This is a genomic window from Phaeodactylibacter luteus, from assembly GCF_007993045.1.
GTDB classification, from domain to species: Bacteria; Bacteroidota; Bacteroidia; order Chitinophagales; family Saprospiraceae; genus Phaeodactylibacter; species Phaeodactylibacter luteus.
This window is the reverse complement of record NZ_VOOR01000022.1, coordinates 57,672-100,698: the sequence shown is the minus strand read 5'-3', so window position 1 is coordinate 100,698 and position 43,027 is coordinate 57,672. Positions and strand designations below refer to the sequence as shown.

Genomic DNA, 43,027 nt, shown 5'->3' with positions numbered 1-43,027 from the left:
TAAATTGAGAATTGCTGCTTTAGCGCATGAGCTAAACGAACCTTTGACTGGCAGAAAGTGGCAGTATGAAATGTATCCAATCTCTTGGGAGGAATTTCAAAATCATGTAGGGTTTCTTAAAGCTGAGCAATCTTTAACAACTCGCTTAATATATGGATTTTATCCTGACGTAATTAATAACCCTGGGGAGGAAAAAGAAATACTTAAAAATCTAGTTGACAGTTATCTTTACAGAGACATTCTTTCTTATGCCGAAATAAGAAAACCGGAAGTTCTTGAAAAATTAGTTCAAGCTTTAGCGCTACAAATAGGAAGTGAAGTAAATTACAACGAGCTATCTCAAATAGTTGGTGTTGACAAAAATACCATACAACGATACATTAGCATCCTGGAAAAAGGGTATGTAATATTTAAGCTCCCAAGCTTCAGTTCAAATATTAGAAACGAAATCAAAAAGAACAAAAAGATATACTTCTATGATAACGGAATCAGAAATATGATCATTGGAAATTTTAATGACATAAACCTAAGGCAAGACAAAGGCGGCTTGTGGGAAAATTTTTTGATTTCTGAAAGGATAAAACAGAACGAATACAAAATAACACTGGCAAAATCCTTTTTTTGGAGAACAACCCAACAACAAGAAGTTGATTACGTCGAAGCAGTAAATCAAGAAATATTTGGGTATGAATTCAAATGGAATCCAAAGAAGAAAGTTAAGCTTCCTAAAACTTTTGTCGAGAAATATAACGCCCAAGAAAAATTAATCAGCAATGAAAACTTTAGAGAATTTGTAATAATCGAAAAGTAAAAGCACCTAATCAAGTAGGGGAAGGAACAACAATAGAGCTGCTCCTTATCCCGCTCCCATTTATCCGGCTACGGGGCCACTTAGCGTACGGGCCTCCTACTAAGCGGTCCGCGGACCCTGGGAAAGTTGTTCGTAGTACTTGGCAAGAGATCGCTAGTGCCTCTCCTGCCATTACCGCTCCCCGCAATTCTTGTAAGGGTGCCCTATTGTGATGCCCGGCTGGAGGGATAAGGCTTTTTGCAGCCCAGCTTACCTTCCGCCTGCCCCTCACGGCCTTGCCCATGCGCACAGGAGGCGCTCCCTCCCCAAGCAACTAGCTTTTCGGTGGCAGCGCATTGGGCTTTGGGTTATATTTGCCATTTGATCGTAAACGCCCCTGTACGTACCTCAACCATTTGCATTGCCCAATTGTCTTTCTCCCATGGAGCTGAAAACAGACACCCTAATCATTGGCGCAGGGCTTACCGGGCTTACCCTTGCCTATTGGCTACAACAGTCGGGCAGGCAGGCCTGCCTGCTCGAAGCACGCGCCCGGCCCGGCGGCCGGGTACATACAGATTATCAGGCAGGGCAAGCCCCTGTGGAGCTTGGCGCTACCTGGTTTGGGAATAAGCATACCGCCCTGATGTCACTGCTTGAGGAGCTGAAGCTTTCGTCCTTCCCGCAGGAGCTCGGGAGGCAGGCTATCTACGAGCCCATCTCCACCAGCCCTCCTCAGGTTGTACAGCTGCCCCCCAATGAGGAGCCAAGCTACCGGATCGCAGGGGGCTCAAGCGCCCTTGTACAAGCACTACTAGCCCAGCTCAACGGCACACCAGTTCATTACCATATGCCCGTTGCCAAGCTAGCACGGAAAGGGGAAAGCATAGTAGCAGAAGCGCCTGGGCTCCGGGCCACAGCACAACGGGTGGTTTCTACCCTCCCGCCCCACCTTCTGGCCAAATCCATAACCCTACAGCCCGGACTGCCAGAAGAAGTAGCCGCCATTGCAGCCCGCACCCATACTTGGATGGGCGATTCCATCAAAGTCGCTTTCCGGTACAAAGAGGCCTTTTGGCGGAAGCCTGGAAGCAGTGGCACACTGTTTAGCAATGTAGGCCCTATACCAGAGATGTACGACCACGCCGATGCAGATGGCGGGCATTTTGCACTAAAGGGGTTTTTCAATAGCGCCTATCACAGCATCAGCCGGGAAGAGCGGCAGGAGATGGCCCTGCAACAGCTCAGCCGCTACTATGGAGATGCAGCCCGTTCCTATACCGGGTACCTCGAGGCGGTTTGGCAGCAAGAACCGTACACTTTTGCGCCTTACAACGCTTCCGTGCTCCCGCACCAGCACAATGGCCACGCGATATTCCGGAAACCGCTCTGGGGCGGGCGCTTATGGATTGCCGGCTCTGAAACAGCACCCGCTTTTCCGGGCTATATGGACGGAGCTGTGCGCAGTGCCCGTTTCACCTTTGAGGCGATATGCCAGGCGCCATACTAAAGAAAAGGCGGAAGCAGCCCTTTTTCAGAAACTGCCCCCGCCGGGGGAAGATGATCCTTTGCCAGCCATAAGCCACGGCTTGACCAATTGTGGTATTTAAGTCTATAGCGCTCAAAACAGATTGCCCTTACTTTTTGGGGCCTGCCCCCTCCGCAAGGATTGGGGCCTGCCCCTGCCATCGGGCAGGTGCCGCTATGCTACGGGGCTCGCTGCCCGCTCGGCCCTAACGGGCTTCACACCCCTTCGCAGCGCTAGGCCAATGCCAGCATAAACGCCTCGGATATTTTGGTTTACGCCCAGCCTAAGCGCTTGCTTAGAGCGGTTCCGTTTTGAAAATCAAGGATTCACGCCTACCTGCTGTGACTGCACTACCGGCAGGGTTCTGGCGAAGCCGCTACATTTGAGTCTAGAAAAATCAGTGCGGAAGACCGGTTTGTGAAGCCTTTATTTTTCAATAGGCCCGAGCTCCAAACCTGCGCTAATCACATTATACACCATTCTTTCACTGCCTGCTAACGGGAGAAGTACGCTTCCGGGTCTACAGGCTCCCCGTTCTTGCGCACCTCATAGTGCAGGTGGGGCCCCGTGCTTTTCCCTGAGCTGCCCACATGCCCTATGAGCTGCCCAGCTTTGACCTTCTGCCCTGCCGATACGCGCACATCGCTGGTCATCTGAGCAAATACGCTGCTGTATTCGCTATCGTGCTGAATGATGACGCGGTGCCCATAGCCATCAGCATCGTAGTCTACCTTTGCCACCACACCATCTCCGGTAGCATAGACTGGCGTGCCAAGAGGCGCCTTGAAATCCACCCCTTTGTGCTGCTTTTTCTGCTTCAAAATGGGATGGTGCCGGTAGCCAAAGCCAGAAGCCACTTCTGTCAGGCCTTTCAACGGGAGCCCGGAAGGTGGGTCTTGCTGCATACTGAACAAAGTAGTGGTCAGCAGAAAGAGGCCTGCCGCTAGTGATATCAACATCTTTTTCATAAAAAAACGATTAGATTGAATGAGAGAAATAGTTTCGGTCTCTACGTTTTTCATCTCATCTTCTCCCCAGTCGGCGAAAGCCGCATGAAAGGCTTGCACAAAAGGCTCCCCCATCGATATGCGCTGCTCGATAGCACAGCAAAGGTGGTCCATCAGCTCTTCCTTCAGCACTTCGTGCCCCAGCCCCGCACCGTTTACCTTGCGCCACACAGCCTCCTCCTGCCGCTTGCTTAGCCTAGTCATCTGTCGCAGTTGAAGGGCTCAAAATCTGTCGCATCATCTGTACAAAAGCATCAAATTCCCTTACCTTCTGCCCTACGGCCTGTTCGCCCAAAGGGGTCAGGGAATAATACCGGCGTACCCGCCGGCCTATGTACTCTTGCTCTGTACGGACCAATTGGTCCCGTTCCAGCTTATGGAGGGCAGGGTAGAGCGCGCCTTCCGTAATGACAAGCTCACCGGAAGTCAACACCCTTACTTTCTGCGTGATTTCGTACCCATACATCCGGCCGTGCTCCCGCAACAGCTTGAGGATTATGGTTTTTAACGTACCTTTTAGTAACTCTTTTGAATGCATAGGTCAAATATACATCAATAACTTAGGTATTGGAGTGCCTGACTGCTTTTTTTAAAAAAAAATATTCCCCCGGCTGCTCCTGCCTACTCAAAAGCTTTGCTTATGAAGGCTTTATCGATTATCTGCTACTTTTCCATTTTCCTGCCCATAGTGGTTGCCGGGCAAGCCCCAGACACAGCGGCACTACATGCCGAGCGGCTGCTACAGGGCTACGCCGAAGTTTATGGCTTTTCTGGCACCATAAAAATGGTCAAGGGGGGAGCGCCCTTTTTTGAAGGCAGCTATGGCTTTGCAGACCGCAGCTTTGGTGTGCCCAACACAGCCGGCACCCGCTTTTCCATCAACTCCATCTCCAAGACGTTTACTGCGGCAGCCGTGCTCCTACTGGCCAAGGAAGGGAAAGCAGACTTATACGCGCCAATCAGCCGCTACCTCCCTGAGCTGCAAGCCACCTGGCGCGATAGCGTTACCCTGCACCATCTGCTATGCCACTCTTCGGGCCTGCCCCGAGAGCCTGGCGTGCAAGTATGCGATGAGCGCTCTCTGGCCGAACAGGCAGAGCAACTGGTGGCACCACAAAGACTGCTCTTTCCGCCTGGGGAGAAGTACAGTTACTCCAATTCTGGGTTCATACTGCTTGGGGCTGCACTCGAAGCCATTGCCGGGCAGCCTTACGATGTTTATATCGAAAAACACATCCTTGGCCCGATTGGCCTGGGCGATACTGGTTTTTACCGGGGCAGAGCGGTGGTTCAAAAACAGGCTACGCCTTACCGCTTAAGCCCACAGGGGCTGGCCTTCACCGAACGGTCTAAGCATTATGGCGAAAATGCTGGCGGGGGGATGTACAGCACAGTGAGCGACCTCTACCGCTACGCCCGCAGTATGGCCCGGCACGAGATACTAGGGGCATTGTGGGGCCAGAGGCTCTTCACGCCCTATTTCCAAACGGGCGAAACCGACCGGGAAGGCTACGGCTGGAGCCTGAAAGATATAGGTGGAAAAACCTATTACTTTTCCGCAGGCAGCGGCTATGGCACCAAAAGTGTCATCTTGTATGAGCCCTTGCAGGACGACTTCATCGGGATTACCTCCAATTGGGGCAACACCCCCATCCTGCCTATGCTGCGCGGCCTCTTCCTCACCCTTCAGGGCGGGCAGCCGGAGCCTCCACAGAAAAGCCAGCTGGCCAAGCCTGCTCGATACTTGCATGCCCTGGGCGAATATCGTTTCCCTAAGGGGGAGCTACAGCGGCACCTCGGCACCGATACCGACAGCCTTACGCTTCAGGCCTTCGAAGGCAAGCTCTTCCTCAATGAGGAGCTCCTTGCCCAAAAAGCGGACGGGCTCCTTGGGCTGACCTATACCGAGGAGCTCCTTATCCGGGCAACGGAGGGGCAAATCATACTGCAGATCAACGGCTTTACCATTACTGGAGAAAGGGTTGGGCCATGACCGCTCCGTGCATCAAGGCTATCTGTACTGCTCTTGGAGGGGCCTGTGAGGCCAGGGGCCGCTGTCCATGCCACTGCTTTTGCCTCAGGGCAGGGGGCTTGCATATTGCACCCGCTCATGCCTGCGTTTTTTGCCCCTGCACATTGAGTTGGGCAGATTACACAGTCTGGCAGGCCCAGGCCAATCCTTTTAAGTATCCGTTTGTTAACTTTAAGCAGGGGCCTCCCTCTGCCTGACTTCAACAATAACGGACAAACTATGATTTACCGGGCCATTCTGCTGCTGTTCTCCCTTCCTTGCCTTGCTGGCGCCCAACAAATTGCCATCTCTGAGCCCATTGTACTGCGCAATGACATTTCCTACGATCTTTTGGGGGAGATGGGGGAACATACCCTGGTCTTCCGCAACATGATCTCTACATTTGAAGTGGTGGCCTTCAATAAGGCCATGAAAGAATCCTGGACTAAAGAGCTCGAGCTCGACCGACGCCTGCCCAAAGTGATAGACGTAGTGCCTGACAAAAGCCACTTTACCATCATTTACCAGTTCAAAGACCGCTCCAATACCATTCTGAAAGCCCACCGCTATGGGCCTGGCGCCAACCTGGTAGATTCTGTCATGATACAAAACCTGGGCAGCTTGTTTTACACCCCCAACTTCATTGCGGCCCGTTCAGAAGACCGCTCAAAATCTCTGCTCTTTTTCATTGAAAAGCAGGACTTACTGCGCGCGGTCTGCTTTGACAACAACACCATGGAGCGCCTTTGGCACACCTCCATACTCCCCCAAGACTTCAATTTTTACCAAGATTTTCTGGACATCCTCGTGGACAACGACGGCAATATGACCATCGTGACCGAAAAGAACAACTACCGGGCCAAGCGGGAAGACCATTACTTCGAGTTTTTCCACTATCGGGGCAGCACCGGCCTGCTGACCAACTTCCAGGTGCCCATGCCTGAGCTGCTCACGTATGATGTCTCCTTTTCTGTAGACCCCCTGAACCGGCAAATAGTAGGTGCAGGGCTGTTTTCTGAGAAAAACTTGGGCCGGGGCGATGGCTACTTCTACCTCAGCTTCGATCCTCGCAGGCCAGAAAGCCGGGTACTGGCTACCAACCCTTTTGATGAGGAGTTCTTGGTCAACCTCTTGGGCAAAGATGCTGACCGGGCCAAAGGGCTGCCAGAGTCCATGGTAAGAGAAGTCGTGCTCCGGCAAGATGGAGGGGTGCTCATGATAGGCGAGCGCGCCCGTACTTTCGAGCGCAATTCCGCCAGTGTAAGGGGCAATTATTATGACCCTAGCGGGCGGTTCTCTGTAGACTATTACTACGATGAGCTCTTCGCGATCTCCATACACCCCGACGGGCGGCAGCACTGGGCAACAGTGATGCACAAGAAGCAGTATTCTCAGGACGATGACGGCATTTACTCTTCTTTTTTCCTCTTTAAAACAGCCAGCAGTCTGCGCTTCCTTTTCAATGACGAAATCAAATATGAGAACACCGTAAGCGAATATGTCCTCACTGGCAATGGCCGCTTCGTGCGGAACAGCCTCCTGAGCACCGAAAACCTGAAGCTCAGGCTCCGTTTCCGAGATGCTATGCAGCTGGATGGCAACGCGCTTGTGATCCCCAGCGAGCGCAGGAACCGGCTCCGGCTTGTCAAAATGTGGTACGACTAGAGGCCCCGTATATTCAAGGCAGGGGCCTGCCCCTGCCCAACGGGCAGGTGCCGCTATGCTCCGGGGCTCGCTATCCGCTCGGCCCTATCGGGCTTACACCCCTGCGCAGCGCTAGGCCAATGCCAGCCTAGTGCCTTAAGCCATAAATCTCTGATACTTAAGTTGAAGTTGTCTTCCGGCTAATCAAGGCGAAGGTTCGCGACTTTAGCCCGAGCTAAAGGAGCGGTTCTTTAACGAAGAGTAGGCGGAAAAGAACGAAACTTGGGGTGGCAAGGATTTATGGTTTGAGGCACTAGAGCCCCAAAAGCATAAACCCCTGCGGCATTTTGGCTTACGCCCCCCTCAACCATTACCCCGTGGTGCCAATAGCCCCTGCAATAGCATTGATGGACAGCATCAGCTCGGTCTGCAAATCCAGGGTATCCGCTCCCTCCTGTTTTTTGGCCTCCCGCCACTTTTTCAACAGGCGGATCTGATGACGGTGCAGGGGCTGCAAGACCGTAGCCCGCATCGCTCTCGAATGGGAGTGCCGGGGATGGCGGCCGGCATAGGTGCCGCCCAGCAGGGCATCGAGCTGTGCCCGTACCCGCTGCAGTTCTTCCCGGAACAGCGCCATGAACCTGCTCCGGATACTGTGGTCTTCCACCAATTCAGCATAAGCTGCCATGACCTCTTCTTCGGCTTCTGCCACACTATTGTCCACATTTTGCAAAACATAATTCAAGAAAGGGTCTGTGCTGCAGTGTGCCTTGAGGGCCTGATACCCTTCTGGCTTCTCCTCTTGCAGCGCCTGCAAGGCAGTGCCCAGCCCGTACCAGCTAGTCATGTGGAAACGGGCCTGGCTCCAGGCAAAAACCCAAGGGATGGCGCGGAGGTCGTTCAAGGTGCTCGCTCCGGTCCGCTTGGCAGGCCGAGAGCCAATTTTGCTCGACTCAATGGCATCTATGGGTGTGGCTTGCCGGAAAAAAGGGATGAAGCCCTCTGTATGCAATAGGGCAGCATAATGTTCCCGGCTATCCTGTGCTAGGCGCTCCAAGATAGCTTCGAGCGGATGGTTCTCACAAGGCGCCTGCCGGTCAAGTACTGTCCTGGCAAAAGTGCCGGCCAGCAGCAGCTCCAGGTTGTAGGCTGCATTGAGTTTGTAAGCATACTTCTGGGCAATGGTCTCGCCCTGCTCCGTCAGCCTTATCCTGCTGTTGAGGGTGCCACAGGGCAATGCCTCAAGAAAAGCTGCAGTAGGGCCAGAGCCCCGGCTGATCGACCCGCCCTTGCCATGGAAGAAAAGTATATCCGTGCCCAGCTCAGCCCCAGTCCGGGCCAGCCGCTGCTGTGCTTTGTACAAATACCATTGGCTCGCCATAATCCCCCCGTCTTTGTTGCTATCGCTATAGCCCACCATAACCTGCTGACGAGGGCGCTGCCAGCCCCTTGTCTGTACCAGATAGGCCATGGAGCGCTTCGTAAACGGGTGCTCAAGGAAGCCGCGAAGTATCTGCTGCCCCTGCTCAAGGTCGTCTATCGTTTCCAGCAAAGGGGCTACAGGCACTGTGCAAACTAGCCCATCAGGGGCCATTTCGGTAAGCCCGGCCTCTCGGGCCAGAAGGTAGACCACCAGCAAGTCGGAAACCGACCGTGTCATGCTGACGATAAACGTGCCCAGGCAGTTGATGCCATAACGGCCAGTGTGCTCCCGCAGGGCCCGGTAGCAATCTACCACTGCCCGGGCGTGCTCTTCCAGCTCAGCGTTGGCATGCGTGAAAGGGCGGGCAGACTCCAGCTCTTTTGACAGAAAAGCCACCCGTTTGCTCTCTGGCCATTCGCTAAAGGCGGTATCCTGTACCAGGGCAGCCTTCAATAGCTGTTCTACCGCCTTGTCGTGAAAAGCGCTGTTCTGACGGATGTCCAAAGCCGCAAGGTGAAACCCGAGCGCCTCTACTACCCGTTTCACCTGAACCACCTCCCGGTAAGCAACGGCCGCGGCGCCATACGCATCCAATGCCTGCTGCAGCAGGGTGAGGTCGTCCAGCAATTCTTCACTGTGGAAGTAGCTGCCCGGATGCTCCGAAAGCTGTACAGCATGCCCACGCTGAGTGTCTACTGGCAGTTTGACCAGCATGAGGTTGGCCATTTGCCGAAACGCTTCCCCTTTATTCCGGGCAAGCGCTTGTGGCCCGGTTTCAGGCCCGAGCTCCTCTGCCATCTGCTGCACCCGAGCCCGAGCTGCTTCGGGCAACACCTCCATTGGGCAAGCAAAGCTGAGGTGGCGCACCAGGCGGGCGAGTTTCCGGCGTATCGCCACAAACGCGTTGAGCCTTAAGCGGCGCAAGGTATGCCGGGTCACCTCTGCCGTAACGAGCGGGTGCCCATCGCGGTCACCGCCCACCCAGTCTCCAAAAGAGATGCGCGGGTAGGCGTGTGCCCTGGCTATGACATCCCGGCTAATGCCAAATTGCTCTGCTGCCCGCTCCAGCCGCCGGTCAAGGATATCTATCAGTTCAGGGAAGACTTCCAAAAGGTAGTGCATCACATTGCGGAGCTCCGAAGCCACATCGGGCTTTTCCAGATAGATTTCGCCGGTTTTCCACAAGCGGTAAAGGCTCTGTTTGACCTCCAGGCTCAGCTCCTCCTGCTCCCGGGTGTTGTACATTTGATTTTCCCGCTGTACCAGCAGCAGGTACAGCTCCCGGTGATGCTCTAGCACAGTGGTACGCTTAGCTTCCGTAGGGTGGGCAGTCAGTACGGGCTCCACAGCTATCTGCCGGAGGGCATCGAGGGCTTCTTCCTGCCCAATGCCAGCCGCTTTCAACCGCTGGAAAGCAGCACTCCAAAGCCCGGGCTCTGGCTTGTGCCCCGCCTCTTCATCTTGCCGCCGCTGCTGCACCGCAGCGTTGATCTCCACCATATTGACCAGCTGAAAAACCAAGGAATACAGCTGTAGGTGCTCGGGCGTCAGCTTCTCTGGCAGGCCAGCTCCGCCAATCCACGGGATGTGGCCAGCTAGCTCTTTTGCCCCGCTCTCAGTCAAAACTTCCTGCAACAGCTTCAGCAAGTATTTCAGGTCTCCGGTAATTTTGCCCAGCTGCCCCTGCGCGTTCTCGAATAGTGGTTCCACGGTGAATGTCCAGTTTTATAGGTTTTGAAATATAGCGCACGGGGGTGGCCCGGGCCTTGTCCTGCTAATATTAGCCTACAGGCACGAATATCCAAAGCCCAGCTACTTTAAATGATAGTTAAACTATCTTTTTTTCTCAAGGAATTACGGCACCCAACCCTTTACTCCGTTGCAGGGCTGAAGGTGACCATTGAGATGGCAGCTGGGCCAGTAGGTGGGACTGCTGCAAGAAATAGAAAGTCATACTCCATTTCGCCCAACTGCTCATACCGGTTGCGGCCAGCCAGCACGTTGAGCATGCCAGGCACGGTATTAGAATGGCCACAAATGAGGACGCGCTCTCCGGGGTGGGCAGCCCTCAGGCTGTCGATAAGGGTTACAAGGTCTAGGTTGGGGTCGTATTCCTGCGCAGGCAGCCCAATGGAATCAGCTAGCGGCTGCACAGTACTGGTATTGCGCAAGTAAGGGGTTGTGTAAATGGCGTCGATCCCAGCTCCGCTGAGCATTTCCTGAAGGGCTTTGGCCCGGGCTTCCCCTTTCGCATTCAGTGGAGGGTTGGAGGAGCCATCGTCTGCTTTCTCTGCGTGGCGCACGAGGTAAAACAAAGCAGGGGCCATATTCTCAGTGCTGCTGACCGGCTTAGGGGCCGGGGCGTTTTCGGCGCATGCCGGAAGGAAGAGCAGGAGAATAGCCATCATTGAGAGTTGGAAGTAGGCCGTCATAATTTCATAATTTTAAGGGTGTGAAAGCAAGGCGCCCCAAATAAAGCAGGCCTTGTACTGCCAATCTAAGTTAGGCCTTTCCGGGCATTGAACCTCCCATCCGGCCCACTGTTTCCCTAAATGAAGCCAGGTAAGCTATTGGCCAACTACTTCCCCCCAAGCTTAAACCACTAACCTTATATATATGATACGGTATACCCTGATTTTCTCGGCCGTACTGCTGCTCAGCAGCTGCGGCAAAATCAACCCTCCCGGCCCCAGGCTGTTCAAGTCTTCTGACCTGCCGCTGGAAGACATCAAGCTACCGGAAGGGTTTGAAATCGAGCTTTTTGCTGCGGGGGTCAAGAACGCACGCTCTATGGCACTTTCCCCGAAAGGGACACTCTTTGTGGGCACAAGAGGGGAGGGCAAGGTATACGCCCTACGGGATAAAGATGGCGATGCTAAAGCCGATGAGCTTTTTGTCCTGGCTGAAGGCCTCAAGATGCCCAACGGCGTAGCCCTGCACAACGGCGACCTCTATGTAGCCGAAGTGAGCCGCATTTTGCGCTTTCCTAATATTGAGGGCAACCTGAGCGAGCCCGGCGAGCCCGAAGTGGTATTTGACCAGTACCCCACAGAAACCCACCATGGGTGGAAGTACATCGCATTTGGGCCAGACGGCAAGCTGTACGTACCCGTAGGCGCGCCCTGCAATATCTGCAAATCTGAAGATGAAGTCTTTGCCTCTATTACCCGCATGAACCCCGATGGGACAGGCATGGAGGTGGTGCAGCATGGCATCCGCAATACAGTGGGCTTTACCTGGCACCCAAAGACAGGGGAGCTGTGGTTCACCGATAATGGCCGAGACTGGATGGGCGATGACGAGCCCTACTGTGAGCTGAACCGGGCACCGGAAGATGGGATGCACTTTGGCTACCCCTATTGCCATCAAGGCGACCTCCCTGACCCCGAGTTTGGCAGTCAGCGGGACTGCAGCGAGTTTACGCCGCCTGCTAAGCAGCTAGGCCCACACGTAGCCCCGCTCGGGCTGGAGTTCTACACACAGCACCAATTCCCAGAGGCTTTCCGCCAATTGTACGTCGCTGAGCACGGCTCCTGGAACCGGAGCAAAAAAATAGGCTACCGGGTGATGATGGCTGTTATGGAAGGAGATGAAGTGAAAGCCTACCAACCTTTTGCAGAAGGCTGGCTGAAAGACGGGGAAGTCTGGGGGCGGCCTGTAGACGTGGAGATGATGCCAGATGGGTCGATGCTGGTCAGCGATGACTTTGCCGATGCCATCTACCGCATCCGCTATGCCGGCGAAGCCGTGCGGTAGGAGAGGCCTTGCACTAAAACAACCTCCCCTGTCCTCCTACTTTTTCGTGCAGCCCGGGGCCATCGTTGCGCACGCTATTGACCTGTGCGGACACCTGGTATTTGTCCAGCAGCCCATCCGCCGGAGGCTTCAACATGCTGAGCACCTCATCTACGGTAAGGGTGCTCAGCCACTTTTGCTGCTGCGCAGCGGTGGGCAGCACCATAGGCATACGGCTGTGCAGAGGGGCGACCTCTTTATTGGCAGGGGCGGTAATGATGGTGAACGTAGCCAACGGGGCACCGGGCTGTGGCCAAATATCCCAAAGGCCAGCCATGACCAAAAGCCCGCCATCTGCCGGCTGAATGCGGAAAGGCACCTTCTGCTTGCCCTCCGCACGCCATTCGTAAAAGCTGTCGGCCAGCACAAGGCAGCGTTTTTGCCGCAAAGGCACCCGGAAAGAAGGCTTAGCGGCGATCCCCTCCATACGGGCATTGATCAGTTTAGAAGCGTTGGAGTCATCTTTCGCCCAATGCGGCACCAGCCCCCACCTGAAATACCGCAACCGGCCGGGATCGTCGTTGGCAATGACATAAGCATACTGCGTAGGGGCTATGTTGAAGCTTAGCCTCAGGTTCTCTCCGGTCTGTATGTCCCCCAACTGCTCGCGGACCTGAGCAGGGGTAGCTGAAAAAGAGTACCTTCCACACATAGTTTATCGTATTTTTTGTTGGCGCAGCCCTGTTGGGGGCAGCGTGGCGGCTGTGTACAGCCCAATATCCGGTAAAATGGGATGGCCAAAAGATTTGGGCCAGAGCGGCCAAACAAATCCGGCCAGCGCTAATGACAAAGACTGGCAGGTTTTCAGGTAATTAACAATTGTGGGGACTTTTCCACATGCTTATGCTCCTACAAAAGTGTGGGCCATGCCTTACGGCCTAACAAAGCGTTAGGCCATCTGTGTTTTTTAGCTTTTCCACACCCCTAGAGCAGCGGCCCCATAAAGGTAGGAAAATCAAGGGCTTCAAAAAATGCTTTTCCACACGCATTGTGGGCCATGGCCTTGATAACCCCTCCGACGGCCCACAATGGCCAAGAATGGTAAAATACCATATATAAACGAGTGTAATATGAAGCCCATTAAGTGGATTTCGGCCTGGCTTTTGGACAGCTTTTCCCGGCCAGGGCGCAGGATGTGCATTAAAAAGTTACTCAGGCCGAGCCTTTTCCACGGCCTGTGCAGAAGTGGCCTAAAGCCTTGCTTATAAAGCTCGGAAGAATGTGCAAAAATGGTGTAAAGCCAAAAGGCCTGATGTTAACATCCAATTAACCTAGAGTTAACCCGGTTTCTTACTCACATACTAACACCCTTAATGATGATAGGGAGTTTTAAAAAATTTATAATAAAAGCTATTAAGAGAGATCAGCTGCATATTGTTTACCTCTGCATGGCCAAACATATAGGTGTATATTTGTTACCTGATTTAAAAAATGGGCAGTGCCATGTATGCAGAAACTACAGCGCTAAGAGAAAGCGCAGGCAAGACAAAAGATAAAGGCTACCCTACAGCTGTAAAGGCCTGGCTCGTTATCGGGCTGTTCATGATCTTTGTGCAGGTTGTGGTCGGCGGCGTTACCCGCCTGACGGGCTCCGGGCTATCGATCACAAAATGGGAAATCGTGACGGGCACCCTTCCGCCGGTGGGGGAAGCGGCATGGCAGGAAGCTTTCGACCTTTACAAATCCACCCCACAGTACGAGAAGATCAATGAAGGGATGAGCATGAGCGATTTCAAGTTCATCTATTTCTGGGAGTACATCCACCGGCTTTGGGCACGGTTCATGGGCTTTGTGTTCCTCATCCCGCTCGGGATATTCTGGGCGCGGGGCATGGTGGACAAGCCCCTGCTCAAACGCCTCGGGGTGGTCTTCCTACTGGCCGGGCTCGTGGCCTCCTTCGGGTGGATCATGGTCGCTAGCGGGCTGATAGAGCGGCCATGGGTAAACGCTTACAAGCTCACGATGCACCTTTCCCTTGCGCTCATCTTGTACAGCTACCTTTTTTGGACAGCGCTCAAGGCGATACAGCCCAAACGGGAAAGTTTTGCACATCCGGTGTTGAAAAAGTGGGCTTTGGCCATTACAGGCGCAGCTGCTTTACAGATTATCCTCGGGGGCATTATGTCTGGCATGAAAGCTGGGCTCTTTTACCCGACTTGGCCGGATATGAACGGAGAGCTCATCCCGGCCCTCTTGTTCAACCCTGGCAACTGGACTGTTGAAAACTTTGTGGAATACGATGCCCACCTCTTCATGCCCGCTTTGGTGCAAACCTTGCACCGTGCGATAGCTTACCTATTGACTGCCATGGTTTTATGGTTTGCTTTTATGGTTTTTAAGCGCGTAGGCAGCCCCTTATTCCGCAGGGGCACAATACTGTTGGTAACTATGTTGGCAATTCAAGTTGCACTGGGTATCCTGACCTTGGTCAACTGTGTAGGCACCGTGCCGGTTGGCTTGGGCGTTTATCATCAGGCCGGGGCGCTGCTCTTGTTGAGCGCTATTTTATTCATCGATTATCAGGCAGTCGCCAAAGAAAGCTAACAGGTGTGGAAAAGTTTGTGGAAAACAGCGCTTCCACAAAAAACTATCCTCTAAATTAGCGCGAATGCATAAAAAAAGGCCCGGCACAGCGAGTGTACCGGGCCTTTTTGTGCGGTTGTGCGGCCCCTACAATATCGAGCTGCAGGGGGGAGCTGTACGGCTTTACCCGAGCAGGGATTTTACCGCAGCGGATATGGCTTTCCCTTCTGCCCGTCCTGCAAAGCGCTTGCTCGCGATGCCCATGACGCGGCCCATATCTTTCATGGAGGAAGCCCCAGTCTCAGCGATGATGGCTTTGACTTCTGCCTGCAGTTCGCTTTCGCTCATCTGCTCAGGCAAGTAAGCTTGGATGATTTCGATTTCTTCCCGTTCGGTCTGTGCCAGGTCCTCACGCCCCTCCTTGGTATAAATTTCGAGAGAGTCTTTACGCTGTTTCACGAGTTTCTGCAGCATTTTGATGGCTTTCTCTTCTGAGAACGCTTCATTAGAGCCACTGGTCTTTTCCAGGAGTATAGCAGATTTGATGGCACGTATGCTCCTCAGGGCAGCCTGGTCTTTGCTTTTCATGGCGGTTTTGAGGTCTGCGGTCAATTTTGCTTCTAAGTTCATACCGTATGGAATTTTGGTTGGGCACATAATTTGATGTTGTGCCGGATAGTATATGCAATTCTTTTTAAGCGTGGAAAGTTCAATCCTGGCCACGGTGCTGGCTTACCCACCGAGTAAGCTGTATAAAATCATGGAGGCTGAGCTGTTCTGGCCGCTCATTGAAGATGGGCTCCTGCAAGAGCGGGCTGTCGCGGAGGAGCCCTTTCATCGTATTGCGCAGCATTTTCCGCCTTTGGCTGAACGCCTGTTTGACAATGTGCTTGAAGAGCCCTTCATCACATGGCAGTTGCTGTTCGGCTTTCCGTGTCAGCCGGATGACCGCCGACTGCACTTTGGGCGGTGGGGAGAACTTGCTTTTGTCAACGCCAAAGAGGTATTCGCCTGAATAATAAGCCTGCACGAGCACACTGATGACGCCATAGGCTTTACTGCCTGGCCCTGCCACGACCCGCTCTGCGACCTCTTTTTGGAACATGCCTACCATTTCTGGTATCAGATGGCGGTTGTCGACCATTTTGAAGAGGATCTGGGAGGAGATGTTGTAGGGGAAATTGCCGATCAGGCCGAAGGGCTGGTGTTCATTTAAGGCGGGGAGGTCTACCCGGAGGAAATCAGCGCCGACGATATGGCTGCGCAGGGCTTCGTAGTGTTTGTTGAGGTAGAGGACCATGTCGGGGTCGGCCTCAATGACGAGGAGCTGCTCAGGGCGCTGCAGCAGGAACTGGGTGAGCATGCCGCGGCCGGGCCCCACTTCTACGATGCGGCTGTAGGCTTCCCCGCCCAGCTGCAGGCTGAGGGCTATGCGCTCGGCAATGGCGTTGCTGTTGAGGAAATGCTGGCCGTATGATTTTTTGGCTTTCAAATAACTTTGCTTATTGTGTGTGAATGGGCGGCTTGGGCAATCCGCTTGTGGGCTGCTGCGCACTACAGACGCTAAAAAATACCTACTTTTGCAACTTGCTGCTGCCGGTGGGCCAAAGATACAACCTTCAGGCGCCTTATGAAGCAGGCTAGGGTGAAATTGGGGCCGGGCACCAGCTTTCTAAATCTTAATATCAGACATGGATAAGTTAAATATAGGCATCAGCATAGGCGATATCAACGGTATCGGGCTGGAGGTAATCCTTAAAACATTTTGTGATGAGCGCCTGCTCAACCTCTGTACCCCCGTGCTGTTCGGTTCTTCTAAAGTCGTATCCTACCACAAAAACATCATCAACGGGGAATTGGAATTCCAAAGCATCCGGCCAGGGGATACACCGGAGCCTGGGAAGTTTAATGTGGTAAACTGCTGGATGGACAACGTGAACATCACACTGGGCAAAGCTACTGAGCTCAGTGGCCAGTACGCGGGCATCTCGTTGGAACAGGCCGTGAAATCGCTACAAAATGGCACAGTGGATGCGCTGGTCACTGCCCCTATCAACAAGGAGGCGATGAAGCTGGCGCAGTTCCCCTTCCCTGGGCATACGGAGTACTTGGCCCGGGAGCTGGGCCGTGGCCAGGAGCACCTGATGCTTATGGTAAACGAGGGGCTCCGCATTGGGCTGGCCACTAACCACCTGCCTTTGAAAGAAGTGGCCCACGCTATCGATAAGAATCTGATAAAGCGCAAGCTGGAGGTTTTTCACGAAGCCCTGCGCATTGACTTTGGCATTGAGCGGCCTACCATCGCGGTATTGGGGCTCAACCCTCATGCAAGTGATGGGGGAGTGCTCGGGGACGAGGAGGAGCAGTTCATCCGCCCTGCCATAGTAGAGCTGAAGAAGAAAGGGGTACTGGCTATGGGGCCTTTCCCCGCCGATGGCTTTTTCGGATCTGGGCAGCACACCAAATTTGATGGCATCCTGGCGATGTATCACGATCAGGGGCTCGTCCCCTTCAAGGCTTTGTCGTTTGGGAATGGCGTGAATTTTACTGCTGGGCTTACTCATGTGCGCACTTCCCCTGACCATGGCACTGCTTACGATCTGGCGGGCAGGAACGAAGCCGACCCTTCTTCTTTCCGCAGCGCGCTTTACTTGGCGTTGGATGTGGCCCGCAGCCGGAAGCAGTACATAGAGCTCCACGCCAATGCTTTGGGGCAGCGGCAAAAACCTGCTGATGTAGAAGGTGAGGACGAGGTGCTCACTGAAGATTAGATCTGGCTCAATACCAATATTCAGCCCTTAACGCTTAGAAGCGGTTTGCAGCCGGTGCGCCTTGAAAAGGCACACCGGCTGTTTGCGTTTTGGGGCTTGGGCTTGCTGTGCAGAGGCACAGCGCTGCCGGCCTAGCGATGCGCAGGGGTGGCAAGCCCGATAGGGCCGAGCGGGTAGCGAGCCCCGGAGCGTAGCGGCCCTTGCCATTGGGCAAGGGCAGGCCCCTATCCTTACGGAAGGGGCAAGCAAAACAGGGATAACCTGGTTGGAGCCCGGTTGCCTGTAGGCAAAAAGCGGGCTGTGAGGCAGGGGGGGCAAAGCGGTTTTGTTTTTAGTAGATGAAAAGTCGTGCTTGGTTGGAAAATTGATTTGGTATGGGCTGCACGGCAGTACTTTTGCCGCTGCAAAAAATAACCTGAAACCATTTTTCGCCTAACTGTTTTAGTGTAGTGCCGAGGTTCAGATATGAGGCCCGGCTTCTAAAAACGGTCAAATCAATTTTGTGCTATGAAATTTTACTTCAACTTCATCCTGTTGCTCCTAGCCGGGGCTATAGAGGCGCAGGAAGTGACGGTCAGTGGCTCTGTCAGCGATGAGGAGACGGGAGAGACGCTGATAGGTGCTACGGTGGCGGCGCCTTCGCTCGGGCTGGGCACCACCACCAACGAGTACGGTTTTTATTCCCTTTCCATCCCCCGTTCGGATACAGCCGTTGAGCTCGTATTCAGCTATGTGGGCTTTCAGAGCCAGTTGGCCTCCTTTTTGCCGAAGGCCGATACGGTCCTGAGCCTGGGGCTTTCTACAGGTGTACAACTGGAAGAGGTAGTTGTCAAGGCTAACTCTTATCAGGAGCAGATGAGCTCTACAGAGATGAGCGTGGAAGCCATATCTACCCGTGAAGCCAAGCTGGTGCCTGTCTTGTTGGGCGAGAGCGATATCCTCAAGACGGTGCAGCTCAAGCCGGGCATCCCTTCGGGCAGCGAAGGCCGGACGGGCCTGTTTGTGCGCGGCGGTGCGGGAGATCAGAACCTGATCGTACTGGACGAGGCCATCGTTTACAACGCCAATCATCTTTTCGGTTTTTTCAGCACCTTCAACACGGATGCGGTCAAGGACCTGAAAATTTATAAGGGGGGCTTCCCGGCTCAGTACGGAGGACGGCTTTCTTCTGTGATTGATGTGAAGCTAAAGGAGGGCAACAACCAAAAATTTTCGGGCTCTGGCGGGCTAGGGCTCATCAGTTCGCGCCTCACGTTGGAAGGCCCCATTCAGAAAGGCAAATCCAGTTTTATCGTCTCGGGCCGTAGGACATATGTAGACCTGCTGACGCGGGGCGTCAACCGGGCCAATGAGGGCAATGAAGATTTCACCCCTATCCCGGATTACTATTTTTATGACCTCAACGCCAAGGTGAACCATCAGTTTGGGGAAAAGGACCGCCTGTTCTTGAGCGGCTACTTTGGGCGGGATGTGTTCGGCTTCAACAGCGATTTTTTCAATTTCGATTTTGACTGGGGGAATGCTACAGGGACTGCCCGCTGGAATCATGTATTCTCGCCCAAGCTGTTTGCGAATACTACTTTTACGTATTCGGACTATCAGTACAACATCCGCAATGAGGTAACGGGGTTTTCTTTTGGGCTGGGCTCTGATATACAGGACGCTACCCTGAAGACAGATTTTTACTTTGCGCCCAACAACCGGCACACGATGCGTTTTGGGGTGATGGGCACCCACCACACCTTTACTGTAGGGCGGCTGCAGGCAGGGAGCGACGACGGCGTGGTCAGTTTTTCTGCCGGTCAGGAGTTTGACGGAGTAGAGTTTGGCACCTACTTTGCCGATGAGATGGAGCTTTCAGACGAGCTGAGCATCAACGCCGGGATTCGGCTGAGCGGTTTCAGCAATGACGGCAAAACTTACTTTGGCCTGGAGCCTAGAGTGGCCGCCCGCTACCGGGTATCGGACCGTGTCAGCGCAAAGGCCAGCTATGCCCGCATGTATCAGTACCTGCACTTGATTGCGAATGCCGGTGTTGCCTTGCCCACCGACATTTGGTACCCGTCCACTAGCCGTGTCAGGCCGCAGCGGTCAGATCAGGTGGCGGCTGGTTTTTCCTACTTGTTGGGCGACCAGTATTTTATCAATGTAGAGGGGTATCACAAATGGCTGGCCAATCAGCTACAGTTTGTGGACGGAGCCCAGATTTTTGTCAATGACGAGCTGGAGGAAGAGTTTGCAGTAGGAGAGGGGCGCGCCTATGGCTTGGAGTTCAGCATTGAAAAGAAACAGGGGCGCCTGACCGGTTGGGTTGGCTATACCCTAGCGCTTACCCGCCTGCAAAACTTTGAGACCCTGGACCCCAACGGCCGGTTTGCGCAGGAGTCGGAAGGTTTTGGCCCGTTCAGCCCTATTTACGACCGGCGCCATGATATTTCCGTAGTAGGCATTTATGAGATCAGCCGCCGGTTCACTGCTTCTGTCACCTTTGTGTACGGCTCAGGCGACCTGAGCTGGCTCCCGCCCGGGCGTTTTACCTTTCAGGATGTGCCTGGCGCTGGCTTCGAGGCTGTTGTCCCGGATTACCGGGAGCGCAACAACTTCCGTTTGCCGGCTTATCATCGGCTTGACTTGGGGCTGGTCTACAAATTTTTCCCAAAATGGGGAAAGAGCGACTTGACCCTGAGCGTAGTCAATGCGTACGACCGGCGCAATGCGTTTTTTATTTTCTTGGAGCCGAGCTTTGAAGCCATTGAAGGCACGGATATCGAGGTGCCTACCGGGATTGCTGCCAAGCAGGTCTCTCTTTTCCCCATTTTGCCCTCACTGACGTGGAACTTTGAGTTTTAAACTAACCTGACAACCTGAAACGGACCGATATGAAAATGAGTAAATGGCTATTGTTTTTTTCTTTTGCAGCACTGGCCGCCTGCAATTTAGAGCAGGAAATCGACATTGACCTGCCGGAATATGAAAGCCGCCCTGTGGTGGAAGCTTATCTCGAGCCTGGCCAGCCTTTCCGGCTGTTGTTGACGCGGAGCGCGGCTTACTTCGACCCGCTCCCTACTGTAGACAATTTCCTGGGCGAGCTCTTGCTGAGTGGAGCGGAGGTGGAGATTGTGCACAACGGGGCTACTTACACCCTGAACAATCAGTTGTCTTTAGACCCACAAACCCAGAAGATATACAATTACATTGCTGAGGGGGGGGCACGCGTGCCGGAGGACAGCAGCCTGCCCTTTGAGCTGTTCATCCGTTTGCCCGATGGCCGTACCATTACAGGGCAGACGGCTCTTCTGCCCCCTGTCGCGATCGACAGTTTGGTGGTCGAGTTTCCGGAAACAGATACCCTGGCCCGGGTACTGACCTACTTCACGGATGATCCCGATCAGGACAATTATTACCGCTACATGCTTCAGCTGAATGCGCTGGACAGCCTCCCCGAGCAGGATTTTGTTTCTGATGACCGTCTGCTCTCCCCTGGAGATAGCACGATCGCTTTTGGCACCGGCTTCAATTATGAGGTAGGGGATACACTGTTTACGACCCTGTACCATATCTCTGAGGATTACGCCACCTTTTTGGAAAGTGTAAGCGGGGCTGCTGCAGCCAATGGGAACCCTTTTGGGCAGCCCAGCCCGGTGATCTCTAACCTTGGTGGTGATGCAGGAGCTCTGGGGATTTTCACAGGCTTGGCGAAAACGCAGCGGATGGATATTATCGAGGAGCCTTAGCGCTTGTGGGCGTGCACCCAAATAGTCGCAGGCACCTATACTATAGCCTGGCACTGGCCTAGCGCTGCGAAGGGGTGTAAGCCCGATAGGGCCGAGCGGGCAGCGAGCCCCGTAGCATAGCGGCACCTGCCATTAGGCAGGGGCAGGCCCCATACCGCGAAGCAGGCTGGGCAGGAAAAAAAACGGCAATCTGGTTTGTGGCCGTGCTTGATTGGAGCTGTTTTATATAGATCCTTGATTGGAGTAAGGAGCGGGCTCATGATGAGGCCTGTATTTTCTAGCTCTTAGCAGGGGAGGATGCGCACAAACAAAAAGCCGGTACTGAGCAAACAGTACCGGCTTTTCGAGTTAACCGTAGTTTTTTTTAAGAAAGGGCAAGCTTAGTTGCCAGCTTTCATTAAGCCACCCAGGTTTGGGTTAGGCTGGATTACAGTACGGCGGTTTTCCTGACGGCCCTCAGCCGTTTCGTTGTCACCCACAGGCATAGATTCGCCACGACCAGCGATAGTCAGCTGTGCAGGGCTTGCGCCTTTGCTGATGAGGTAGCGCACAACGCGGTTGGCACGAGCGACGCTCAGGTCCCAGTTATCGCGGTAAGCAGCACCTTCAACCATTTTCTGGTCATCAGTGTGGCCAACAACCATCAGCTGAAGCTTAGGGTTGTTCTTGAGGGTCATAGCCAGCTCTTCCAGAGCGCTGCGCTCGTCAGCACTCAGGGCTGTAGAGCCGCTGCGGTACTGAACAGGGTTGGAAGTCACTACATAGAGGCTGCCATCGCGCTCTTCCATTTTCAGGCCAGAGTTGGCGTAAGCGCCAAAGATGCCGTTGATTTCTTCTTTCAGAGCGTTCAGCTCTTTCTCAGTCATGTTCAGCTTTTCTTTCATCTGAGACATCTGAGACTCCATGCCAGACATTTTGCCTTCGAGGTCAGAGATTTTGCCGTTGAGGTCAGCTTTGGTAGATTCGAAGTCAGCTTCGAGTGCCGCCTTTTCTTCCTCGAGGGTTTTCAGCTGAGACTGTGTTTCCGCCAGTGCTTGGTCGGTAGCTTCTTTGGCTGCAGCCAGTTCGTCGTACTTCTTCTTAGATACGCAGGACTGAAGGGAGCCGATAGCCAGCGTGAAGATGAGTAATTTAACTATCAGACGCATGTTCGTTAGTTTGATTAGTGAATTATATTGGTTTTAACGTTTGCCTGTAAGTTTGGACGAATCATAGCGGCCGGGGCCACAACAGGATTGAAAATGCCAAGATTTGTTTTTCCTGGCAGGTAAGCCTGGCTAATCCCCTTTACTTACGGGAGTCAAAGGTAAAAAAAGGTTGCAATATTTTATAAATCCGTAAATTGGATTGGAGGTAATTCGGCTTTATTTGATGGGCGGGTATAGTGCCTCCTTTCAAGAACTGGAGTTTTTGGGGAGGATTTTCTAGGATAACCCCTGTTTTCCTGTTAATGTTTACACAAAGGGCAAGCCGTATTATGTTAAATTAGCAGCGAGGCTTGTGTTGGAATATTTTACCTATTTTTGCCTATCCCGCAGCGCGCCGCTTTACCATTTGCAAAAGGCGCTCTGCTGGCCTATCTAAATCATTAAAGAGCTAAATGGAATACCCAATTAAGGAGGAAGGAAGGTTTAAGTACATTGAGACAGGCAGTAAAGGCGAAAACCTTATTTTGCTGCATGGCCTGTTCGGTGCGCTCAGCAACTTCGAAGGCATCATCAGCCATTTTGGCAAAGACTACAACGTAGTCGTGCCCCTCCTGCCTATTTTTGAGCTTCCTATCCGAAAAGTATCGGTTACCGGCCTGGTAGATTATGTTGTTGATTTTGTGGAGCATAAAGGCTACGGCAAAGTCAATGTACTGGGCAATTCACTGGGCGGGCATATTACTTTGCTTTACGCGCTGGCACAGCCGGATAAGGTGAATTCCATCATCCTGACGGGCAGCTCGGGTTTGTTTGAAAGCGCTATGGGCACGAGTTTCCCCAAGCGGGGGGATTATGACTTCATCAAGAAGAAGACCGAAGCGACCTTCTACAATCCGGAAGTCGCCACTAAAGCGCTGGTAGACGAGGTGTTCGATATCGTCAACGACCGGAACAAAGCGATCCGGGTTATTGCTACAGCCAAGTCAGCAGTACGGCACAACCTAGGTGATAAGCTGCATCAGATTCAGGCGCCGACGCTCCTGGTCTGGGGCCGCGATGATCAAGTGACCCCTGCCTTCGTTGGCGAGAAATTCCACGAATTGATAGAGCATTCTAAGCTCATTTTTATAGAGCAATGCGGGCATGCCCCAATGATGGAGTATCCCGAAGCGTTCAACCAACACCTGGGCGACTTCCTGCTGGAGGTCAATAATGCTTAGGACAAACAGGCGCTTTCAGTCTGGTGCTAGAGGCTGTCAGCTTATCCTTTCTTGCCACATCAACATGTTCCCTCTGCAGTTGCTTTGCTGCAGGGGTGCTTTCGTTTGTATTCAAAAACAAAACCTGAACTTTCGCTATGTCCGTTCAAAAACAATTTTTGCCGCTCCTTGCAGCTGGCCTGTTATGGGGGTGCAATGCTACCAAGCCAGCTGCCGTGCAGGCACCTGAAACTGAAATCCGCGACTTGGATACCATGGTCGTCTCTGCTCCGGCTGGCCCTGTGGCCGAAGAGCCGGTGTATGAGCTGCCGGTTTACCGCAGCAGCTACACCCGCAAGCACGATTTGCTGCACACTGCCCTGGATCTGCGGTTCGATTGGGAAAAAGAGCAGGTGCTTGGTGTGGCTACCCTCCGCCTGGCTCCTTACTTCTATGCAACGGATCAAGTAGCCCTCGATGCCAAAGGGTTTGCATTCAAATCGGTCCGGCTGGAAGGGCAGGATGCTGAGCTGGATTATGACTACGACGGGCAGCGGATCAATATAGATTTGGGGCGGGAATATAAAAAGGGGGAGGAGTACACTCTTGTCATCGACTATATCGCCACCCCTTCAGCTTCCGGGGGCAGCTCGGCTATCACTTCTGATAAGGGGCTGTTTTTTATAGACCCCCGCGGTGAGGATCCTGACAAGCCGACTCAAATCTGGACACAGGGCGAAACCGAGCACAACTCCCGTTGGTTCCCAACTGTGGATAAGCCCAACGAGCGTACGACCCAGGAAATGAAAGTGACGGTGGACGGCAAGTACGAAGTGCTCTCTAATGGCACGCTCATCAGTAAAACAGAGGCTGGAAATGGGCAGCGGACCTGGTACTGGAAAATGGATCAGCCCCATGCGCCTTATCTTTTTATGCTGGCCATAGGCGAATTTGCAGTAGTGGAAGACAGCTGGGAAGGGAAGCCGGTCACGTATTATGTTGAGCCAGAGTACAAGGAAGATGCGGAAGCGATTTTCGCCCATACCAAAGAGATGCTGTCTTTCTTTTCGGACAAGCTTGGCGTCAAATACCCTTGGCCGAAGTACGCTCAGGTCGTCGTGCGCGATTATGTATCGGGTGCTATGGAGAATACCACCGCGGTAATCTTCGGAGACTTTGTGCAGCGCCACAAGCGGGAGCTGATCGACAACCACAACGACAAGATTGTGGCCCACGAGATGTTCCACCACTGGTTCGGAGACCTCGTCACGACTGAGAGCTGGTCGAACCTGACCATGAACGAGGGCTTTGCCAATTATAGCGAATACCTTTGGTACGAGCACAAATATGGAAAAGATGCTGCAGACCATCATCTGCTGAGCGAATGGGCCGGCTACCTCAGCTCTGCTCAGCGGGACATCCACCCGCTGATCGAGTTTGGGTACGATGACAAGGAGGACATGTTTGATGCGCACAGCTACAACAAGGGCGGCGCAGTCCTTCACATGCTGCGCAACTATGTAGGCGATGAGGCTTTCTTCGCCGGGCTCAACCTTTACCTGACTGACAACGCTTACTCGGCAGTGGAGGCCCACAACCTCCGCCTCGCTTTCGAAGAAGTGACGGGCGAAGACCTGAACTGGTTTTTCAACCAATGGTATTTTGAGGCAGGCCACCCTAAGCTTGAAATCACTTATGGGTATGACGAAGCCACATCTGAGGCTACTCTTACCGTAGAACAGGTTCAGGATGCGGAGCGCATGCCAGCTATTTTTCAGTTGCCAGTTGCTGTGGACCTTTATGACGAAAGCGGCGCTGTTGCCCGTCAGGAGGTTTTTGTCAATCAGCGGAAGCAGGAGTTCCGCTTCCCGGTGGAAGCGAAGCCAGCGCTGATCAATTTTGATGCAGACCGTGTGCTTCTGGCGGAGGCCAACGACAATAAGACCGCCGAGGAGATGTTGTTCCAGTTCCGCCATGCGCCACGTTTCCTTGACCGGTACGAAGCTTTGCTTGCCCTTCAGATGGACGAGGGCGAGGCGGCTCAGGAAATGATGAAAGCAGCATTGGAAGACCCGTTTTGGGCCATCCGCTCCGAGGCGCTTCAGAACTTGAGCGTAGCGTCATTTGGCGATGCTCGGGCAGCTGTAATGAAAATGGCGCGCGAGGACGGACACTCGGAAGTGCGCGGCAGCGCATTTTCGATTTTGGCGGAAGCCAAGGATATGGAAGCCAAAGACCTGGCTGTGCAAGCCATTGCTGAAGACCCTGCTTACAGCGTCATTGGGGCAGCACTGCAATATCTGGCTGCAGTAGACACCGCCGCAGCCTTGGCCGAGGCAGAAAAGCTGAGCAGCGAAAAAGCCAGTGACCTGCTGTTGGCTGTGGGCGAGCTTTACGCTGCTACGGGAGACGCCAAGTATTTGCCTTTCTTTAAGGAAAACCTAGCGAATATTGATGGTTTTGGGGCGATCTACTTTGTAGATGCTTATCAGGAGCTGGCTCGCAATGGCGATTTTGAAACTGCGAAGGCGGTCGCCGCCCATTTGGCCGAGGTCGCTACCGAAAAAGGCGCTACCCCATGGCTGCGCTTTGGCTCTGCCCGGGGGCTAAACCGCATCCGGCTGCAGATGGCTGCAGAGGAAGGGGACGCACAGCAAGCCCTCGCTGGCACTTTGCTCGAGCAGCTGATCAGTATACGGGACAATGAAGAGAACCCTCAGCTGAAGGCCTTTTTCGAGCAGATGTTGTCTGATGTAAAACCTTAGAGATGCTAACATAGTATCTCTTAATCAGGAAGACGTCATATCCGGGGGGCATCCCCCCCGGATGCTTGACTTTGTGATAAAAGGGGGGTAATTTAAGCGGGCTCCGCACGGATTCAGGCCGGCAATAAATGGCAATGGGGCAATCATTTCTTTTTTCATTGTGTTAAACTGCCGCAGCTCCTCATCCCGAAGGGGCTCCTATCCGTTTGGTATTCTGCAGCAGGGAATCTGCAATGACACGACACACAGAGGTATACGCATGGCAACGAACGACAATTATCAGGCATTGATCCAGAAACTGGACCAGTTCATACGCAAATATTACATCAATAAGCTGATACGAGGGCTGCTTTACAGCACCGGGCTTGTCCTGTTGTTGTTCCTCGGGATGAGCATGCTGGAGTACTATTATTACTTCAGCACAGCGGTCCGCAAGGTGATGTTTTTTTCCTTTATGGGCGTTAGCGCTGCGGCGCTTGGGGTGTGGGTGTTCAAGCCCCTGTTCAGCTACTTCCGCCTTGGGCAGGTCATTTCTCATCAGCAGGCTGCACAAATTATCGGGCAGCACTTTGACAACGTCAAAGACAAATTGCTGAACATCCTGCAGCTGCGGCATCAGGCTGAGCAAGCTACCGGCAGTAAAGACCTGCTGCTGGCAGGCATTGACCAAAAGTCGGAGGAGATCAAGCTGGTGCCCTTTAAGAGTGCCATCGACCTGAGCAAAAACCGCAAGTACTTAAGGTACGCCCTGCCTCCTTTGGCGCTTCTGCTCATCATTCTATTTGTGAATGCAAGCCTGATCACAGACAGTACGGCACGCCTTATCCGCAATAACGAAGAGTTTGAAAAGCCTGCTCCGTTTTCCTTCGTGCTTGCAGAAGAAGCTCCCCGCGTTATTCAGTACGAAGACTATGAGATGGAGGTCAAAATTGAAGGGGCCCAACTGCCGAACGAGGTCTTTATTGAGGTGGATAAAGCGCAGTACCGGCTTAGGAAAGAGGAAGCCAACCGTTTCGTGTACCGCTTCAATAATGTACAGAAGGCGACGGATTTCAAGCTGTACGCTTCCGGGGTTTCTTCGCGCGAGTATACGCTCAATGTGCTTCGCAAGCCTAACGTGATCGGCTTCGATGTAAAGTTGAGCTACCCGGCCTACACGGGCAGGAAGGACGAAACGCTTTCCAGCATAGGCGACTTGGCCGTTCCTGAAGGTACTATGATCGACTGGGTCTTCAATGCAGAATATACGGATGCTATCCGCCTTCGCTTTTCGGGAGAAGAGGGCCTGGTAGACACCAAGCGTTTCTCAGATGAGCTGTTTACCTACAAGTACAAAGCAATGGAGGACCAAGCTTACAAGCTATTGGTCTCTAATGCAGACCTTCCCAACGCAGACTCTATCGGGTATACCATTTCAGTTATCCCAGACTTGTACCCGTCTATCGAGGTAGATAAATTTCAAGACAGCACGCAGCGTAAGCTCCTTTTCTTCGTTGGCCAGGCCTCTGATGACTACGGGCTGCGAGGGCTGAGCTTCAACTACCAAATCAAAAAAGCGGACGGTACACAGGAGCCTCTGCAGCGTACGCCCATTTCCTACTCTGGCGGGAAACAAGTACAGTATGACCACGTATTTGACCTCAACGAGCTGGGCCTGAAGCCGGGCGATGAGGTAGCCTACTATTTCGAAATCTTTGATAACGATGGCGTCAACGGGAGCAAATCTGCCCGTACCAATACCATGCTTTACGCTATGCCTACGCTGGAGGAGTTCAAAGCAATGGAAGAGGATAATGACAACAAGATCAAAGCAGAGCTGAAGAACGCGCTCGATGAGTCGAAAAAGATACAGGACGAAATGCGCAAGATGCGGGAAAAGATCTTGCAGGAGCGCGAGCTCGACTGGCAGCAGCGCAAAGAGCTGGAGAAGCTGCTCGACCGGCAAAAGGACCTGGAAAAGACCATAGAGGAAGCCAAAAAAGCTTTCGAGGAAAACCTTAAAAACCAGGAGGAGCTCAATCAACAGGATGAAGAGATACTGAAGAAGCAGGAGCAGATCCAAGAGATGATGGAAAAGGTCATGAGCGATGAAATGAAAGAGCTCATGAAGCAGCTGGAGGAGCTCATGCAAGAACTGAACAAGGATGAGGCCCTCGAGATGATGGAGGAGATGGAAATGTCCGACGAAGAAATGGAGATGGAGCTCGACCGTATGCTGGAGCTTTACAAACAGCTCGAGCTCGAGAAAGAGATGACGGAGGCTATCGAAGAGCTGGAGAAGCTGGCTGAAGAGCAGGAAGAACTGGCCGAAGAAACTCGTGAAGCGGAGGAACAGGCTGACGAACAATCTCCCGAAGAGGAACAAGCCAAACAGGAGCAGCTGGAGCAGAAGCAGGAGGAAATAGCTGAAGCGTTCGAGAAGCTGCAGGAAAAAATGGAGGGCATTGAAAAGAAGAACGAAGACCTAGAGCGCCCTCAAGAAATGGAGGACCGCAAGGAAGAGATGGACGACATCCAAAAGGACATCAATGAAAGTCAGGAACAACTGCAGCAGCAGAACAAAAAGAAAGCTTCTGACGCTCAGCAGAAAGCCTCCGATAAAATGAAGCAGATGGCTAATGCCATGCAGATGGAAATGCAGTCTTCTGAAATGGAGCAGATGCAAGAGGATATGGATGCGCTGCGGCAGCTGCTGGAAAATATCGTAGGCCTTTCTTTTGATCAGGAAGACCTCATCGATGAGTTTGGGGTAGCCGAAATCAATACGCCAAGGTACGTTGAGCTGGTGCAAAATCAGTTTAAGCTGCAGGATGATTTCCGCCTGGTAGAGGATAGCTTGCAGGCCCTGAGCAAGCGGGTTTTCCAAATTGAAGCTTTCGTAACAGAGAAGGTCACAGAGATCAAAACCAATTTACGCGAAGGCCTTGATGAATTGGAAGAACGCCATAAAACAGAGGCATCTAATCATCAGCAGCGGAGCATGAAAAACCTGAATGACCTGGCCCTGATGCTGAGCGAGGTCATGAACCAAATGCAACAGCAGATGGCCAGTCAAATGGCTGGCAGCCAAATGTGCGATAAGCCCGGGGGATCAGGCCCCAATGGCAAGCCTAAAGACAAAATCAGTCAGGGGCAGCAGTCGCTCAATGACATGATGGAGCAGATGAAGCAGCGCATGAAGGATGGCAAAGGCAAGGGCGGCCCTGGCGCTAAGGAGTTTGCCCAAATGGCAGCCCGGCAGGCTGCTTTGCGCAAAGCCCTCGAAGAAAAACAGAAAAAGCTCCGCGAGCAGGGCAAAGGCAGCCAACAGCTACAGGAGATCATGGATCAGATGGATAAAATAGAAGAAGACCTGGTCAATAAGCGGCTCAATAACCAAATGATGGAGCGGCAGCAGGATATCCTAACCCGATTGCTCGAGCACGAAAAAGCTGAACGCCAACAGGAGTACGAGGAAAAACGTAAGGCCGAGCAGGCTGCTCAGCAGCAGCGCGAAATGCCGCCTTCCCTCGAAGAGTACATCCGCAAGCGGGAAGCGGAAATTGAAATGTACAAAACCGTAAATCCGGCATTGAAGCCTTACTATAAATTCCTGGTAGAGGAATACGTAAAGTCGCTGCAAGCCAAGTAAATAGAAAGCCTGCCGGCGCTGTGGGATATGTAGCCTACAGCGCCGGTACTTTTGGGCCAAGCCCCAAGGGCTTGCTTCTTATTGGATTTTGATTTACTTTACAGGGATTCATCATGAGTTACAAGCCTATTATGTTGAAGCTTTCCTCAAACCCCAGGAATATCGCCCTCGTAGAATCTTTCGTGGAAAAGGCCGTCAGTAAGTACGAGATCAACCCGGATGTCTATGGCAATATCCTTATCACCCTGACAGAAGCCGTCAATAATGCTATCATTCACGGCAACAGTAATGATGAATCCAAAACCGTGCAGATACAGCTCCGCAAACAGGAAGGCTGCCTGGCCGTACGCGTTACCGACGAAGGCTGTGGCTTTGATCCCAATAACCTTCCTGACCCTACTGCCCCTGAAAACCTGATGCAGGTCGGCGGCCGCGGGGTCTTCTTAATGCATCAGCTCTCCGATATGCTCTTGTTCCACAATAACGGCTCTACCGTTGAAATGCGGTTCAATCTATGATGCCTGAACAATGGCCCGGCGGGCCCGAGGAGGATGCCCCCGCTGGCATTTCCTTCCACCACGAAGATGTCGCTTTCCTGCCGGATTCACCCAGCCTGCTCGAGCGTTGGGTCGAAGCGGTCATTGAAAAAGAAAATTGCACCCTGCAAGAGCTCACCTACATCTTTTGTAGCGACGAATACCTCTACCAAGTCAATCTGGAATACCTCAGCCACGATACTTATACCGATATCATTACCTTCCCTTATCAGCCGCCTCCCGTGGTGTATTCCGATATCTTTATCAGTATAGACCGCGTGCAGGAAAATGCTGCGGAGCTGGGCCTCCCTTTTGAGCAGGAGCTTCACCGGGTCATGATCCACGGCGTACTGCACCTTTGTGGCTACCCGGACAAAACGCCTGCCGAAGCTGCTGCCATGCGGCAAAAAGAGGATGAGGCGCTGGCACTGCTGGCCCGCCTTCAGCAGTAGAGGATACCGGGGGCAAGGGCATATTAGGACCGCAAGCCAGCTTATCGATTTTTTAAGCCTGCCCCTGCATAATGTGAGGGGGCCTGCCCCCTCCGTAAGGATAGGGGCCTACCCCTGCCCAACGGCAGGGGTCGCTATGCTCCGGGGCTCGCTGTCCGCTCGGCCCTGCGGGCTTGCCACCCCTGCGCAGCGCTAGTCCGGTCCCAGCCCATAGCCGATAAGGCCTAAATGCCTGCGCGGGGGCTTAAGTGGTTGCCCTTCGGGCCGCACTCGCCAAACTTCCGGCTGTTTAGCGTTGCCTTCCCCCTGCTAAAGTAGGTAGGTTAGGAAATTATTCGGCGGCCTGCGCTCCAAAAGCGGAACCCCGGCCCATCAAGCCTATTGCCCCCCGGCCGAGCTGTACCTTGGGCGCATAGGGCTTGGGCTTCGGACAAACGGGCATTTTTTTTGGGCACTCAGCCCTTTGCTGCTGTATTTACTGCCTTGCCAATCTGTACATTCGGGCAAACCTCCCTACTTTTGATTCAGAATTTAACTGTGAACAGACAGGCGGTATGCCAAAAATGGCTTTTAGAGCTCCAAATATGCTCTTGCCCCTTAAAAACAAGCTGTAGCAACTCATGAAAGTATTGAAGTTCGGCGGCTCCTCGGTCGCTAAGCCCGAGCGGATCCGCGGCATTGTAGATATCCTGAAAGGCTATTATACCAAAGGCGAAAAGTTTACGGTCGTATTTTCCGCGTTCGGAGGCGTTACTGACTCCCTCATAGAGATGAGCACGCTTGCCGCCAAAGGGGATGAAGCTTATCAGGAACACTTTGAAGCTTTTGCCGCCCGGCACACGCAAGCGGTCCACGAACTTTTGGACGGAGAGTACCGGGAAGCAGTGCTCCCAGAGCTGGAGCGCAACAACGAAGTACTGAAGAACCTCCTCTATGGGGTCTTTCTTGTGCGGGAAGCTTCCAAACGGACTATGGATTACGTGCTCAGCTTTGGCGAGCGCAGCTCGGCTTTCATCATCTCGCACGTCCTTCGGCAAAGCGGGATCAACGCTGCCTACTTAGATGCTAGGCGCATTGTTAAGACAGATAAATCCTTTGGTTCGGCACGGGTTGATTTCAAGCTCACTTATCAGAAAATTAGAGCACATTATGCTCAAAACCCTGACGTACAGGTTGTTACAGGGTTCGTGGCTTCTGCAAAAGGAGGGCTGACGACTACACTTGGGCGAGGGGGCTCCGATTATACCGCTGCGCTGATCGCTGCGGGGCTTGATGCTAGTGTGATAGAGATTTGGACGGATGTAGATGGAGTGCTCACTGCAGACCCCCGGAAAGTGAAGCGGGCGTTCACCATCCCGACGATGACTTATGCGGAAGCGATGGAAATGTCCCACTTTGGGGCCAAAGTCATTTACCCGCCTACCCTACAGCCTGCCCTGCTCAAGAAAATCCCGCTGTACATCAAGAATACCTTCAACCCGGACTTCATCGGCACGCTGATCTCAGATCATGTAGACCCGGAAGCGACAGCGGTAAAAGGTATTTCTTCCATCAGCCACGTTGCCCTGCTCACGCTTTCTGGCAGTGGGCTGTTCGGTGTGCCGGGCACTGCCGCTCGTTTATTTTCTAGCTTGGCAGCAGCTGGGATCAACATCATACTCATCACTCAAGGCTCTTCCGAGCATGCTATCAGCTTTGCCGTTCAGCCGAGCATGGCGAACAAAGCCCGCAAACGGGTAGAGGAAGCTTTTGAGTACGAGATAAGCATGAAAATCATCAACCCGGTCAAAATAGAAGAAGACCTTTCCGTTGTAGCCATCATTGGGGAGAACATGCGCTATCAGCCGGGCATTTCCGGGCGGCTCTTCCAAGCGCTTGGCAAGAACGGCATCAATGCCGTGGCTATTGCACAGGGCTCTTCTGAGCTGAACGTATCGGTTGTTATCAACCGTTCGGATGAGGCCAAGGCGCTGAACGCCCTGCACGAGTCGTTCTTCTTATCAGATACCAAAGAGCTGCACTTGTTCATGATTGGCGTAGGCCTTATCGGCAGCACTCTCATCAATCAGATCAGGGCGCAGGCCGGCTATTTAAAGGAGACCCGTGGGCTGGAGATCAAGGTGGTGGGCATGGCCAACAGCCGGAAGATGCTCTTCGAAGAATCAGGCATCGACTTGGAGCAATGGCAGGACAGCCTTCAAGAGGCGGCTACTGAGATGGACCCGGCCATATTCATAGGCAAGATGAAAGAGCTGAACCTGTCGAACACCATTTTCGTCGACAATACGGCAAGCAGCAAGGTCGCTGCATTTTATGAGGATATCTTGGACTCCAGTATTTCCATTTCCACCCCCAACAAGATTGCGGTCTCTTCTGGTTTTGTGCAGTATCAGCGCCTCAAGGCGATAGCGGCCAAGCGGGGCGTGCAGTTTATGTACGAGACAAATGTCGGCGCAGGCCTTCCTGTTATTTCTACCCTGAACGACCTGATCATCAGCGGCGACCGCATCTTGCGCATAGAAGGGGTGGTATCGGGCTCTTTGTCTTACATTTTCAACAACTTCAAACCGGGCATGCGGTTCAGTGAGGTAGTGCGCAAGGCCCAAGAGCTGGGGTATACTGAGCCTGACCCCCGTATCGACCTGAACGGCCTCGATGTGCGCAGGAAGCTTATCATTTTGGCCAGGGAAACAGGCCTTCCGCTCGAAGCGGAGGATGTGGCCATCAGCCCTGTCCTGCCAGAGTCTTGTCGGCAAGCGGCAACAGTAGAGTCCTTTTTTAGCGAGCTGGAAGCTGCAGATACCTACTTCAACGCCCTGCTGCAAGAAGCGGAGGCCAATGGGAAAGTGCTGCGCATGGTGGGCAAGCTCGAAGGCAGCAGCGCAACGATCGGGCTGCAGCAAGTGGGCAGTGATCACCCGTTTTATCATTTGAGCGGGAGCGACAATATGATTGTCTTTACCACAGAGCGCTATAAGGAGCGCCCATTGGTGGTAAGGGGGCCGGGCGCCGGTGCGGAGGTGACTGCCGCAGGGGTATTTGCAGAAATCATCACAATCGGAAATTATCTGGGCTAATGAAAGAGGAAGTACGCGTATTTGCCCCTGCTACGGTAGCCAACGTCGCTGTAGGGTTTGATATACTGGGGTTTGCCATCGGCGCCCCGGGCGACGAGGTCGTAGCCAGGAGGTCAGGCGCGCCTGGGCTCCGGATTGTTGAGGTAACAGGCGACGGCGGCAAGCTGCCTTATGTAGTAGAGAAAAACACAGCAGGCTTTGCAGCTGCCCGCTTTCTTGAGCAGCTGGGAGAAACGGATGTAGGCATAGAGCTGGAGATCCACAAGCGCATGCCTTTCGGCAGCGGGCTGGGCTCAAGTGCTGCAAGTGCTGCAGCTGGGGTAATGGCTGTCAATGCCCTTTTGGGCATGCCAGCTACGAAGCTGGAATCCTTACACTGCGCTGTCTTAGGCGAGCAGATTGCAGACGGCGCTTATCACGCAGATAATGTAGCCCCTTCCCTCTTGGGGGGCATTATCCTGATCCGGTCGAACGAAGGGCTTGATGTCCACAGCCTGCCCATCCCCGATGAGCTGTACGCGGCTGTGGTTTACCCTCATGTAAGCATACTGACCAAGGACGCCCGTGAGGTACTGAGCCCTGCCACCACCCTGAGGCAGAGCATTCAGCAGTGCGGCAATATTGCAGGCCTCGTCGTCGGGCTGTACGAATCCGATTACAGCCTAATTAGCCGTTCGCTTGAGGACGTCATCATCGAGCCTCAGCGGTCGCAGCTGATACCAGGCTTCGGTGAGGTCAAGAGAGCAGCCCTTGCTGCTGGCGCCTTAGGCTGTAGTATATCAGGGGCAGGCCCATCTGTATTTGCGCTCTGTAAGGGGGCCGCCTGTGCTCAGGAGGCTGCCAAAGCTATGGGCGCTGCATTTGACCGTTTTGACATCCCTAATGACACCTATGCCTCCCCTATCAACCGGGAAGGCGCAAAAGTAATTGCTTCACGATGAGATTGTACAGTACAAAGAACAAGGCTGAATTTGCTTCTCTGAGAGAGGCAGTCCTGAAGGGGCTCCCTTCAGACAATGGGCTGTATATGCCGGAATCTATCCCCCGTCTGCCACAGCATTTCCTAGAGGATATCCGCAGCTATAGCTTTCCCGAAATAGCTTTTGAGGTGAGCAAGTGTCTGCTTCAGGGGGCACTTCCTGAGGCAGACTTGAAAAGGATCATAGCGGAAGCCGTCAATTTTGAAGCCCCTGTTGTAAAGCTGGACGATGAGGCCCGTGTGCTTGAGCTTTTTCACGGGCCTTCCTTGGCTTTCAAAGATTTCGGGGCCAGGTTCATGGCACAGCTGATGAGCTACTTCAACCAAGGCGAATCAGGTGAGCTAGTCATCTTAGTGGCGACCTCGGGCGATACCGGCGGGGCAGTAGCTGCGGGTTTTCTGCAGACTCCTGGCACGAGGGTGGTCATCCTCTACCCTTCTGGCAAGGTTTCTGACCTGCAGGAAAAGCAATTGACCACCCTCGGGCACAATATCACTGCCCTTGAGGTATCAGGCACTTTTGATGATTGCCAGGCAATGGTCAAGCAGGCTTTCCTAGATGAAGAGCTGAATGCGAAAATCCGGTTGACTTCCGCCAATTCTATAAACATCAGCCGGCTCATCCCTCAGATGTTCTATTATTTTGAAGCGTACAAGCAGATAGAGCCCGGGCGAGAAGTCGTCTTTTGTGTGCCGAGCGGCAATTTTGGCAACCTGACAGCAGGCCTGCTGGCACAGCGGATGGGGCTGCCGGTGAAGCATTTTATCGCCGCTACCAATGTGAACGACGTAGTGCCGGAGTACCTTAGCTCGGGCAGTTATCGCCCCCGCCCTTCAAAGGCTACCTTGAGCAATGCCATGGATGTGGGCAACCCTTCCAATTTTGCAAGGATGCTCGATCTTTACGCTGAGCTAGAGGAACGTTCCACGTGGAACAATATGAAAGCGCAAGTTTCGGGTTATGCTTACACAGATGAAGCTACCCGGGGAGCCGTACGAGAAGTCTACGACAAGTATGGCTATGTGATAGACCCGCACGGGGCTGTTGGCTACCTTGCCCTTAAGGAATATCAGGCTGCCCATCCTGGCTTGGTCGGGGTAGTCCTGGAGACTGCCCACCCGGCTAAGTTTTTGCCAGATGTAGTGGCTATACTCGGGCAAGAGATACCTGTGCCTCGGCGCTTGGGCGAGCTGGCAGAGCGGCAGAAAGTAGCTATAAGCATGCCGCCGGAGTTTCTCCCCTTCAAGTCTTGGCTGTTGTCCGAGCTTGCTTGATAACACAAAGCCCCCTGTGCCAGCACAGGGGGCTTTGTGTTATGTTCCACGTGGAACATATTATGCAAGTGGGTGTTTTACCTTATTTACGGGGGCAAAATGTCGTATTCGTTTATGCTTTCCGGGTTTTATAGCTTGGCGTTGGCCTAGCGCTGCGTAGGGGTGGCAAGCCCGCAGGGCCGAGCGGATAGCGAGCCCCGTAGCATAGCGGCACCTGCACATTGGGCAGGTGCAGGCCCCTATCCCCTAAGCAGGCTGGGCGGGACCCCTCCTTGCGGCAGGTAGAGTCCCAAAAACAGCAATCTGGTTTGCGCCCATTGGATGTAACTTAAATTGCTATTTCGGGGCTTACTCTTTGCAAGCCTTGGAATTAGGCGTATAGATTGCGTAATTTAGTGTGGCTGCCTATGCCTATGCCGGGCAGCTGTGGATGTTATATCATTGACCAATAAATATTGTTTATCCTTATGAAGCGATTATTGCTTTTTTCCTTTTTGTGCGTGCTGGCGCTTTCAGCGGCTGCACAGGAAGAGAATGTGAACAAGAATAAGTTCCGGCAGATGTACAATGAGCTGCCGACCCCAAATGTGTACCGCAATGCAGCTGGCGCACCGGGGCACGAGTACTGGCAGCAGCGTGCAGATTACAACATCAGCTTGGAGCTGGACGACGAGCAGCAGCGCATTTATGGCACAGAAGAGATTACCTACTTTAATAATTCTCCGGACAACCTCGAGTACCTCTGGGTGCAGCTCGATCAGAATATGCGCGCCAAAGATTCTGATACCTACAAAACGAGCCCTTCGAGCATGGACGACCGCATGTCTTCCGGTCAGCTGAAGTCCCTCACTCCTACTTTCGATGGCGGCTTTAAACTGGATTATGTAAGGGATGCAAATGGCAAGGACTTGTCGCATACGGTGGTGAAAACTATGATGCGGATCAACCTGCCTGAGCCCTTGAAGGCGGGGGCTTCCTATACCTTTAGTATCAAGTGGTGGTACAATATCAATGACCGCATGGAAATTGGTGGCCGGTCTGGGTATGAGTATTTTGAGGAGGATGACAATTACTTGTACACTATAGCACAGTTCTTCCCCCGTATGGCGGTCTACAACGATGTAGAGGGCTGGCAGAATAAGCAGTTTTTGGGGCGGGGGGAGTTTACCCTCCCCTTTGGCAATTATGAAGTCAGCATCACCGTACCGGAAGACCACCTCGTGGCGGCAACGGGCACTTTGCAAAACCCCAATGAGGTGCTTACCCGCGCGCAGCGCAAAAAGCTCGAAGAGGCTAAAGCGGAGCGGGACAACCCTGTGATCATCGTCTCGGAAGAGGAAGCCCGTGAAAATGAAAAAGAGAAAGCAGCCAAGACCAAGACCTGGAAGTTCGCTGCAGAAAATGTGCGCGATTTCGCATTCGCGTCTTCCCGTAAATTCATCTGGGATGCAATGGGCGTAGAGCAGAGCGATGGCTCTGTAGTAATGGCTATGTCTATGTATCCCAAAGAGGGCAACCCGCTCTGGGAAAAGTACTCTACCAAAGCCGTTGCTCATACCCTGAAGTGGTACTCTCACTATACTTTTGACTACCCCTACCCTGTGGCTTGGTCGATCAATGCAAAAGCGATTGGGATGGAGTATCCTATGATCTGTTTCAACTTCGGGCGCCCGGAAGAGGATGGCACCTATACAGAACGGGTGAAGTATGGTATGATCGGGGTCATTATTCATGAGGTCGGGCACAACTACTTCCCTATGATCGTCAATTCGGATGAGCGGCAGTGGACGTGGATGGACGAAGGCCTCAATTCTTTCTTGCAGTACCTGGCGGAGCAGCAGTGGGAGCGGGACTACCCCAGCCGCCGCGGGCCTGCGCACAAAATTGTGGACTACATGAAGGGTGATAAAAGCAAGATTACGCCCATCATGACCAACTCGGAGTCTATCTATCAGTTTGGGAACAACGCTTATGGCAAGCCGGCTACCGCGCTGAACATCCTGAGGGAGACCATCATGGGGCGTGAGCTGTTCGATTATGCGTTCAAGACTTACTCCAACCGTTGGATGTTCAAGCACCCCTCTCCTGCCGACTTTTTCCGTACCATGGAGGATGCCTCAGCTATCGACCTCGACTGGTTTTGGCGCGGGTGGTTCTTTACTACAGACCACGTGGACATCGCCCTCGACGGTGTGAAGTGGTACCGCATCGATACGCAGGAGCCACTGGCAGAAAGCGAGTTGTCCAAAAAAATGAGGGAGGAGGAGCCTCAGTATATCAGCAGTATCCGGAATGCAGCGGAAATTGAGAAAACACAGGACGAGATTGATCCGGCCCTGCGTGATTTCTATACGGATTATGACCCGCTCTCTGTCAGTATCCTTGATCGGGAAGAGTACGAAAAGTACTTGAGCAGCCTGAGCGATGAAGAACGGGCTATGCTCGAGGCTGGAAAGAATTATTACGAGCTTTCTTTCCGTAATATCGGCGGCTTGGTCATGCCTATTATCGTTCAGTTTCAGTTTGAAGATGGCTCAATTGAAGACCACTACATCCCTGCTGAGATTTGGCGCATGAATGACAAGGAGGTCTCTAAGGTCTTCATTACTGAAAAGGAGGTTCAGCAAATTGTGGTGGACCCTTACCTCGAAACGGCCGATACCGATACAGGCAATAACTATTATCCGCCTCGTACACAGCTCAACCGTTTCGAGCTGTACAAGCGCCGCTCTTGGGGCGGAGGGGAAAACCCTATGCAGCGGGACCGCCGCGCTAAGGCTAAAGAGGAAGGTACGGACTAGTCGCTGCTTTTCTGTATGAGGGAAAAGGCTCCGGGCTGCTTTTGGCAATCCGGGGCCTTTTTTATTGTGCTTGCCTTAAATTATACTGTTTTTGGCCTGAGAATGAATGCTCCGCTGTGATTTTCTGTAAAATCATTGTGTATTTGTTTTTTTACCATTTGTTTTTTATGGGACTGTTAATTAGTGTTTTATAGGTATATATGTTTGGTATAGGTATGTATAAAACTAGATTGTGCTTGTTTTTAAGCCCAAATACAGGCGCTATTTTCTTCTTTCCTTTGCCTTGGGCTTGTATGCGCCAAAATAGGAGGCATAAAATAAAGCCACCTTTGAAGCATCAAAGGCGGCTTTTAGAAAAATGGGGGAAATGAATGTTACCGGTGAATAATCAATATTCCGGTTTGTTATAGTCGGCAGCCAAAATCCGGCCGCACATAAAGAAGAGTGCGCGTTAGTTTTTCCTGCTTAATCTTCGAAGGAGCAGAAGATGCTGCCATCTGCATTAAGGACAACATCCAAGTCTTCGTCCTCATCGTTGGAGTGCTCGAGTTCTACCCAGTACTGAGGGCTGCTGTCTCCACCGGTCAGGATTTCAGCGTCGTCAATTTCATAGTTTGGGTACTGCGCTTGCAGTGTGCTCCGGACTGCTTCCGGCAATGCGCTGATGCTGATATCATCTGCTTCGAATTGGAATACGCCATCTGCCGTAAAGTAAAGGTCGCGGTCTTGGCTTCCCATTTCAATTTCAACCTCGATGAGGTTGCCGTCGCAGAAACGCTCTAGGTAGGCTTCGTCAATCTGATAGCCTGGGTAGTTGTTGTTGATGTAGGCTACAGCTGCTGCGGGCAAGTTGACTTGCTGATCGTCGTCATTCCAATCGTCATCATCATTGTTGTCGTCGTCGTCGTCATCATCGTCATCATCGTTGTTGCCGTTGTCATCATCGTCGTCGTTGTTGCTGTCGTCGCCATCGCTGTTCTCGCTGCAGGCAAAGAGGCCGTCAATAGAGAAGTAGACCTCGATGTCGTCGTTCAGTTCTACTTCGAAAAACTCCAGCCCATACTCAAGGTCGATGCTGACTTCGTCAATCGTATAGCCAGGGAATTCCGCTTCGATGTAGTCAAGCACTTCCTGGGGCAGGTCGGCAATACTGATGTAAACATCGTCTGTGTCCGGGCCAGCACTGATGAGGCTTCCGTTGGCGTCGAAGAGCAGCTCTATTTCCTCTGTGCCTTGTTTGATGTCTACCCCGTAGCGGATTTCGCCACTGCCTTCCACATAGCGGTCGGCATCATCTATAGTGTAGCCGGGGTAGTTGCCCTGAATGTAAGCGAGGGCATCGGCGGGCAGGCTGTTGATGTTGATGTCTGTGCCTTCTTCGCAAGGGCTAAAGATGGCTTCTGGATTGAACTGAGTGATAAAAGTCGTAGAAGAGCCATTGCCATTGCCGATATCGATAGGCATATCATCGAGGAGTTCGCAGCTGCTGAACGCTAATATGGCAAATGCGGCCATCATCCAATTTTTCATAGCAAATTTTAGTTTTTGGGCTGTCTGTAGCCCGGTTTGAAAAAGAGAGAGAGTTGAGTTGTATCCAACGCCCACTTTAGAGCGCTGTAAGTATCACTGATCAGTAACAACACTACAAACATACGGGCATGGGAGGGGGAGGGCAAGTACAAAAAAAGAGATTTGTCAATACGAACAATGGGCAATAGCAACTAAGTAGAATCTGTAAAATGGTGTCAAGAGATATTTTTTACTGCAATTACATTAGAATAATATTTAATTCAAAATATAGATTTGCCAATTTTTGTATTCGAAATCAGGCACAAAAGGCTTTGCTATGGCCAAAAACTGACGCAATGGGGCTTGCGCTGCAAGGCAAAAGCCGCAGTACAAATTCCCACGGGCTTTCGCTCCGGTATCCTACAGGCTTACGTACCTTTGAGGTAAGATATATGGCAAGAGGGCCCAACATATTGTAGGTCTTCCCGTTTGGGTTCTCGTAGCCATTTCGCTGGCAGGGGGGCGGCCAATTGCCATCACCTTATTATAAACAAACCGATATGGATTATAAAAACCCCAAATTCATTGTAGAATCAGGCAAGGTAGCCCCAGGCAGGGCCATTTGGCGCAGCCCATCCAACCTGGCTATCGTCAAGTATTGGGGCAAGTACGGGCAGCAGCTGCCCCGCAACCCTTCTGTCAGCTTTACACTCGACCGGGCTTATACAGAAACGGAGGTAGCCTACGAGTACCGTAAGGACACGGGCACTGGCATCAGCCTGGATTTCTACTTTGAAGGGCAGCCCAACCCTGCTTTTGCTGGCAAGCTGGAAAAGTTCTTAGGCAGCATCACGGAAATTTACCCCTTTTTGCGGCAGCTGAAATGGACGATCCGCTCCACCAACTCTTTTCCGCACTCCTCAGGCATTGCGTCTTCTGCATCGAGCATGAGCGCCCTGGCCTTATGCCTGTGCAGCATCGAGCGGGAGCTGTTCGGCACACTAGCCGATGATGCAGCGTTTTTCCGGAAGGCTTCTTACATTGCCCGCCTGGGCTCAGGCAGTGCTTGCCGTTCGGTATATCCGGGGCTGGCGCTTTGGGGAGAAACGGGCGAGGTGGCCGGGGCTTCCAACCTTTACGCTACCCCTTTGCAGGAAGTACACGAGGTGTTCAAAACCTATCAGGATGCCATCCTTATCGTCAGCAAAGGAGAGAAAGCGGTATCAAGCCGTGCAGGGCACGCCCTCATGGAAGGCAATATATATGCAGACAACCGCTATCAGCAAGCCCGGCAGCACATACACACCCTTTTGGGCGCATTGCGCACTGGAGACGAAGAACGCTTTGGGCAGCTGCTGGAGGCAGAGGCCCTCACCTTGCACGCCTTAATGATGGCTTCCAACCCGCCTTACATCCTCATCAAGCCGCATACCCTTACCCTGATCGAGAAGGTGCAGGCCTACCGCAGAGATACCGGCCACCCTTTGTACTTCAGCTTGGATGCCGGCCCCAACCTGCACCTGTTCTACCCTGCCCGGGTAAAAGAGGCAGTAGAAAACTTTATACATGCTGAACTGGTATCTTATTGTGAAGAAGGCCGGTGGATTGCTGACCACGTGGGGCAAGGCCCGGTACAGCTTTAGCCAAATTAAAGACTACACTATGCGCTATCTATCTATGGTGATTGGGCTGTTGATGCTCGGCAGGCCGGGCTGCACTCAGCCACCCGAAGACCGGCCGCCGGTAAACAACCCGGAGTTTGACCAAAAACTGTCCCGCATGCTACAGTTTAGCGCTCCAGTAATTGGCGTTCAGGAGGTTAGGGATATTCAGGAGGAAGTTTATATCTTTGACGCCCGGGAGCAGGAGGAATTCGATGTAAGCCACATTGAAGGAGCTAAGTTTTTGGGGTACAAAGACTTAAATAGTGAAGCACTTGAGGGCGTGCCCAAAGATGCCAAGCTGGTGCTCTACTGCTCCGTAGGCTACCGCAGCGAAAAAGTAGCGGAAAAGCTAAAGGGAAAAGGTTATACACAGGTGTACAATATGTATGGCAGCATTTTCGAGTGGGTCAATGAAGGGTACCCGGTAGTGGGCCCCGATGGAAAACCTACCCGCAAGGTGCATACCTATAACGCGAAGTGGGGCAAGTGGGTAGACCGCCCTGATGTGGAGAAGGTTTGGTGACCGCCCCCGCAATTTCACAAAAGGATCAAATTCAAATCATTGCGCTTATGGATTTATTTGCAAAGTTTTTGGAAGACAGAGGGCCGCTCGGTAAGTGGTCCCGTACCGCTCACGGTTACTACACGTTTCCAAAACTGGAAGGGGAGCTCGGCAGCCGCATGCAGTTCCAGGGAAAGGAGAAGATCGTCTGGAGTGTGAACAACTACCTCGGCCTGGGCAACCACCCCGAAATCCGCAAGATA

The 43,027-nt window shown here is 52.8% G+C and carries 30 protein-coding genes (1 of these 30 running past the window's edge); 21 read left to right on the top strand and 9 right to left on the bottom strand.

Translation table 11 applies throughout. The features are described 5' to 3' along the window. Both FRY97_RS11990 and FRY97_RS11985 read left to right on the top strand, forming a co-directional pair. A partial coding sequence (locus FRY97_RS11990) for an ATP-binding protein (protein ID WP_147167777.1) occupies nt 1-811 on the top strand: 811 nt, incomplete at its 5' end. Between the two features lie 421 nt (nt 812-1,232). Next, nucleotides 1,233-2,300 (top strand): flavin monoamine oxidase family protein, encoded by a 1,068-nt coding sequence (locus tag FRY97_RS11985; protein WP_147167776.1) that lies wholly within the window; start codon nt 1,233-1,235, stop codon nt 2,298-2,300. A 512-nt stretch (nt 2,301-2,812) separates the two neighbouring features. Here the strand turns inward: FRY97_RS11985 and FRY97_RS11980 are convergent. Then, a complete protein-coding gene (locus FRY97_RS11980; protein WP_147167775.1) occupies nt 2,813-3,529 on the bottom strand; it encodes a M23 family metallopeptidase in 717 nt (238 codons plus the stop codon). Continuing rightward, nucleotides 3,522-3,863 carry a PadR family transcriptional regulator gene (locus FRY97_RS11975; protein ID WP_147167774.1) on the bottom strand — a complete coding sequence of 114 codons (342 nt, stop codon included), beginning with the start codon at nt 3,861-3,863 and terminating at the stop codon, nt 3,522-3,524. The genes FRY97_RS11980 and FRY97_RS11975 overlap by 8 nt, the downstream gene beginning before the upstream one ends. Before the next feature lie 102 nt (nt 3,864-3,965). Between FRY97_RS11975 and FRY97_RS11970 the strand changes: the two genes are divergently transcribed. Together FRY97_RS11970 and FRY97_RS11965 are read left to right on the top strand one after the other, a co-directional pair. Next, nucleotides 3,966-5,318, top strand: coding sequence for a serine hydrolase domain-containing protein (locus tag FRY97_RS11970; protein WP_147167773.1), 1,353 nt, complete (start codon nt 3,966-3,968; stop codon nt 5,316-5,318). 258 nt (nt 5,319-5,576) lie between these two features. After that, nucleotides 5,577-7,001 carry a hypothetical protein gene (locus FRY97_RS11965; protein WP_147167772.1) on the top strand — a complete coding sequence of 475 codons (1,425 nt, stop codon included), beginning with the start codon at nt 5,577-5,579 and terminating at the stop codon, nt 6,999-7,001. 349 nt (nt 7,002-7,350) lie between these two features. On the opposite strand, the gene FRY97_RS11960 is transcribed toward FRY97_RS11965, so the two are convergent. Next, nucleotides 7,351-10,113, bottom strand: coding sequence for a phosphoenolpyruvate carboxylase (locus FRY97_RS11960; RefSeq protein WP_147167771.1), 2,763 nt, complete (start codon nt 10,111-10,113; stop codon nt 7,351-7,353). A gap of 161 nt (nt 10,114-10,274) precedes the next feature. Next, nucleotides 10,275-10,835 (bottom strand): SixA phosphatase family protein, encoded by a 561-nt coding sequence (locus FRY97_RS11955; protein WP_147167770.1) that lies wholly within the window; start codon nt 10,833-10,835, stop codon nt 10,275-10,277. A 184-nt stretch (nt 10,836-11,019) separates the two neighbouring features. Between FRY97_RS11955 and FRY97_RS11950 the strand changes: the two genes are divergently transcribed. Continuing rightward, nucleotides 11,020-12,159 carry a PQQ-dependent sugar dehydrogenase gene (locus FRY97_RS11950; protein WP_147167769.1) on the top strand — a complete coding sequence of 380 codons (1,140 nt, stop codon included), beginning with the start codon at nt 11,020-11,022 and terminating at the stop codon, nt 12,157-12,159. 13 nt (nt 12,160-12,172) lie between these two features. On the opposite strand, the gene FRY97_RS11945 is transcribed toward FRY97_RS11950, so the two are convergent. After that, nucleotides 12,173-12,850 carry an SOS response-associated peptidase gene (locus FRY97_RS11945; protein ID WP_147167768.1) on the bottom strand — a complete coding sequence of 226 codons (678 nt, stop codon included), beginning with the start codon at nt 12,848-12,850 and terminating at the stop codon, nt 12,173-12,175. A gap of 791 nt (nt 12,851-13,641) precedes the next feature. Here FRY97_RS11945 and FRY97_RS11940 point away from each other — a divergent pair. After that, entirely contained in the window at nt 13,642-14,742 is a 1,101-nt protein-coding gene (locus FRY97_RS11940; RefSeq protein ID WP_147167767.1) for a COX15/CtaA family protein, read from the top strand. 162 nt (nt 14,743-14,904) lie between these two features. On the opposite strand, the gene FRY97_RS11935 is transcribed toward FRY97_RS11940, so the two are convergent. Beyond that, the gene (locus tag FRY97_RS11935; RefSeq protein ID WP_147167766.1) at nt 14,905-15,351 is read right to left on the bottom strand and encodes a GatB/YqeY domain-containing protein; all 447 of its coding nucleotides are present in this window, start codon (nt 15,349-15,351) and stop codon (nt 14,905-14,907) included. Nucleotides 15,352-15,430: 79 nt separating this feature from the next. After that, nucleotides 15,431-16,213: a 16S rRNA (adenine(1518)-N(6)/adenine(1519)-N(6))-dimethyltransferase RsmA gene (gene rsmA / locus FRY97_RS11930; RefSeq protein ID WP_147167765.1), complete on the bottom strand. Its 783-nt coding sequence runs from the start codon at nt 16,211-16,213 to the stop codon at nt 15,431-15,433. A 199-nt stretch (nt 16,214-16,412) separates the two neighbouring features. Between rsmA and pdxA the strand changes: the two genes are divergently transcribed. From pdxA to FRY97_RS11915, 3 genes are all read left to right on the top strand, one after another. Beyond that, on the top strand, nt 16,413-17,492 hold the full coding sequence (gene pdxA / locus FRY97_RS11925) for a 4-hydroxythreonine-4-phosphate dehydrogenase PdxA (RefSeq protein WP_147167764.1): 1,080 nt from the start codon (nt 16,413-16,415) through the stop codon (nt 17,490-17,492). A gap of 507 nt (nt 17,493-17,999) precedes the next feature. Next, nucleotides 18,000-20,342, top strand: a complete 2,343-nt coding sequence (locus tag FRY97_RS11920) for a TonB-dependent receptor (protein ID WP_147167763.1) — start codon at nt 18,000-18,002, stop codon at nt 20,340-20,342. Nucleotides 20,343-20,371: 29 nt separating this feature from the next. Beyond that, on the top strand, nt 20,372-21,226 hold the full coding sequence (locus FRY97_RS11915; RefSeq protein WP_147167762.1) for a DUF4249 domain-containing protein: 855 nt from the start codon (nt 20,372-20,374) through the stop codon (nt 21,224-21,226). Between the two features lie 380 nt (nt 21,227-21,606). Here FRY97_RS11915 and FRY97_RS11910 read toward each other — a convergent pair whose 3' ends face one another. Beyond that, nucleotides 21,607-22,374 carry an OmpA family protein gene (locus FRY97_RS11910; RefSeq protein ID WP_147167761.1) on the bottom strand — a complete coding sequence of 256 codons (768 nt, stop codon included), beginning with the start codon at nt 22,372-22,374 and terminating at the stop codon, nt 21,607-21,609. A 452-nt stretch (nt 22,375-22,826) separates the two neighbouring features. On the opposite strand from FRY97_RS11910, the gene FRY97_RS11905 reads away from it, so the two are divergent. The 9 genes from FRY97_RS11905 (at nt 22,827) to FRY97_RS11865 (ending at nt 39,089) form a co-directional block, all read left to right on the top strand. Next, the gene (locus tag FRY97_RS11905; RefSeq protein ID WP_147167760.1) at nt 22,827-23,594 is read left to right on the top strand and encodes an alpha/beta fold hydrolase; all 768 of its coding nucleotides are present in this window, start codon (nt 22,827-22,829) and stop codon (nt 23,592-23,594) included. A gap of 137 nt (nt 23,595-23,731) precedes the next feature. After that, a complete protein-coding gene (locus tag FRY97_RS11900; RefSeq protein WP_147167759.1) occupies nt 23,732-26,338 on the top strand; it encodes a DUF3458 domain-containing protein in 2,607 nt (868 codons plus the stop codon). Between the two features lie 259 nt (nt 26,339-26,597). Next, nucleotides 26,598-29,969 carry a DUF4175 family protein gene (locus tag FRY97_RS11895; RefSeq protein ID WP_147167758.1) on the top strand — a complete coding sequence of 1,124 codons (3,372 nt, stop codon included), beginning with the start codon at nt 26,598-26,600 and terminating at the stop codon, nt 29,967-29,969. Between the two features lie 131 nt (nt 29,970-30,100). Next, on the top strand, nt 30,101-30,487 hold the full coding sequence (locus FRY97_RS11890; RefSeq protein ID WP_211356859.1) for an ATP-binding protein: 387 nt from the start codon (nt 30,101-30,103) through the stop codon (nt 30,485-30,487). Continuing rightward, complete coding sequence (gene ybeY / locus FRY97_RS11885; protein WP_211356858.1) at nt 30,484-30,957, top strand: rRNA maturation RNase YbeY; 474 nt, start codon at nt 30,484-30,486, stop codon at nt 30,955-30,957. Before FRY97_RS11890 ends, ybeY begins: the two co-directional genes overlap by 4 nt. 620 nt (nt 30,958-31,577) lie before the next feature. Continuing rightward, complete coding sequence (gene thrA / locus FRY97_RS11880) at nt 31,578-34,034, top strand: bifunctional aspartate kinase/homoserine dehydrogenase I (protein WP_147167756.1); 2,457 nt, start codon at nt 31,578-31,580, stop codon at nt 34,032-34,034. Then, nucleotides 34,034-34,975: a homoserine kinase gene (locus FRY97_RS11875; RefSeq protein ID WP_147167755.1), complete on the top strand. Its 942-nt coding sequence runs from the start codon at nt 34,034-34,036 to the stop codon at nt 34,973-34,975. Before thrA ends, FRY97_RS11875 begins: the two co-directional genes overlap by 1 nt. Continuing rightward, on the top strand, nt 34,972-36,288 hold the full coding sequence (gene thrC, locus FRY97_RS11870; RefSeq protein WP_147167754.1) for a threonine synthase: 1,317 nt from the start codon (nt 34,972-34,974) through the stop codon (nt 36,286-36,288). The genes FRY97_RS11875 and thrC overlap by 4 nt, the downstream gene beginning before the upstream one ends. A gap of 467 nt (nt 36,289-36,755) precedes the next feature. Beyond that, nucleotides 36,756-39,089 (top strand): M1 family metallopeptidase, encoded by a 2,334-nt coding sequence (locus tag FRY97_RS11865; RefSeq protein WP_147167753.1) that lies wholly within the window; start codon nt 36,756-36,758, stop codon nt 39,087-39,089. A 465-nt stretch (nt 39,090-39,554) separates the two neighbouring features. Here FRY97_RS11865 and FRY97_RS11860 read toward each other — a convergent pair whose 3' ends face one another. Next, nucleotides 39,555-40,619: a PepSY-like domain-containing protein gene (locus tag FRY97_RS11860; RefSeq protein WP_147167752.1), complete on the bottom strand. Its 1,065-nt coding sequence runs from the start codon at nt 40,617-40,619 to the stop codon at nt 39,555-39,557. A 539-nt stretch (nt 40,620-41,158) separates the two neighbouring features. Here FRY97_RS11860 and FRY97_RS11855 point away from each other — a divergent pair. The 3 genes in view from FRY97_RS11855 to FRY97_RS11845 are tightly spaced (at most 47 nt apart) and all read left to right on the top strand, a layout consistent with a single transcriptional unit that may run on beyond the window. Next, nucleotides 41,159-42,241 carry a diphosphomevalonate/mevalonate 3,5-bisphosphate decarboxylase family protein gene (locus FRY97_RS11855; RefSeq protein WP_147167751.1) on the top strand — a complete coding sequence of 361 codons (1,083 nt, stop codon included), beginning with the start codon at nt 41,159-41,161 and terminating at the stop codon, nt 42,239-42,241. Continuing rightward, nucleotides 42,165-42,785: a rhodanese-like domain-containing protein gene (locus FRY97_RS11850; protein ID WP_246141702.1), complete on the top strand. Its 621-nt coding sequence runs from the start codon at nt 42,165-42,167 to the stop codon at nt 42,783-42,785. Before FRY97_RS11855 ends, FRY97_RS11850 begins: the two co-directional genes overlap by 77 nt. Before the next feature lie 47 nt (nt 42,786-42,832). Then, nucleotides 42,833-43,027: the start of an aminotransferase class I/II-fold pyridoxal phosphate-dependent enzyme gene (locus FRY97_RS11845; RefSeq protein ID WP_147167750.1), read on the top strand. It continues 1,053 nt past the right edge of the window; only the first 195 of its 1,248 coding nucleotides appear in the window; it begins with the start codon at nt 42,833-42,835; its stop codon lies off the right edge, out of view.

What these genes read in the sequence shown, in the direction of transcription:
- FRY97_RS11985 (WP_147167776.1), top strand. Translation starts at nt 1,233, where the DNA reads ATGGAGCTGAAAACAGACACCCTAATCATTGGCGCAGGGCTTACCGGG.
- FRY97_RS11980 (WP_147167775.1), bottom strand. Translation starts at nt 3,529, where the DNA reads ATGACTAGGCTAAGCAAGCGGCAGGAGGAGGCTGTGTGGCGCAAGGTA.
- FRY97_RS11975 (WP_147167774.1), bottom strand. Translation starts at nt 3,863, where the DNA reads ATGCATTCAAAAGAGTTACTAAAAGGTACGTTAAAAACCATAATCCTC.
- FRY97_RS11970 (WP_147167773.1), top strand. Translation starts at nt 3,966, where the DNA reads ATGAAGGCTTTATCGATTATCTGCTACTTTTCCATTTTCCTGCCCATA.
- FRY97_RS11965 (WP_147167772.1), top strand. Translation starts at nt 5,577, where the DNA reads ATGATTTACCGGGCCATTCTGCTGCTGTTCTCCCTTCCTTGCCTTGCT.
- FRY97_RS11955 (WP_147167770.1), bottom strand. Translation starts at nt 10,835, where the DNA reads ATGACGGCCTACTTCCAACTCTCAATGATGGCTATTCTCCTGCTCTTC.
- FRY97_RS11950 (WP_147167769.1), top strand. Translation starts at nt 11,020, where the DNA reads ATGATACGGTATACCCTGATTTTCTCGGCCGTACTGCTGCTCAGCAGC.
- FRY97_RS11945 (WP_147167768.1), bottom strand. Translation starts at nt 12,850, where the DNA reads ATGTGTGGAAGGTACTCTTTTTCAGCTACCCCTGCTCAGGTCCGCGAG.
- FRY97_RS11940 (WP_147167767.1), top strand. Translation starts at nt 13,642, where the DNA reads ATGTATGCAGAAACTACAGCGCTAAGAGAAAGCGCAGGCAAGACAAAA.
- FRY97_RS11935 (WP_147167766.1), bottom strand. Translation starts at nt 15,351, where the DNA reads ATGAACTTAGAAGCAAAATTGACCGCAGACCTCAAAACCGCCATGAAA.
- pdxA (WP_147167764.1), top strand. Translation starts at nt 16,413, where the DNA reads ATGGATAAGTTAAATATAGGCATCAGCATAGGCGATATCAACGGTATC.
- FRY97_RS11920 (WP_147167763.1), top strand. Translation starts at nt 18,000, where the DNA reads ATGAAATTTTACTTCAACTTCATCCTGTTGCTCCTAGCCGGGGCTATA.
- FRY97_RS11915 (WP_147167762.1), top strand. Translation starts at nt 20,372, where the DNA reads ATGAAAATGAGTAAATGGCTATTGTTTTTTTCTTTTGCAGCACTGGCC.
- FRY97_RS11910 (WP_147167761.1), bottom strand. Translation starts at nt 22,374, where the DNA reads ATGCGTCTGATAGTTAAATTACTCATCTTCACGCTGGCTATCGGCTCC.
- FRY97_RS11905 (WP_147167760.1), top strand. Translation starts at nt 22,827, where the DNA reads ATGGAATACCCAATTAAGGAGGAAGGAAGGTTTAAGTACATTGAGACA.
- FRY97_RS11900 (WP_147167759.1), top strand. Translation starts at nt 23,732, where the DNA reads ATGTCCGTTCAAAAACAATTTTTGCCGCTCCTTGCAGCTGGCCTGTTA.
- FRY97_RS11895 (WP_147167758.1), top strand. Translation starts at nt 26,598, where the DNA reads ATGGCAACGAACGACAATTATCAGGCATTGATCCAGAAACTGGACCAG.
- FRY97_RS11890 (WP_211356859.1), top strand. Translation starts at nt 30,101, where the DNA reads ATGTTGAAGCTTTCCTCAAACCCCAGGAATATCGCCCTCGTAGAATCT.
- ybeY (WP_211356858.1), top strand. Translation starts at nt 30,484, where the DNA reads ATGATGCCTGAACAATGGCCCGGCGGGCCCGAGGAGGATGCCCCCGCT.
- thrA (WP_147167756.1), top strand. Translation starts at nt 31,578, where the DNA reads ATGAAAGTATTGAAGTTCGGCGGCTCCTCGGTCGCTAAGCCCGAGCGG.
- FRY97_RS11875 (WP_147167755.1), top strand. Translation starts at nt 34,034, where the DNA reads ATGAAAGAGGAAGTACGCGTATTTGCCCCTGCTACGGTAGCCAACGTC.
- thrC (WP_147167754.1), top strand. Translation starts at nt 34,972, where the DNA reads ATGAGATTGTACAGTACAAAGAACAAGGCTGAATTTGCTTCTCTGAGA.
- FRY97_RS11865 (WP_147167753.1), top strand. Translation starts at nt 36,756, where the DNA reads ATGAAGCGATTATTGCTTTTTTCCTTTTTGTGCGTGCTGGCGCTTTCA.
- FRY97_RS11860 (WP_147167752.1), bottom strand. Translation starts at nt 40,619, where the DNA reads ATGAAAAATTGGATGATGGCCGCATTTGCCATATTAGCGTTCAGCAGC.
- FRY97_RS11855 (WP_147167751.1), top strand. Translation starts at nt 41,159, where the DNA reads ATGGATTATAAAAACCCCAAATTCATTGTAGAATCAGGCAAGGTAGCC.
- FRY97_RS11850 (WP_246141702.1), top strand. Translation starts at nt 42,165, where the DNA reads ATGCTGAACTGGTATCTTATTGTGAAGAAGGCCGGTGGATTGCTGACC.